We start from the raw sequence: 55204 nt of genomic DNA on the forward strand, positions 1-55204 counted from the left end.
TTGTGCCTCAGCGAAGGAAACCTTCTCATCAGCGGGAGGCGCATTCTACAGCGATCAAACTCGCTGTCAACCACCTCGGCGATCTTCTTTTCAGCTCACTGCCGGAGCAGCTAATGAAGAGCGGCAAGTGAATCACCTGCCTGACCACCACTCTCACCTTAGAATCTCTGTAAGTACTTGATTTTCAAGTTCTTTCAGCGCTTCGTCGCTGGGAGTGGTGCGCATTATAGGGAGTTTAAATTGGCCGTCAACGACTAATTCAAACTTTCTTCACTCAGCGACCAGGGAGACGCGAGCGAAAGCTTTCTTGCCAGCCTGCAGGACGTGGGTAGCGCCTACCTTGAAGACGAAGCTGCGATCCACAGGCTCTCCATCCACCCGCACGCCGCCGGACGACAACAGGTCGCGAGCAACAGCGGAGTTTTTCACCAGGCCAGCCTTATTAAGGACAGCGCCAATGGGCAGGTCTTCCGCCGCAGCCACTTCCACTTCGGGCAGATCTTCCGGCAGCTCACCTTCTTTCAGGCGGTTGCCAGCGGACTTGTGCGCGGACGCAGCCACCTCTTCACCATGGAAGCGAGCGACGATCTCTTCCGCGAGCTTGATCTTGATGTCGCGTGGGTTGGTGCCAGCCTCAACGTCCTTCTTGAAGCCCTCGATCTCCTCCATGGAGCGGAAGCTGAGCAGCTCGAAGTAACGCCACATCAGGGTGTCAGGGATAGAGACCAGCTTGCTGTACATAACACCCGGCGCCTCCTGGATGCCGATGTAGTTGCCCAGGGACTTGGACATCTTCTTCACGCCGTCCAGACCTTCGAGCAGCGGCATGGTCAGGATGCACTGAGGCTCCTGCTCATAGGCACGCTGAAGCTCACGCCCCATCAGCAGGTTGAACTTCTGATCGGTACCGCCGAGCTCGACGTCCGCATGCAGCGCAACCGAGTCATAGCCCTGAACCAGCGGGTAAAGGAACTCGTGAATGGCGATGGACTGATTACTGGCATAGCGTTTGCTGAAATCATCGCGCTCCAGCATACGAGCAACGGTGTACTGGGAAGCCAGACGAATGAAATCAGCGGGGGAAAGCTGGTCCATCCAGGTGGAATTGAAGGCTACTTCAGTCTTCGCGGGGTCGAGGATCTTGAAGACCTGGGCCTTGTACGTCTCGGCGTTGTCGAGAACCTGTTCACGGGTCAGGGGTGGACGGGTAACACTCTTCCCGCTGGGGTCACCGATCATCCCAGTGAAGTCGCCGATCAGGAAGATGACCTGATGACCCAGTTCCTGGAACTGACGCAGCTTATTAATGAGGACGGTGTGTCCCAGGTGCAGGTCCGGAGCGGTCGGGTCGAAGCCGGCCTTGATACGCAGGGGCTGGCCGCGCTTGAGCTTTTCGATCAGCTCGGCCTCCACGAGAATTTCGTCTGCACCGCGCTGGATCAGCGCCAGCTGCTCTTCGACCGACTTCATTGCAGGTTCCTGTACGTTGCGAATTGCGAAAGGGAACCAACGATACAAGAACAGGCACTAAAAACAAGTTTTGCCCAGCGCCAGAAGACAGGACGTCAGAAGCCCGACATCAGGGTTGCTTCAGAGGGAATTTGGTTATATTTTAGGCAGTTATTTCACATTCCAAAAACACCACTCACGCCATGACGCAATCCGATCAGAAAGCGCCGTACTACCCGAAGAGCCATCTGCTGGCCGCAAGCGGTGTAGCAGCGCTCCTCAGCCTGGCTCTGCTGGTGTTCCCCTCGGCCGAGGTCGAGGCGAAGAAGACCACGCTCAATCTCGAGCTGGAAAACAGCACCGAGCAGATCCTCCAGGAAAAAGACGATCTTCGACCCAATTCGGTCACGGAAGACGACGGCTCTTCGCCTTTTGCCCAGATAGAAGGCCAGCCGGACAACCAGAACAGCGCCGGAAAAGACGCGGAAAAGAAGAACGATCTCGCCGATTCGAACCAGCAACCCTCCCCCTCCGCTTCCGCAGACCCCGCGTGGAAAAGCGTGACCGTGGGCAAGGGCGACACCCTTTCTACCGTGTTCGCGAAGGCCGGCCTGCCGGCGAACGCCGTGCACGACATGCTTGCCGCCAACAAGGACGCCAAGCAGTTCACCCGTCTTGATATCGGCCAGGACGTGGACTTCCTCATCGACACCAAGGGCGAGCTGCAGGGCCTGAAGGTCAAGCGCAGCGACCTGGAGACCATCAGCCTGAACAAGTCCGCCAAGGGCTATGACTTCAAGCGCGACCTGGTCAAACCCTCGGTACATGCGAATTATGCCCACGGCCGCGTCGACAGCTCGCTGTTCGTCGCCGGCAAGAATGCCGGGCTGTCCCACGACCTGATCATGTCGATGGCCAACATCCTCGGCTACGACATCGATTTCGCTCAGGATATTCGCGAAGGCGATTCCTTCGACGTGATCTACGAATCCCAGCAGGTGCAGGGCAAGCAGGTCGGTACCGGCAGCATCCTCGCGGTTCGCTTCGTCAACCGCGGCAAGGAATACACCGCGGTGCGCTACACCAGCAAACAGGGCAGCACCAGCTACCTGCGCGCCGATGGCAGCAGCATGCGCAAGGCGTTCATCCGCACTCCGGTGGACTTCGCCCGCATCAGCTCGCGCTTTTCCATTGGGCGTTTCCATCCGATCCTGAACAAGATTCGTGCACACAAGGGCGTGGATTACGCAGCTCCCATCGGTACGCCGATCAAGGCAACCGGCGACGGCAAGATCCTCGAAGCCGGCCGCAAGGGTGGTTACGGCAACGCCGTAGTGATCCAGCACGGCCAGCGCTACCGCACCGTGTACGGCCACATGAGCCGCTTCGCCAAGGGCATCCGCTCCGGCGTTGCGGTAAAGCAGGGCCAGATCATCGGTTACGTCGGCATGACCGGCCTCGCCACCGGCCCGCACCTGCATTACGAGTTCCAGGTCAACGGCCAGCATGTCGATCCGCTGAGCGCCAAGTTGCCGACCGCAGACCCGCTGTCCGGCCCGGAGCGCAAGCGCTTCATGGCTCAGGCGCAACCGCTGATCGCGCGCATGGACCAGGAGAAGGCAACCTTCCTGGCCCTGAACAAGCGCTGAGTCATGCCGCTCTATCTGGGGGTGATGTCCGGTACTAGCCTCGACGGGCTGGACATCGCCCTGATCGAACAAGGCGAGCAGACCACTCTGCTCGCCTCCCACTACCTCCCCATGCCTGCGGCGCTGCGTGCCGACCTTCTGGCACTCTGCTCTTCCGGCCCCGACGAAATCGCCCGCTCGGCCCTCGCGGAAAACAGCTGGGTAGGTCTGGCTGCCCAAGGCATCAATGAACTCCTCGCCCGCGAGAAGCTGAGCGCCAGCGCCATTCGCGCCATCGGCAGCCACGGCCAGACCATTCGCCACGAGCCGCATCTGGGCTTCACCGTGCAGATCGGCAACCCGGCACTGCTCGCCGAGCTAACGGGCATCGACGTAGTCGCCGACTTCCGCCGCCGCGATGTAGCAGCCGGCGGCCAGGGCGCACCGCTGGTACCCGCCTTCCACCGCGCGCTGTTCGGTAGCGATGGTCGCGAGTGCGCCATCCTCAACGTCGGTGGTTTCAGCAACGTCTCGCTGCTCAGTCCTGGCAAGCCGGTTCGCGGTTTCGACTGCGGCCCCGGCAACGTCCTGCTGGATGCCTGGATTCAGGAGAAGCGTGACGAAGCCTACGACTGCGACGGTGCCTGGGCTGCCAGCGGCAGCATCGATCAGGCACTGCTACAGAAGATGCTGGCCGATGAATTCTTTGCCGCCAAGGGCCCCAAGAGCACTGGGCGCGAGCGCTTCAACCTGAGCTGGCTTAACGCGACCCTGACCAGGCATGGCCCGGTGAAGGCCGAGGATGTACAGGCAACCCTGCTGGAGTTGACTGCGCAAAGCATCGCCACAGCACTATTGGATGCGCAGCCCGGCTGCGAGGAAGTGGTGGTTTGCGGTGGCGGCGCCTTCAACGCGACGCTGATGAAGCGACTGGCCGCGCATTTGCCTGGCGCCAGCGTGATCAGCAGCCTCGACCGCGGCGTACCGCCGGAATGGATGGAAGCAATGGCCTTCGCCTGGCTGGCCCATCGCTTCTGCGAGCGCGAACCCGGAAACTGCCCGGAAGTCACGGCCGCCCAAGGGCCTCGTATTCTTGGCGCGCTCTACCCCGCCTGAATCCCCCGCACAAACAAAAACGCCGCGCATCTGCGCGGCGTTTTCGCTTCTACGGCATCAGATCGAGAAGGACTGACCGCAGCCGCAGGTGGTCGCTGCGTTCGGGTTCTTGATGACGAACCGCGAACCTTCGAGACCTTCCTGGTAGTCCACTTCCGCACCGGCGAGGTACTGGAAGCTCATCGGATCGACCACGAGGTTGACGCCGTCGCGCTCGACGATGGTGTCGTCGTCCGCGGTGTCTTCATCGAAGGTGAACCCGTACTGGAAGCCCGAACAGCCACCGCCCGTGACGAACACCCGCAGCTTGAGGCGCGGATTGCCTTCTTCGTCGATCAGGTTCTTCACCTTGTTCGCAGCGCCTTGCGAGAACATCAGCGGAGTGGGGGTGAAGGTTTCGATGGTCATGGTGAAAACTCTCCCGGCCGAGGCCGTACGTTACAACATTGCGGACCATTATCCGCTTACCCCAGAAAAACGGTCAACTAATCCGACTCATCCATTGGTCCAGATCAATCGACCGGGTTCCGGGGCAGTCTTTCCTTACGGCAGCAGCGCGACGTTGGACAGGCCCAGGTGCTCGTCCAGGCCGAACAGGATGTTCATGTTCTGGATCGCCTGACCGGACGCGCCCTTCACCAGGTTGTCGATCACCGACAGGATCACCACCAGATCGCCACCCTGCGGACGGTGCACCGCGATGCGGCAGACGTTGGCGCCGCGCACGCTGCGGGTTTCCGGATGGCTGCCAGCCGGCATCACGTCGACGAACGGCTCGTTGGCGTAGCGCTCTTCATACAGCTTCTGCAGGTCGACGCCACGGTCGGCGACACGTGCGTACAGGGTCGCGTGGATGCCACGGATCATCGGAGTCAAGTGCGGCACGAAGGTCAGGCCGACATCACCCTTGGCCGCGCGACGCAGACCCTGGCTGATTTCCGGCAGATGACGGTGACCTTTCACCGAGTAGGCCATCATGCTTTCACCGGCTTCGCAGAACAGCGAACCGACCTTGGCACCACGGCCGGCACCGCTGACGCCGGACTTGCAGTCGGCGATCAGCTGGCTGGCATCGGCCAGGCCGTTTTCCAGCAGCGGAATGAAGCCGAGCTGGGTAGCGGTCGGATAGCAGCCGGGAACAGCGATCAGGCGCGCGGACTTGATCGCCTCGCGGTTCACTTCCGGCAAGCCGTAAACGGCTTCGGGCAGCAGTTCCGGCGCACCGTGGGGCTGGCCGTACCACTTGGCCCACTCCTCGGCATCCTGCAGGCGGAAGTCCGCGGACAGATCGATCACCCGGGTGCCGGTCGCCAGCAGTTCGCCGGCCAGTGCGTGGGCCACGCCGTGCGGGGTGGCGAAGAACACCACGTCGCACTCGCCCAGACGCTTCACGTCCGGCACGCTGAAAGCCAGGCCGTCGTAGTGGCCTCGCAGGTTCGGGTACATGTCGGCGACTTTCACGCCCTCCTCGGAGCGCGAGGTAATCACCTCGACGCGAGCCTGGGGATGCTGTGCCAGCAGGCGCAGCAGTTCCACGCCCGTATAACCTGTACCACCTACGATACCGACCTTGATCATCTGCCTGTCACTCCACCTATGGGGCCAAATTCAGGGGCAGCCATGATATGAGCCGCTGCCCCCGCTGAACAGAGCGAATGCACGCAGGTTTAAGAGCCTTTGGTCGGAGCCAGGGTTTCCTGCATCTGACGAGCGAGCGCGTGATAGATCGGCAGCGGGTTCAGGCGCGCCGATACGCCACTGGCCAGCAGTGTGGCGGCGAGGATCGGGATCAGCATGTCAGGGCTGTGGGACATCTCCACCGTGATCACCGTGGCGGTAAGCGGTGTGCGCGTGACCCCGGCGAGGTAGGCGGACATCCCCAGCAGGGCCACCGCCGGCAGGCTTGCGCCGGGGATCAGCGGCGTCAGCCAGGGCGCCAGGCTGGCGCCGACGGTGAGCGAGGGCGAGAACAACCCGCCGGGGATGCCGGCGATGAAGGAAATCACGTTGGCGATGAACTTCCACAGGAGGAAGTCATGCCCCACCACGGGCTGCCCCTCGAGGATGGAACGGGTCTCGGCATAGCCGGTACCGAAGACATGCTGCCCGGACAGCAGGCCGAGCAGCGCCAGCACCAGCCCGCAAGCAGCGGCGAAGCGGATCGGCCAGCGCCCGCGCCACCGATTGATGAAGCTGAGCGGGCCGCGCTGGGTCGGCAGCACCAGCCGACAGTAGAGGCCGCCGAGCAAGCCCCCGAGCACTCCGCAGGCCACCACGGCGATCCACGCCGGGCCCAGCGGCATGCTTTCCGAAAGGCGACCGAAATAGCTGTAGCTGCCCATCAGGCCGAGCGTGACCATACCGCCGAGCAGGACGGCGGTGAGCACCAGCCCGCTGAAGCGCTGCTCGAAGGTGCGGCTCAGTTCCTCGATGGCGAAGACCACCCCGCCCAGTGGCGTATTGAAGGCCGCCGCGATGCCCGCCGCACCGCCAGCGATGATCAGGCCGGACACCGTGCGCTTGTCGTAGAGCCCCAGGCGACGGCCGAGCGAATACATAAGTGCCGCGCCGATATGTACGGTCGGGCCCTCGCGGCCGGCCGAGGCCCCCACCAGCAGCGCCAGCAGAGTCATCGCCAGCTTGCCCACGGCAATCCGCACCGATAGCAGGGCATTGCGCGTGCGGCTGCTGCGCTGCTCCAGCGCCACGATGACCTGTGGAATGCCGCTGCCACGAGTGTTCTTCAGCGCTCCCTGGGTCAGCCAGACCAGGCCGGCGAAGCCCAGCGGGCAAAGCAGCCACGGCCACCACGGGCTGCGCGCGACCACGCTGCGGAAGGTCGCGCTGGCGAGGTCCGCCAGGTGGGCGAAGGCCAGGGCCACCAGGCCGACCAGCAGCGCACCGAGCCAGAACGCCAGGTTGCGCCGCCACTGACGCAGCAATGGGTGTCGCGCCAGCGGGCGCTTGGGGACGATGCGAGCAGACGAATCACCAGTCGGCTCGCTGGAACTCTCCGGCGGTGCAGGTTCTGACATGGACACGAAGCCGGGCATCTTCCGGATGCCATGCGGCGCGCGCGGCAAACAGCCACGGACGGAAGACCTCAGTGTAATAGACACAGGGATGACGGCATTGCACGGCGCCACTACTATCGGCTCAACCGTGATCCGAGGAAATTCCGATGCTTTACCTGTGGTTGAAAGCCTTTCACATCATTGCCGTGGTCTGCTGGTTCGCCGGCCTCTTCTATCTCCCGCGACTGTTCGTCTATCACGCCATGAGCGAGGACGCCGCCAGCCGCGAGCGCTTCTGCATCATGGAGCGCAAGCTGTACCGCGGCATCATGGGCCCATCGATGATCCTCACTCTCGTCCTCGGCGCCTGGATGCTTTACCTCAACCCGGCTTGGCTGACCCAGGGCTGGATGCACGCCAAGCTGACCCTGGTGTTCCTGCTGATCGGCTACCACCACGCCTGCGGCGCCATGCTCAAGCGCTTCGCCCGTGGCGAGAACGGCCGCAGCCATGTGTTCTACCGCTGGTTCAACGAAGTGCCGGTACTGTTCCTGATCGCCATCGTGATCCTGGTGGTCGTCAAACCCTTCTGACCCCGACAAGGAGACTGTCATGTCCCTGCCCGCCCTGCTCGACCGACGCCTGCGCATTCCCCTGGTGGCGGCACCGATGTTCCTGGTCTCCAACCCGCAACTGGTGCTGGCCTGCTGCAAGAGCGGCATCGTCGGCAGCTTCCCCACGCTGAACCAGCGCGAGAGCAGCGGCTTCAAGGCCTGGCTGGAAGAGATCGAAGCCGGGCTGGCGGCCGACCCGCAGGCCGCGCCCTACGCGGTGAACCTGATCGTCCACAACACCAACCCGCGCCTGCAGGAAGACCTCAAGCTCTGCGTCGAGCACAAGGTGCCCATCGTCATCACCAGCCTGGGCGCGGTGCGCGAGGTGGTGGATGCGGTGCACAGCTATGGCGGCCTGGTGTTCCATGACGTCACCACCCGCCGCCATGCCGAGAAGGCGGCGGAAGCCGGCGTCGATGGCCTGATCGCCGTGGCCGCCGGCGCCGGTGGCCATGCCGGCACCTGGAGCCCGTTCGCGCTGGTCGCCGAGATCCGTCAGTTCTTCGACAAGACCCTGCTGCTGGCCGGCTGCATCAACCACGGCCACGAGATCCTCGCCGCCCAGGTGCTGGGCGCCGACCTCGCCTATCTCGGCACCCGCTTCATCGCCACCCGCGAGAGCGCCGCTTCCGAGGACTACAAGCACATGCTGCTCAACGCCCGCGCCGCCGACATCATCCACACCCCCGCCGTCTCCGGCGTGCCGGCCAGCTTCATGCGCCAGAGCCTGGAAGCCGCGGGCTTCGACATGCAACGGCTGAACGACAAGGGCGCGCTCGACTACGGCGAGAAGCTCAAGCCGGTCAGCGACGAGGCCAAGGCATGGAAAACCGTGTGGTCCGCCGGCCAGGGTGTCGGCGATATCCGCGACCTGCCCGCGGTGGGCGAGCTGATTGCGCGGCTCGACCACGAGTACCGCCAGGCCCTGACCCGCAGCGCCGGCCTGTCCAACCAGCTGCTGGTCTGAGCTGCGGCACCGCTCACGATATATCCGCCGGGGCCGCTTGTTGGCCTACGGCGGCCCGATTACGCTGTAGCGATTCCAACATAGCCAGAAGACAAGGATGCCCCGATGGATCAATCCCGCTTCAAGATCGTGTTCGACGGCGCGCTGATGCCGCAGACCCCCCTGGAAACCGCAAAGGAAAATCTCGCCCGCCTGTTCAAGAGCGACGCCGCGAAGATCGAAGCGCTGTTCAGCGGCCAGCCGGTCGTGCTCAAGCGCGACCTCTCAGGCGACGAGGCCGACAAGTACCTGCGCGCCCTCCATGGCGCCGGCGCCAACGCCCGTAAGGAAGCCGAAGGCGTTGCCGGTTTCAGCCTGGTGGAGACCGATGACCATCCCAGCGAAGCGACCCTGGCGGCCCGCGCCTCCGGCGAAAGCACCAGCAACGAGCGGATGACCTGCCCCAAGTGCGGCCACGAACAGGCCACAGCCATCGAGTGCAGCGCCTGCGGCATCGTCATCGAGAAATACCTGGCACGCCAGGCCGAACTGGCGACCAATCCGGCGCCCGCTGCGGCAGCCACTGCTCCGAACGCGCCCGCCTCTCCCTATGCGCCGCCCCAGGCCAAGGTCGGCGACGACCTGCCGGAATTCGGCGAACTGAAAGTCCGCAGCCTGTCCGGCCGGATCGGTCGGGTGCGCTATCTCGGCTGGTCCGCCGCGCTGTCCTTCATCGTCTTCGGCGCCTACCTGGTCGCCAGCCTGCTGATGGCCGTATCCCTGCCCCTGGGCGTGGTTGCCATCGCCGCGGTGGTCATCGCCGCTATGGTCTTCAGCGTGCCCATCGGCGTACAACGCCTGCACGACCTGGGCTGGTCCGGTTGGCTGTGGCTGGCACTGCTGGTGCCTTTCGTCAACGTGGTTCTCAGCCTTCTGATGCTGTTCATGCCCGGCGAGCAGACCGCCAACCGCTTCGGCCCCCCGCCGCCGCCCAACAGCACTGCCGTCAAGGTCCTGGCCTTCTCCTGGCTGCTGTTCCCGGTGTTTGGCGGTATCCTCGCCGCCATCGCGATACCGGCCTACCAGAGCTACCTCGAACGCGCCCAGGCGGCGCAGTCCTCGCAGTACCAGCAGGGCGACGAGGCTGCCGATCCGGCAGCCACCGCGGAGCCTTCCGACGGCGACTTCAGCAGTGGCGACACCGAAGGCGGCGACTCGGATCAGTAATGCAACAACCCGTGGCGGGCGTGGTCGAACGCCACCCCGTCACAGAGACTCCTGAATGCCTCGTTTTGCCCTCATCACCGGCGCTTCCAGTGGCATCGGCCTGGCCCTGGCCGAAGCCCTCGCCCGTCGTGGCCAGGCACTGATCCTGGTGGCGCGCCAGCGCGATGCACTGGACAGCGCCGCCTGTGAGTTGTCTCAGCGTTTCGGGGTGGAAGTGCTGTTCCGCGTCTGCGACCTGGCCGAGCCGCTGCAGATTTCCGGCCTGCTGCACGAGCTGGAACAGAGCGGGAGGCAGATCGAGCTGCTGGTGAACAATGCCGGCATCGGCACCTCCGGCGCGTTCATCGACCAGGACTGGTCCCGCGAGCAGGAACTGCTGGAGCTCAACGTCCTGGCCCTGGCCCGCCTGTGCCACGGCATCGGCGCGATGATGGAGCGCACCGGCGGCGGGCGGATTCTCAACGTCGCCTCTATGGCCAGCCTGCTGCCTGGTCCATGGATGAGCAGCTACTACGCCAGCAAGGCGTTCGTGCTGCATTTCTCCGAAGGTCTGCGCGAAGAACTCAAAGGCCGCGGCATCAAGGTCTCGGTACTGTGCCCGGGACCGACCCGCACGGCCTTCTACCGCAATGCCGATATGCGCCTGGGCAAGCTCGACGACGGCAAGCGCGTCATGACTCCCGAGGAAGTCGCCTTCCTCACCGTGAAAGCGCTGCGCCGCGCGCCCGCGCTGATCATCCCCGGCTGGCGCAACCGTCTGTTCGCCTGTGGCGTGCGCCTGCTGCCACGCTGGGTCATGCGCAAGCTAGCCGGGCGCATCAATCGCCTGGCGCTGGCCGGCTGATTCAGGCTCAGTCCGCACGCACGGTACGGCCGTCGGCCCACTGGCGCAGGGCGGCCAGCTCTTCCGCCATGACTACCGACAACGGTGCGGTGCGGCGGATTTCCTCCAGCAGCAGCGTCTGATCCACCGCCTTCTGCCGTGCCTGCGCGGCGTAGAAGGCGCCCACCACCGCCTGCTCGATCTCCGCCCCCGAGAAACCGTCGGCCGCTTCGGCCAGCTCGCCCAGATCGAACTGCGTCACCTCCAGCTCCCGGCGCACGAGGTGAATACGGAAGATGTCCATGCGCACGCCAGGGTCCGGCAAGTCGACGAAAAACAGCTCGTCGAAGCGCCCCTTGCGCACCAGCTCCGGCGGCAGGCGATCGATGGCGTTCGCAGTGGCCACCATGAATACCGGTGCCTTGCGCTCGGCCATCCAGGTCAGCAGCGTCGCCAGTACGCGCTGGCTGACGCCATTGTCCTGATCGCCGGTGGCCACGCCTTTCTCTATCTCGTCCGCCCAGAGCACGCAGGGTGCCATGCTGTCCGCCAGGCGCAGAGCCTCCCGCAAATTACGCTCGGTCTCGCCGAAGTACTTGTTGTAGAGGCTGCCGAAATCCAGGCGCAGCAGCGGCAGGCTCCAAAGACCGGCAACGGCCTTGGCCGCCAGACTCTTGCCGCCGCCCTGCACTCCCACCAGCAGCACGCCCTTGGGCAGGTCCTTCTCCTTGTTCTCGGTGAAGGCGCTCTGCCGTTCACCCAGCCAGCGCTTGAGATTGGCCAGCCCGCCCACTTCGGCGAAGCGCGCGGTGTCGTGTTCGAAACTGAGTACGCCGTCGAGGTTGAGCAGCTCGAACTTGGTGCGATTGAGCTCCGGCAGGTCTTCCTGGGTGATCGCCCCATCGTTGCAGATCACACTGCGTGCCAGCAGCCTTGCTTCGCCGTGGGTCAGGCCGCGCAGGTTCTTCACGACCTGGCGCAGGGTCCGATTGTCCGTGCGCACGCGCGCGCCCTTGTTGCGCTCGCTCCAGCGGCTCGCTTCCTCGCGCACCAGCCCCACCAGCTCATCCTCGGAGGGCAGCGACAGCGCAAAGCGCGCAGCGAAGCGCTGGACCTCGGCGGGCAGCTTCAGCGCGTGGGACACCAGCACCACCGTGGGGCGGAAATTGCCCTCGGCCATGGCGATCTCCTTGAGCAGGCGCACGGCGCGCGGGTTATCCATCAGATAAGGATGCAGATCGCAGAGCACATAGAGGTTCGGCTGCGGGTCAGCCTTGATCAGACGCAGGGCATTCTCCGCCTCGCGGCTGTCGTTCTCTCCCTGGGGTTCCCCACCAAAACCCAGGCGCTGCAGGCCTTCGGTCGACGACCACAGCTGCAGGTTGAGCCCACGGCGCACCGCCAGACCGGTCAGGGTCTCCAGTACACGGGGTTCATCCCAGGACTCGATGACGATCAGCTTGACCCTGGAGTCGAGCACCAGGCCCAGGTCGTGGATATCGTTCTGCACGCTCGCTCCTTGCGTTGGCCGGCCCGGAACTGGGCGCGGCGGTCGACGGCCGCTAAACTGCTGCTCCTGACCACACGACTGGAGGAGCATTTCGTGGACTGTCTGTTCTGCAAGATCGTCGCCGGGGACATTCCCGCGCGCAAGCTCTATGAAGATGACCAGGTCATCGCCTTCCACGACATCGGCCCGCAGGCGCCGGTGCACTTCCTCGTGATCCCGAAGAAGCACGTGTCCACCCTCAACGACCTGACCGAGGCGGACAAACCGCTGGCCGGGCACATCCTCTTCACCGCCCAGCGGCTGGCGAAGGAGCAAGGCTGCGACGAGGGCTTCCGTGTGGTGATGAACTGCAACGACCTGGGCGGCCAGACCGTGCATCACATACACATGCACGTGCTGGGCCAGCGCCAGATGCATTGGCCGCCGGGTTGATCCTCGGCTGACTGGCAGAAGAACCTGCGCGCACCTCGGCAAGACCTGTCATCCGCCATCCGGTAAACTGCGTGGCGAATGTTCCTACTCGGAGGTGCGCCATGTCCGCCGACCGTCACTACTCCCCCGCCGACCGCTTCCTGCTGCAGGCCGATGCCGCGCTACGCACCCTGCTGCCGTTCAGCGGTCATCCGGGACGCCCGTCCCCCGCCATCGTCCAGCCCGATGCCGAGCTCAGCGACACCGATGCTCGCCACGTGGCCGGCCTGATGCGCATCAACCATACCGGTGAGGTCTGCGCCCAGGCGCTGTATCAGGGCCAGGCACTGACCGCCAAGTTGCCGAAGGTACGCAAGGCCATGGAAGAGGCGGCCGACGAAGAAGTCGACCACCTCGCCTGGTGTGAGCAGCGCATCCGTGAACTGGGCAGCCGCCCGAGTCTGCTCAACCCAATCTTCTACGGCCTGTCGTTCGGCGTCGGTGCCGCCGCCGGGCTGATCAGCGACCGCGTCAGCCTCGGCTTCGTCGCCGCGACCGAAGATCAGGTGTGCAAGCACCTGGACGAACACCTGACGGAAATTCCCGCCGAGGATCAGAAGTCTCGCGCCATCCTCGAACAGATGCGCCAGGACGAGGAGCACCACGCCACCAGCGCCATCGAGGCTGGCGGCCTGCGCTTCCCGGCGCCGGTGAAATTCGGCATGACGTTGCTGTCCAAGGTGATGACCAAGTCCACCTACCGGATCTAATCCGGCCAGCAAAAAAGGGGCGCCCGGTGGGCGCCCCTTTTTCGTTTCTACTATCGAGCGTTACGAGCGCAGGAGAGACAAGGCGAAAAGCCGGGATGAAAGCGGAGTTGCTGCAGCAAATGAGCATTTCAGCTCGGCTTTTCAACGCCGTATCTCCCAGCGCAGTAGCTCGATCAACGCGGCATGTTGCGCGCGTAGAATATTTCCAGCATTTCGTGCCGTACACGCTCTTCCACCTGCTTGCGCTGCTCGGGCGACAGGTTGCGGGTCGCGTCCCCGAACAGGTAGTTGTCCAGGTCGAACTCCTTGAGCAGCATCTTGGTGTGGAACAGATTCTCCTGGTACACGTTCACGTCGGTCATCTGGTAGGCCTCGTACGTGTCGTCGGAGAGATAGTTCTGGATCGAGTTGATCTCGTGGTCGATAAAGTGCTTCTTGCCTTCCACGTCGCGGGTGAAGCCGCGCACGCGATAATCCACGGTGACGATGTCCGAATCGAACTGGTGGATGAGGTAGTTGAGCGCTTTCAGCGGCGAGATAACGCCGCAGGTCGACACATCGATGTCCACCCGGAAGGTCGCGATGCCTTCCACCGGATGAATCTCCGGATAGGTGTGCACGGTGATATGGCTCTTGTCGAGGTGCGCCAGGATAGTTTCCGGTAGCGGCCCCGGGGACTCCTCGATCTGGCTGTCAGTCGGGGTGACCGGCTGCTCGGAGATCAGGATGGTTACGCTGGCGCCTTGCGGATCGTAATCCTGACGGGCGATGTTCAGGATGTTTGCGCCAATGATGTCGACAACATCGGTGAGGATCTGCGTGAGACGTTCAGCATCGTATTCTTCGTCGATGTACTGCACGTAGGCCTGCTGGTCTTCAGGCGTCTCGGCATAGCAGATGTCATAGATGTTGAAGCTCAAGGTCTTCGTCAGGTTGTTGAACCCGTGGAGCTTGAGTTTGCTTTTCACCGTGGGAAAACTCTCATCAAATGCGGCTCTGCCGCGTGGTTGAGCATGCCCGTCAGATGCGTACGGCGGCACCTGCGTAGGACGGTTTACACCTCTTCGCGATGGCGATTGTGGTTGCTTGGTTTCGGGCCGGATGGCCCTGAAAAAAGGTGGCGCATTATGCAGAGGTCAGGCGACCTCTGCCAGAGTTTGCGCGTCCTTGATGATGAAAGGATGAAGGGAACTGTCAGCCCAGTTCCACAATCTCGTAGTCATGGGTGATCTCGACACCGGCGCGGCCGAGCATGATCGAGGCGGAGCAGTATTTCTCGGCGGACAGTTCCACCGCGCGCTTCACCTGCGCCTCCTTCAGACCCCGGCCCTTGACGACGAAGTGCACGTGGATCTTGGTGAACACCTTGGGGTCTTCGTCGGCACGCTCGGCTTCGAGGAAGGCCTCGCAGCTTTCCACGGGCTGGCGGCCCTTCTTGAGGATGCTGACCACGTCGAAGTTGGTGCAGCCGCCCAGGCCGAGCAGGAGCATTTCCATGGGGCGCACGCCCAGGTTGCGACCACCGGCATCCGGCGGGCCGTCCATCACCACGACGTGGCCGCTGCCGGATTCACCGAGGAACATCGCCTCGCCCGCCCATTGGATTCGCGCTTTCATTGCAAGGAACTCCGCCGAAAAAAGGGGCGACAGCTTATCACAGGCCCCTAGCACGCCCAGTGGGAGCGATGGCTGTTACCCAAGTCTCATTTCCACACGGCGAGTATGCATTTATCACTTAAGCTGGCGCCGGTTTACTGGCACACTCTCTGAAATTGCCTACACGAACGTTCCAGCTTTCCGATTGTTGGTAACACGTCGTCTGTTAAGCTCTTGCTGATTTACTTACATGCAAGACTGCTCAGCAAGGCAATCATGCCGCCCTGGGGATCGAGGGGGATCGCGCCAGGGACGCACGGCACTACAGCTGAACATAAAAAATCATTAGCGCCTGTTGTGCAAAGGCCACTCTTTCTACTTTCCGGGACTCGGGCATGGTAGCTATTACCCTCACACCCAAAATCAAGAACCTCGACAAGTTGCTCGCGCACTGTCATCGCCGCCGCTTCACCGCCAAGAGCACCATCATCTACGCCGGCGACCGCTGCGAGAGCCTGTTCTTCATCATCAAGGGGTCGGTGACCGTCCTGATCGAGGATGACGACGGCCGCGAGATGATCATCGGGTACCTCAACACCGGCGACTTCTTCGGGGAGATGGGGCTCTTCGAGAAGGAAGGCAGCACCGGCCAGGAGCGTAGCGCCTGGATCCGCGCTAAGACCGAATGCGAAGTCGCCGAGATCAGCTACGCGAAGTTCCGCGAACTGAGCCAGCAGGACCCGGAGATTCTCCTCACCCTGGGCAGCCAGATGGCGGACCGCCTGCGCAAGACCACGCGCAAGGTCGGCGACCTGGCCTTCCTCGACGTCACCGGCCGCGTCGCGCGCACCCTACTGGACCTGTGCCAGCAGCCGGACGCCATGACCCACCCGGACGGCATGCAGATCAAGATCACCCGCCAGGAAATCGGCCGCATCGTCGGCTGCTCCCGCGAGATGGTCGGACGCGTGCTCAAAAGCCTGGAAGAACAGGGCCTGGTGCATGTGAAAGGCAAGACCATGGTGGTCTTCGGCACCCGCTGAAGAAACGCCAGACAGCAAAAAAGCCGGCAATTGCCGGCTTTTTTGTGTCCGCAGGACGCGTCAGTCCGGGTCGGCGCCCAGCTTGACCTTGCTGCGCTCGGGGAAGAACAGGCGCTTGAGCTCGGTACCCGGCTCGTCGGCGCGCATGAAGGCTTCGCCGACCAGGAAGCCGAACACGTCGCTGACTTCCATCAGCTCGACATCGGCACGGTTGAGGATGCCGCTCTCGGTGATCACCATGCGTTCGCGCGGGATTTCCGGCAGCAGATCCAGGGTGGTCTCCAGGCTCACCTCGAAGGTGTGCAGGTTGCGGTTGTTGATGCCGACCAGCGGGGTGTCCAGAGTCTTCAGCGCGCGCTCCAGTTCCTGGGCGTCATGCACTTCCACCAGTACGTCGAGGCCGACGTCCTTGGCCACTGAGGCCAGCTCGGCCATGCGCACGTCATCCAGCGCGGCGACGATCAGCAGGATGCAGTCGGCGCCGATGGCCCGGGCCTCCACGACCTGGTACGGATCGATCAGGAAGTCCTTGCGAATAACCGGCAGCTTGCAGGCCGCGCGTGCTTCCTTGAGGTAAGCGTCGCTGCCGAGGAAGAAGTCGATATCGGTCAGCACCGAGAGACAGGCTGCGCCGCCCTCTTCGTAGCTGCGGGCGATATCGGCAGGGTCGAAGTTCTCGCGAATGATGCCCTTGCTCGGCGAAGCCTTCTTCACCTCGGCGATCACTGCCGGCTCGCGATGCTTGGCGCGCTCCAGCAGGGCATTGGCGAAACCGCGCGGTGCGTCAGCGGCACGCGCCAGCTGCTCGAGCTCGGCGATGCTCACGCGGGTGCGGCGTTCGGCGACTTCTTCGGCCTTGCGGGCCAGGATCTTCTGCAGAACCGTCGGCACACTCACTGTGCGTTCTCCTCTCGGTAAACGGCGGTGAAGGCCGCCAGCTCTTCCATCTTCTCCCGCGCCAGCCCGGTGTGCAGGGCGTCGTGGGCCAATTGCATGCCTTCGTGCAGGCTGGTCGCCAGGTCCGCGGCGTAAAGGGCGGCGCCGGCGTTGAGCACGATCAGTTCGGCGGCTTTCTGCCCGGCCTCGGTCCTGCGTCGGCCCAGGGCATCACGGATCAGCTCCAGCGACTGCTGCGGGCTGTCCACGGTCAGGCCGATCAGGCTCTGGCTCTTGATGCCGAAGTCTTCGGGCTGCACTTCGTATTCGGTGACCACGCCGTCCTTCAGTTCGGCGACATGGGTCGGCGCGGCCAGGCTGAACTCGTCCAGGCCATCGCGCGAATGCACCACCAGGATGTGCTCGCTGCCCAGGCGCTTGAGCACCTCGGCCAGCGGACGGCACAGCGCCTGGCTGAACACGCCGACCACCTGGTGCTTCACGCCAGCCGGGTTGGTCAGCGGGCCGAGCATGTTGAACAGGGTACGCAGGCCCAGCTCGCGGCGTGGGCCGGCGGCGTGCTTCATGGCCTTGTGGTGAACCTGGGCGAACATGAAGCCGACGCCGACGGTCTCGATGCAGCGCTTCACCTGGACCGGTTTCAGGTCCAGGTAGATGCCGGCGGCTTCCAGCAGGTCGGCGCTGCCGCTCTTGCCGGAGACCGCACGGTTACCGTGCTTGGCGACCTTGCCGCCGGCCGCGGCAACCACGAAGGCTGCCGCCGAGGACACGTTGAAGATGTTCGCGCCGTCACCACCGGTGCCGACCACATCGACCACGTGCTTCAGGCTGTCCAGTTCGACCTGATCGGCCAGCTCGCGCATCACAGCCACGGCGCCGACGATCTCGTCGATGGTCTCGCTCTTCATGCGCATGCCCATGAGGAAGGCGCCGATCTGCGCGTCGGTGCACTGCCCGGTCATGATCTCGCGCATGACGTCCTGCATTTCCTCGGTGCTCAGGTCCAGCTGGTTGACCACGCGGCTGAGGGCTTCCTTGATGTTCATGCGCGCACCCCGCCGGTCTGCTTGAGGAAGTTGGCCAGCATCTCGTGGCCCTGTTCGGAAAGGATCGACTCGGGGTGGAACTGCACGCCCTCGACGTTCAGCGTCTTGTGGCGCAGCCCCATGATCTCGTCGACCGAGCCGTCTTCCAGCGCTGTCCAGGCAGTGATTTCCAGGCAGTCGGGCAGCGTCTCGCGCTTCACCACCAGGGAGTGGTAACGGGTCTGGGTCAGCGGATTGTTCAGGCCGGCGAATACGCCCAGATCCTTGTGGAACACCGGGCTGACCTTGCCGTGCATGACCTGCCGCGCACGCACCACGTCACCGCCAAAAGCCTGGCCAATGGACTGGTGGCCCAGGCACACGCCCAGCAGCGGCAGCTTGCCGGCGAAGCGTTCGATGACTTCCAGCGACACGCCCGCCTCGTTCGGCGTGCACGGGCCGGGGGACAGGACGATGCGTTCGGGGTTGAGCGCGGCGATCTCGTCGACGCTCAGTTCGTCATTGCGAATGACGTGGATGTCGGCCTTCAACTCGGCGAAGTACTGCACCAGGTTGTAGGTGAAGGAGTCGTAGTTATCGATCATCAGCAGCATGTCTGCTCGAACCTCATGATTGCACTGCTTTCGGATCGCGCCATCGTCGACACCCATTGCGGCCTCGCGGGCTGCGCGAATCTGGCAATTATGCCAGCGGATGGGAGAAATGGACGCGTAAGAAGAGACCGGCGTTATGCCGGGAAAGAAGGAATCAGGCGCGCCAGCGCCAACGGGCGAATGCCTTGAGGAGGGAGGTGATGATGCGGGTGCTGTGGATCACGGTTGCGGTCTCGCCTAGCGATGGCCGAACAGTAGCCCAAGGCCGGGCGCCAGCGCAATACGCGCGGCGGCCCTGCCGACGAAGGTAGGAAGGTTCAGCGGCACGCGTCGAGCGCGGCGCGCAGGCGGGTTTCGTAGGCGAGGTGCTGCTGCCGCTCGGCCAACAGCGCCCGTACCTTGGTTTGCAGATCATCCGCCGCGCGCAGGTCGGCGGTGGCGAAACGAGGGGCTTCGACGGCCGGAGCCTGGCACGGCACCGGGATGGGGATACGCACTTGAGCGGGGTTTGGCTGAGTTGTGGCACAACCGGCAAGCAGCAGCGTAAGGATCAGCACCGGCAGTTTCATCGCAACAGCTCCCGGTCGATCAACTGACGAACCACGGCGCACTCATCCCCTTCGCTGCGCTCCAGCAGCAGCCGGCTGGCTGCGGCGTCATGGCTTTGCGCCTGTTCGCGAGCCCGGGCCAGGGCGCGCTCGGCAACATCCACCCGCTGGCGGGCAGCCTGCTCCAGCGCTTCGACCTGGGTGTTCTGCAGCGCCAGCTTCGACTCCAGCACCTTGCCGGCGTCATTGCAGCGCGCCTGTTCCTGCCGCAGGCTCTCCAGCTGCCCGCCATAGAAACGCGCCGTCAGCCAACCGCCGATGAAGCCCCCAAACAGAAAGCCGGCCATGCCCAGCGCCAGCCAGAAGCGGTTCATCCCAGTACCTCCAACGCAAGGCGCCATAGCCGCGTTCGCTCCTCTAGACCGTTCAGCCCGCCGTTAATGCGCCGGGTGATTTCCTCGAAGCGCGTTGCCTCCGCCTGCTCGTTGAGCCCATTGCGCTGCCACCACCAGGCGGCGGTACGGCAGGCCCAACGCGGCTCGGCCAGCAGTTGCGGGCGAGCGACAAAAGGTTGCGCGAGTCCTTCTCCGACAGAACGGTAATTGCTCCGCCCGGTCACCTGCAGCAGTCCCCGTCCGCGAAAGCGCCAGCCATCGCCGGAGGCCTCGTCACCATTGCCGTTGCGCCCCGCGTACACAAGGTTGGCGATACGCTCCGGCTGGTACGCCACATCCCGCGCCAGTGCCGTGGGCGAGCCGTCGGCGCTGCGGAAGCGCCGGGGCCAGACCGCAGCGAGACGCTGGGCACTGTAGGTGAGGTTTTCCACGCAACGGGTCAGCTGCGCACTTTCGTGACCGACCTGGGCGAGGAAGGCGGCAACGCGCTGTGGCGTGTCGATGGCGAAGTCGCGCATCGCTGCCTGCAGCACCGGAACAAAAACGCCCGCGACGGGGCGGGCGTTAGGCAGGATCAGCAGTAGCTGTCGTTCGTCGATGAGCATGTCAGCCGCCCTCCCCGGCCAGCGCCTTGCCATCGTTGCCGCCATTGCACAGCACACGGGTGGACCAGCCGCTCGCGTCATAGTGCTGGGTCACGGTATCGACCAGGTAAATGCCATCGACACCCGCCTTGAAGCCGCTCAGCTCGACCCGGCACTCGGCGAACAGATCGGCGCGGCCCGGCAGCCCCAGGCGTACGCCAGCGGTCTGTCGGTTGAAGTCCGCCAGGCGCGACCTGGCCAACTGTTGTGCCGCCGCTTCGTTGGCCTGGACATGACGTTCGACGTACTCCGCCTGCACCGTCTTCGGCGCGTTCGGATTGGCCACCTTGACTGTGCGCAAGGCTCCATCGGGCCCCTGGTAGGGCACGCTCACCTGCGCGACTACCTTGCGATCATCCAGGGTGAAACTGAAGGAGCTGACGTCCCCACGCCTGAGTAGCACCGAGTCCAGTGGCTGCCCCGACGCGCTGCGGCCAGCCTGACGCGGCATGACCAGCAGCTTCAGGTCGGCGATCTTCGCCGTGCAGTCGTACTGCCGGGCCAGGCGGGTGATGAAGTGATAGTCGGACTCGTTGATCTGGTCCGCGCGGACGATCCGCGTCTGCACCTCGCACTGGGCTTGCCAGCCATTGCGGCCGGCGATGCGCTCGACGATCTGCGCCAGTGTCACATTCTCCCAACTGTCGCTGCGGATGGATTTCGCCACGTTGCGCGCGTCTGCAGACTTGGCCTTGATCACTAGAGTGTCCGGCGCGCCGCTGAAGGTGATCGTATCGACCTTGTAGCGGCCCATCGGCGCCACGCCCGTTTCCTCGTAGCCCAGGTACAGCGCCAGCTCCGCGCCGCGCCGGGGCAATGCCACGGTGCCTGCGCGGTCGTCGAGGGTGAGCGACAGCGTGTCCGATTCCAGGCCGTGCTTATCCAGCACTTCCAACTCGAGCACGCGGTCGTTGACCTGTGCCGTGATGTCGCGCCCATCGGCGACGATGCGAAAGACAGGTTTCATGGGGCACCCGAATAAAATGGCCCCGCTTTCGCGGGGCCTGGATGGAACATGCGGATCAATCCCACAGGCGCACCTGGGGATTGTCCGGAGCCGGCAAATCGGACATGCGGATCAGCACGCCGGCGCGCAACGGTTGCGGCTCGTCGGCCAGGCCCGGATTGGCATTGAGCACTGCCTCCACGCAGCCCTTGAGATGGCCGTAGCGCTGATAGCAGAGCTGGTCCAGCACGTCGCCATTACTGCTGCGATAGATCGTTGTCGTCGCCATAGCGGTTGAACTCCAGTTCGAAGACTTGATTACGCGGGACCCCATTGGTGAGCAGGGCACTCTGCGTCTCGGTCACCTTGGTCAGGCACCAGGTTCCCAGGGGATCCCCATAACCGCTGATCAGGCTCACCGGTTTGCCGCTCAAGGCGATTTCGCGCAGCTGGTTCGGAATCTTCCATCCAACGCGCTTACCCGATACCCGCGACAGGGCAGGCATGAGCGTGGCCTTCAGCAATAGCGTCTCCGCGCCGACGCCGACATATTGCAGAGCGCCCCGCCGGCCAAGCCGCGCCTGCTCCTTCCAGGTGAGCTGGCTCGTGCGAGTCGCCGACTCGAAAGGCACCGTATCGATGTTGAAGAAGAACTGCGTCTGCGAACCCACGACGGTCATGACAAGCAGGTGCGGCTGGGGAATAGCGCACATGAAATCACCGGGTGTCAGCTGGGGGGCCAGTACCGAGCTGGGCAGTATCGAACCCAGCGATTCACCGACCTTGCCGACCACCTTATCCACCGCCTTCCGCGCTCGGTCGACCTGCTCGCCCAGCCCCTGCATGCGCTCATCGATGCCCTTCAGGGCCCGCGCTGCGCTGTTGTAGGTGTTGACCACCTTGTTGACCTTGACGTGCGCGCGCTCGATGCCCTGCATTGTTCGCTGCACCTGGCCCGCCATTTCCGGCGAGACGCCCGGCAAACCCTCCAGCTCAGCGGCCGCGCCACGGATGTCGCTGACGGCGCCGTTCACCGGCGCGATCACCTCGTCCAAGTCGCGACGGCCATCTTCGGCCGCTTGGGCCAGCTGCGACAGGCCATTCTGCATTTGTTCCCAATACGCCATAACGCCTCCTTACACCACGACCATGTCGAACAGCGCATCGCGTTGCCGATCCTGGGAGAAATCCGCCAGCATCCGCCGCAGGCGCGGCAGCAACTCATTGGCCAACTGCTCGGGGTCACTGACGTTGCCGGCCACGTTGATGCTGATCTGGGGCGAGAACGTCCAGGTTTCGGACGTCGGCACCAGCGGAGCAGTGGGTGCGGATGAGTTGGGAGAAGGCCGCGACGCGTCCGTAACGCCTGAATCGCGTGAAACGGGATTGCCGAGGTCGAATGCCCGTGCCGAAGTCGAATCATCTTCGTCCGAATCGTTGCTGAACACTCGATACAGCCCGTCACCCAGCGACTTGCCGACCTCCCCACCACCCCAGGCGCCCAGTGCCCCGCCCACCAGCCCGCCAACGAGGGCTCCCGCAGCCGTTCCGACAATCGGAACCAAGGATCCAACGGCCGCGCCCGCCAAGGCTCCAGCCTCGGCCCCGGCAAGCCCCCCGACCAGAGAGCCCGCCGCATCGCCGTAGCCCTGGGCTTTGTCCTGGGCCGAGCCATTGCCGGTGTAGGTTTTGTAGGCCGTGATGCCAGGCCCGACGGCTGTGAGTGCCCGCCGGCCAATCGCACGGCCTACTCCACTGCGCATCGCGCTGCCCAGCCACTCGCCGACGCTCCGTAGCCCACGACCTGCTGCACTCCATGTGGAGCCAATATATGCACCGGCTTTTTGACTGGCTGCCCCCGTCCAACTGGAGACACCTTGCCAGGCATCTTTCACTCCGCCGGCCAAGGCAGCGGCGCGCGATCCCGCACTCTGACGAACACCGGTCACGGCATTGCCCGCCCAGGTACTTGCGCGGCTGCCCCAATTGACGGTCCGCTGCCAGGCGGCGCCAGCCATGCTGCCAACGGCCTGGTATGCCCTGCCCGCGCCCTGCCGGATCGCCGATCCGACACTTGAGGCGATGTCCGCACTGCGTCCCAGAACGCGCCCACCCCAGGACCTCGTCGCAGCGGCGACATCCTTCACGTCCTTGTAAACGCCCCGCACATCACTCAGGACCTTCAGACCGCCTGCCACCGCAACCAGCGCAGTCAGGCCGGCGATCAGGCCGGGGTTTTCCTCGACCAACGCGGTGGCCTGGCCAAGCCTCTGCGTGGCAGGCCCGATCAACGGGCGGAAGGTGTCCTGATTGGCGTCGCTGACACTGCGCCAGAACTGTTGCCAGGCGCTCTCGAGGGACTCGCTCTGCCCCTGGCGGGTGCCCATGCGTGCATTCGCATTGTCCCGCAGCCAGCGCCCGCCTTCCGACTGTGCGCCATCGACCTGCTGCTTCTGTATCCACTCGCGGTTGCCCTTCGCATCCGACGGATCGCGCTCGGACAACTGGCTCGACAGGCGACGCGCGAGCAGCTCGACCGAACCTTCACCCTGGTCATGGCGCTGCGCCAGGGAGGCGTATTGCGCCCGCATATCGCCGGCGCTGGTCACGCCACCGACCTCATGGAGACGCTGGGTCAATTCGGCGGTGCGCTCCAGCGGCACGCCTTGCCCATAGGAGAAGGTCGCAGCATCCGGGAGAAAGGCCAGGGAGGTCTTGAGGTCCATCCCCTGGTTCATCATCAGCCGGATCAGATCGAGCACATCGTCGCTCGATAACCCGCTGTCATTCGCCACCTGCCGGACGCTGCGCGCGAGATCCCGCTCGCTCTGGTCGCCAGAAATTCCACCGCGCGCGGCCAGCTCCTGCACCTTCCCGTTGAACTGCAGGCTGCGGAACATCGTGCCGACGAAGCCGCTGGAAGGCAGGGCGGACTCACCTCGCTGCCAGCCGCTCCCACCGCCGCGCATGACGCCGGGATTGCCCAGCAGACCGATGATCCGCTGCAAGCCGGTACGAACCTCTCCCGCGCCACGCTCCAGTACCTGCAGCTGACGACCGAGGGTGTCGCGGATCAGCCGCGATTCATCGCGCAGACTATCCAGCGCGACACTCCAGGTTCCGAGAAACTCCAGGCTGCGCATACGCGCCGAAGCGTCGGCGAGCGCCTGACCGAGGGACGTGTCGAGCACTCCACCCACGGTCGGCATCATCTCAGTAGATTCATTCATCGTTCATCACTCGCCCCTCTGACGAAAAAAGGGGCGCCGGTCAGCCAGCGCCCCTTTCCTGGGCAAACCAGCCCGCCTAATCCCCCAGCCACCATCGCAGGTCGCTCAAGGTCATACGGTCCAGTTCGCCGGCCGTGAAGCCCGACTCAGTCGCCAGCCGCCGCGCCAGTTGGCGCATCAGCGCGAAGCTCATCCGCGTCCTCTCGCACCAGGCGAAAGTAAGCGTGTTGCAGACGCTGGTAGTCACTGAGCTTCAGCCCCTCCAGGTCCTGGCGGCTGACCTGCACCAACGAGGCAAACAGTTGCAGCTCGCGCTCCTCGTCATCGCTGGCCACCTTGCTGGCCTGGCGGATATCACGCACCGTCGGCGCGCGCAGGGTGAGGGCATCGACTTCGACGCCATTGCAGGAGGTCGGGCGGGACAGCTTCACCACGGCCGCGTCCTCGGACAGGCTCAGCCACGCGGGCTGTTTGACGGAGTCTTGCATCAGGGTTCTCCTCAGGCGCCCAGGTCAGCGCGCAGCGCGGCGAGCTGATCGACGCCGTTGATCTTGCGCACGGAATTGACCGGGTCGATCTCGAACATCTCGCGACCTTCGATTTCCAGCTTGTAGTAGGTGACGGCCACGCTGTAGGTGCACGCGGCCAGCTCATTGGCCTTCCACTCGCCCGGATCGACTTCCTTGAGCAGGCCACGCACGGTGGCAACCACCGGTACGGTGCCGCCCTTCTGGGTCTTGAAGGAGCCGCGGAAGGTGCCATTGAAGGAACCCTGGTCACTCAGGCCGAAGAACTTCATGGCCTCGCGACGGGCGCCGTTGGTGGTGAACTTGGCCTCCATGGCCTCCAGGCCCATGTCGAGCAGGATCGGCGCATCCATGCCACCGGCGCGGTACTCCTGGGTCTTCACCTTCAGGGCCGGCAGGGTCAGGGAGGGCACGTCACCGGCAAAGCTCACGCCGTCGACGAAGAGGTTGGTGTTGGTCAGGATCTGCGGAATCATCTTGGGTTCTCCTTAAGCTGCGTCCAGGACTTCGGTGAGCCATTGATCGGTCACCTCGACGCGGAAGTTGGGGTTCTCGGCCGGCGGTACGTCGGTGAAGCGGATGTTCCAGTACACCTTGCCCTCGGCCAGTTGGCTGGCGGTGTTGAGTTCCGGGTCGGCGTAGACCTCGAAGTCAATCACCGCGCCCTGGTTCTTCAGGTCGCGCATGAAGGCCTGCAGGCCCTCGGTGACGTCCTTCACGTAGGTCTTGGTGATGCCGCGGTCGACCGCCCACTTGTGGCCGGCAAGGATCGCGTCCATCACCATGTCCATGGTCCGCACGCGGGTCACGAAGGCCCACTTGGCGTCGCTGGAAAGGGTGCGGTTGCCCCACAGGCGGTAGCCGTCGTCACGGATGATGGTGGTGATGTTGGCGTTGTTGAGCAGGTTGGCGCGGCAGGTCTCGTCGCCGTCGAGGAACTCGATCGGGCGGCCGGTGCCGGTGATGCCGAGCAGTTCCTTGTTCGACGGCGAGGACCAGAAGCCGTACTGGCTGTCAGTCCAGGCGAACAGCGCGGCGGCGTTGGCCGACGCCGGTGCATCAACGGTGGCGCTGCTGGCGGTATCCCAGTACTGCACACCCGGATCGACCAGGTAGATGCGCTTGCTGCCGAACTCGCCGGCGTAGGCGATGGCCGCCTCGTCGGTGGTGTTGGGGCCGTCGACGATGGCGATGGCGCGCAGCTTCTCGGCCAGCGCGCCCATGGCGGTGGCCACCGCCTGGGTGGCGGAATGCTTCGGCGCGATCAGCAGGCGCGGCTGCGCATTGAAGCGCGACTTGCCGTCGAGCAGCGCCTGCAGGCCGGTACGCTGGCCGGCTTCGGTGACGGTACCGATGATCGCGGAAGTCAGCTGCGCAGCATCCTCGACCTTCGCCACACCCACCGCCACGACCACCGCAGCGGACTGGGTGAAGATGGCAGTGCAGGACTTGTAGATCGCCGACGCGGTACCGAACGCGGCAGCCGCTTCACGCAGGCTGGTGAGCAGCACCGGCACATCGGCCTGCGCGGTCAGCTTGGTATCGGGGGTGAAGGTATCCACCAGGCCGATGATCGAGGACGACGGCAGCGCAATGGTGCGCGCACCGACGTCGACATTGGTCACGGTGACGCCGTGAAAGAAGCTCATAGATATTCTCCAGACATAAAAAAACCGCCGGGAGGCGGTTGGGTGGTTTGCCATTGCCGCTGCGAGCGGCTGGCAAGATTGCAAGTATCGTCCATACAAACTTTCGATGCCGGAGCAGGATCATCTGCAACTTCAGACTATTCAGTAGCCTATTGCCATCCAGTCAAAGCCCATGGCGCCGGGCGTTCCACTTTTGTCGACGCAGAAGAAAACTCCTCCCGTATTTGTCCTGTTGTTGATCCCGACATAAACGGGAAGGCCAGTAGCAACCCAGCGTCCGACGGCAGTGACTGCTCCAACGCCGCTCGGGAACGGTATGGGCCACGCCACATTCGAAATCCCGTCGGCACCGGAGATAAATCCGCCCCACTGAATGATCAGTCCGCTAGGCAGCTTCTGGTAACCGGCGGCCGTCTTCAAGACCCCGTACATCGAGGATCCAAAGCCATCACCCACCACATACCAGTTTCCACCAGGGCCGTTGGAAACCACCGTCAATGATTGCCCGGCCAGAACCGAGTAGGTATTGAGCACGTTTCCGGCTCCATACATCAGAGTCTCTGCGCCGCTGGCCTTGAGGGTGAAACCAGCATTCGCCCTGATGGTGTAGGTCGTCAGGCTGGGCTGTGTCGTGGAGAGCGCGGGAAGCGTGACAGTGATGCCTGCTGCCTGAACCTCGAACCAGCGTCCCGATTGCGCCACGGTGAGTGTCGTACTGGCGGATACACCTATTCCGCCGCCGGCGCCGTAATGCAAACCAGCAGTCTGGACAAAGGCGGTCGTCGCAATGCTGGTGTCGTTGTCGAACTGCGCCGGAGTGGGCGCCGTCGGGTTGCCGGTCAGCGCAGCAGAGGCTGACGTAGCCAGAGGAGCAATCGCTGCCTGTATGAAAGCCGTGGTTGCCAACTGCTGCGAATTTGTTCCCGCAGCAGCGGTCGGCGCAGTCGGAACACCACTGAAAGCAGGCGAGGCTATTGCCGCAAGAGGGCTGACGGCAGACTGGACAAAGGCGGTCGTCGCCAACTGCTGGGTGTTGCTACCGGCAGAAGCGGTCGGGGCGGTTGGCGTTCCGGTGAATGCAGGCGAAGCCACCGCCGCAAGAGGAGCAATCGCTGCTTGTGTGAAGGCCGTGGTCGCCAGTTGCTGGGTGTTGCTGCCCACTGCAGCCGTTGGCGCCGTCGGAACGCCACTGAACGCCGGCGAAGCCAGCTTCGCCAACCCGTTGGTGATGTTCTGGAACGCCAGCGCCGTGGTGCCCAGTACGATCACGCCATCGGTCACCAACTGCCAGACACTGTCCGCCTGCGCAGTACCGCTCTCCACCGTAACGGTCAGGCCCGGAGTGACCTCGCTGTTCTCGTCAGCATCGGTCGCGCGCTTCCAGACACCCGCTGCAACGACATACAGCCCGTTGTCCACGGCACTGGTCTGGTTCTTCACCAGCACACGGTCACCCGCCGCGAGCGCGACACCATCGACTGTCTGCAGTCCGCTCAGCGTGACGCTTGCGGTAGTCGCAGCGCGTACCGACTGTTTGTAGTCCAGCCGATTCAGCGCGGTGACGATGGAGTTATCCACATACTCCCGCGTCGCCAGCACCACGCTCGGGTCGATCTTCAGCTCCACCGAAGCCGCATTGCTGACGATCAGCACGATGCGCACGGTCTGGGTGCGGCCGCTGCCTTCGGCCAGTTGCGGCTTATAGGACGGCGCGCAGTTGGCGTAGGCGATCAGCGCGCCGGCTTCGTCGTACAGGCCCATCTCGCGGATCCACCAACCACCCACGTCCTCGGGGATGACCTGTTCGGCGATGATCTGCGCGCTGTTCGCCGGGTCGACGCTCAGGCGGTTCAGCGGTGCGCGGCGGACTTCGTTGACCAGCCGGGTGCGGCTGGCATCCGGGGCCGGCACATCGCCGCCGCCGTCGCCCACGGCGAGCTGGGTGATTTTCAGGGTGGTGCCCAGCGCGGTGGCATTCGCCAGCTTGCCGGCACCGATCGTGGTGAGAAGTGCGTAGTAGGTTACTGCCATGGGTAGACACTCAAGCTATCGATGGTGTGTTCCCGGCCCGGCAAGCCGTGGCTGCCGATCGCTTCGATCACGTCCGGGAGGTAGGGGTAGACGGTGACGATGTCGCCGTCGTATTGCCCGGAGCCGACGGTTATCCGCCCCTGGGATTCCAGGCTGATATCCAGCCCGATGAGGTGCCGCGTGAGCGGCTTGGCGTCTTCGATCAGACGCTCCACCTCCTGGTACATCTCTTCGCTAATGCCGCTGTCGAGCACGCCGATGCGCAGGCGAAAGGTGCCCGGTTCGCCCATGGGCGAGCCCTGCCACCACTCGGTGATTTCGATCAGGTAACCCAGCGGCTCGATGACCCGCCGCAGCGCGGCGATGGTTCCCTTGTGCTGGTGGATGCGGAAGGCCGCAGCCACTGCCTTGCGCTTCACGGCCTCGTTCCACGCCGGGTCCCAGCGGTCCACCGACCAGGCCCAGGCCAGATACGGCAGCAGCGCCACCGGGCAGCGTTGCGGGTCCATCAGCTCGCGCAGTGGCACCGGCAGGTCGGCAGCCTGTACATCGGCCAGCACGCGCTCCAGCGACGTCGAGTTGATCGGCAGCAGGCGGCTACTCATCGGAGCCACCCACGCGGATCTGGTAGCCGCTGCAGTACGCCGCCTGGGTCGAGTCGAGCACCACGTCGGCAGCCGGCTTGGCCAGCTCGACGCGCTGCACGCCTTCCACATGCAACGCGGCGAACAGCGCGCTGCGGCGAATATCACGGCCGATGCGGCGCTGGGTGGCGATGTAGCTCTGCAGCGAAGCCTCGGCAGCCTGCTGGATCAGCTCGGCCTCGGGGCCCGGATAGATGTAGAGCACCGCGTCGACCTGATAGGGCACGATGGCGGCGGACTGCACGGTGAGGCGGTCGCCGACCGGGCGCACGTCTTCGTCGTTCAGCGCCTTGCGCACGGCATCCAGCAGGTCGGCCGACGCCGCACCATTGCCCTCGGAAGACAGCACGCTGACCAGCGCCTCGCACGGCTGCGGGCTGATCGCCGAAACATCGGCGATACGCCCGTCGGCGCCGAGGGCGAAGGCCACGTAGGCGTTGCGCGGGCCGGCCACCGAGAGCTGGTCGAAGGCCAGCTGGGTGCGGTTGCGCAGCGAGTCGTCGCCCTCCAGAACCGCTGGGGTTGGCGGCGAGGTCGTGGCATCCGCCTCCTGGATCACCAGGCGCTTGACGTTGTAGCCGGCGGCCAACTGATCCAGGTCGCCCTGGGTCGCGTAGCCGAGCATCACGGCGCGGGCGGCATCGTTGATCCGTGCGCGCAGCAGCAGCTCGCGGTAGGCAGCTAGTTCGAGCAGCTTGACCACCGGATCGGACTCCACCGCCGCCGTCCAGCCTTCGCCCATGGCGCTGCGAAAGTCCGCCAGCAGCTCTTCATAGAGCGCCTCGTAGTCGAGGCTCTCGACCACCTGCGGAGCCGGCAATTGGGACAGGTCGATCAGGCTCATGCCGCCACCTCCAGTCCGATCTCGTCGCCCAGGTAGACGCCGCGCAGGCGCAGCGAAACGCTGCCGGCGACCACCGCCACCACCTGCACCGAACTCAGGCGCAGGCGCGGCTCCCAGCGGCCGATGGCGCGGGCCACTTCAGCCTGCACCGCGCCCTTCCAGCCTTCGGTCACCGGCAGGTCGACCATGCGCCGCAGGCGGCTGCCGTACTCGGGGCGCATGCGCCGGCTGCCCAGCGGTGTGGTGAGGATGTCCTCGATGGATTGCTTCAGGTGCGCCAGCGCGCTCAGCGGCTGGCCGTTGCGTCGATCCATGCCGATCATGGCCGCGCCCTCCGTCGCTCAGGGCGCGCACGGGAAAAGTTGCCCATGGCTGGTCTCCAGAAATGCAGAGGCCCGCACGAAGCGGGCCTGGGTTGGAAGTCGAAGCGACTTCAGTGTGTGTGGTGGTTGCTGTTGCCGGCGATATCCATGATCGAGCCGGTACTGCTGATGTTGCCGTTCACCGTCAGTGCGCCCTTGATGCTCACCGGACCGGTCAGTTGGATGCTGGCAGCGGTGACATTCACCGCTCCGGGGTCGATCACTACCTGGGTGCCGCCGACTTTCACCGTGGCGGTACCGGCGGGCAGTTGCAGGTCGTAGCGATGCGCCTGCCAGTCGTAGCTGAGCACGGCGCCATCGGGGAAATGCCAGCTCTCCACCTCGCCGCGATTGTTCGGCGCCGCTGAGGCAGCGCCGAACAGGCCCGGAACGAAAGTGCCCATGGCCGCCATGCCGGACGGGCTGAGCAACACGCCCTGCTCGCCCAGGCTCGGCGCGCGCCAGTGCCGCGCGGCGCCAGCAGCTTGTGCGTGCCAGCGCACCCAGGCGCTGGTCCACTCGCCGGAGCGCACACGCACCCGCGCCGCCGCCAGATCCACGGCCACCACTTCGCAGGGCATCACCAGGGCAGCGAGCATGCGGTCGTGTTCGGCGCTCACGTAGTCCTGGTTCATTGCAGGCCTCCGGGATCGAAGTAATCGTCCTCGTGGCCGGGCCCGGTCTGCGGGTCGAATCCGAGCACGAGGCTGCCCGGCGGCTGGTCTTCCCAGGGCCACTCGGTCTCGCCCAGCAGCACCGGCTGCTGCCACTCCACCAGCCACACGCGGCAGGCCGCGAGCTGCGGGTTGTCGAGCTCCGGTTGCGCCTGGATGAAGCTCACCGGCTCCAGTTCCAGCCCCCAGTTCTGTGCACGCAGCAGGACCGCCAGCGCCGCGACATTACGCAGCGCCAGCTCCTCCGCTTCGGCATCATCGCGCGCCACCAGCAAGCGTGCCTGCAGCCGGCAAATCAGTGCTGTCTGGCCATTGCCGGGATCGTGCCCCGGCAGCACTCCGGCGTACTCCAGCGCCAGCGCGGGGAGCAGCGTCGGCGCCTGCTTCAGCGGGCCGCGCAGGAATGTGCCGACCTCGGTCAGTCGCTCAGTCAGCGTCTGCTCGACTGCATCGAGCAGCAGCGCCAGGGTCAAAGGTTGTTCGGACATGTCGTCTCCTCGCAGCTTCACTCTTGCCCACGCTCGCTTGGCGGCAGTTCGCAGACACCCAGGCGCTTTGCCGCCCAGCGTTCATAGAGGCCGACCGCGATCTCCGCGCCGGCCGCCGCGGTCAGGCTGCCGATGGCGGCGGCGAGGGTCAGCGAGGCGCCGCAGGACATGGCGAGGAACATCACCGCCATGCCGCAGATGATGGAAGCGCCGGAACGCAACGCCAGCCGCCGCAGCAATCGCCAGCCGCCCAGGCCCGCCTTGTCGGCGCGCCACATTTCACCGCTGATGCCGCCCGCGACGGCGAGCAGGATCAGCCCCCACAAAGGCACGTCGGCCAGGGTCTGAGGTTCGTTGCCCATTGGCTCACCTTGCATAAAGACGCCCGCGAACGGGCGAAACCGGCGGCTATCAGCCAACCGGGGATGACTGCCGGCGTGCTCGCCGGCCACCCGCCGCAACGACGGATCAGAAAAACGCGGGCATGAAAAAGCCCGGCTCAGTGGCCGGGCTTTTCGGTATTTCGCGTTGTGCTCCCTGGGGACGCACCTTTACAAGAATGACTACTTTTTACCCCCCGATTCCCTCCGGAACAAGGCTTCCACCTCCATGCACTGCAATAGGAGGGCAACGTATCGGCAACAAGCTTCCATATACCGGGCTCGATTTGTCTGACGCCAACTGAAAGTTGAACGAAAACATCCCGAACCTCGGATCACGGGCGCAGCTCGCCCTTGAATGATAAATGTAGCGAAGGCGCAAAGGCCTGCTGCATCAAACCGGTCAACCGGCCGTTAACTGAAGCGCGCGAAATAGTCACCACCCCCGACCCGATTGCCCAACAGATAACTCATCTGGCCCACATCGAATCCTGGTGACGTACCGACCTGTCCTTTGCGGACGACCACGAAACCGTCATTGACGATGACCTCATCAATCAACTCAGGATGGCTGACGCTGGCAAGGAGGATCTCGATCACCAAGTTGGCCAACGACTCCTTGCCGGCGAAAGGCTTCTTCAGGTCTGCGACCTCAATCGACTGGTGGGCCCACGCCCAGTCCTCGATCACATAGCTGCCGCCGGCCTTGAGTCGAGGGAACAGGGTGTTGAAAGAGATTCGCGACTCCTGGAGGTAGTGCGAAGCATCGTCTACCACCAGGTCCAGCGGTTCGCCGGCAAACTCGGATTCGCAGATGGCGATCAGACGAGCACTGTCGGCCTGATTCACACCGTAGAAAGCCCTCACTTGCCCGGCGGCATGCTCGGCAATGTATCGATCCAACTGCGCGGCCGGCTTCTCCATGAAGTCTATGGCGACCAGTCGGTCCGGCTGGAAGAATTCGTTGAGAAATACCGTGCTGCCGCCACGAAAGATGCCAAGTTCAAAAATGTTGCGGTGCGACATGCCGGTCAGGTGTTCGACGTACTTGTCGATATAACGGCGAGGTTTTCCGAGAATGAAGCCATCCGCCTCTTTCAACGAGAACAGATCGGACAGTTGCCGGATAGTCTGGAAGATGTGGGTTCGAATGGAGAAACGGTGATCATCCCATACAAGCATGGAGAGTCCTTTCCGACACTTCTTATCGTTGATTATGAGCAGCCACTGTCGGCCGCCATCGGAGGCTAGCGGGCCCTACTGTATCGGCAACGAGACAAAAGGTCAGCAGCAGAAGAACACCAGGCAGTATTGAACACTCTGGTAGCAGTGGATACGTTTGGGCTGGTGGAGACTGTATGCGCGGACGCGAAGCACAAAGCGAGATGCCTCGAATCAACCACCAGCCAGAGACTTTCCCATCAGCAGGGTGGTGAACCCGCTCTGCCATTCTTCATCGGGATAGCGGTCCAGTTCATGGTAACCGTGTCGCCGATAGAACGAACATGCCTGCCGATTGAATGTGTCGGTTTCGAGGCGGACTTCCGCATGACCTGCCCCAGCAATGATGCCTTCCGCATGCCGCAGCAGTGCCGCACCGATTCCCTGGCGTTGGTGACGGGGAGAAACATGCAGGGCATCGATGAAGTCGTCGCGCCAGTCGAGCAGGCCGGCCACCTCGCCGCCAAGGCAGGCGACTTCGAAATGTGCCAGGCGCGCACGCACATAAGCAGCGGTGTGCGCAGAAGACTCGAAGCGCGCGATGGCTTCGGCGCTCAACTCAGGCTTCCAGGTGGTTTCGTAGGTTTCGCGGAGGATGCGCAGGATGGCATCGGTATCGGCGGGTTCGGCGCGGCGAATCAGGATAGGTGTTGTCATGGACCGCGAGCATAGCTCAAGGGGACCCGCGAAAGCGCAAAACCCGGCGCAGGGCCGGGCTTTGGATGAAGAAGGGAAAAGATCAGGCGACGCGGCGCATCAGCCGTGACTGAATGCTCTGGTGCGCCACGTGCAGGCGCAGGTAGAAGGTATTGCGGCTGCAGCGGCAGTGCCGGTACTTCTGCGTGGCCTCGCTGTCGCGGTTGAGGTAGTGCTCGGTGACCACGTCCTTCTGCTCGTCCGGCAGGTGGTTGATGATCAGGTCCAGCTCCGCGACACGGTCGAGGATCACCTTGCTGCCCCGCGTGCCGCGAATCATCTCGCCCTTGTTGGCCATCATCATCGCCAGCAGGTTGCCGCCGGCATAACCGCCGCCGGCGCTGCCCGGGTTGTGCATCTCTTCGGCCCAGAGTTTGAGCATTTCATCGATGGGTTTGATCACGGCGTTTCTCCCGCGCGGCTCAGTGCCGCCGCTCCAGTTCATCCATTGCCTGGCAGTCGATGCAGCGGGTGCAGCCCGGCGCGGCCAGGCGGCGCGCCGGGGGGATGTCGTCGCCGCAATCCTCGCAATACTCGGCGGAGCTGATCGCCACCGGGGAGCGGCGGCTGTGCAGCATGTCTTCGATGCGCTCCAGCATCAGGTCGTTGGCGTAGTCGGCGATATCAGCCACGGCGCACCTCCGCATCGGCGAGGGATTCGGGCTGCATCGTGCAGTTCGGGTGTTGGTTCATGAAGGTCCTCCTGGCGACATGCCCTCCGTGGTCGCCGAGCTTCGGCCGCCTGGGGTGGTCAGTCGCGATCTATTCGTCGCGGATGCCGACTCGTCGGGCGGCATCCCTTGCCGGTACGCGGGCGGCGCCTCCCTGGCCCACCCGCATCCTCCAGCCTGCCCCGCTCGTTACGGTCTGCAGGCAACCCGCGGCATCCTTGCCGCGGTGAGGGGGAAGCCACTGCCTCCCTTCAGCCGAACCGGGGTTTGTCTGTCCGGTGGGCTGCTGGCTTTTATGATTACAACCATAGCTATATTTAGTCAACACCAAAGCTATTTACACGCTACAACCCAGGAGGTAGAGTGCCGCCATGGACAAGACTCTCTCATCGACGCTGGCCGACCGCCTGAAACAGGCGATGGCCTCGCGCAACCTCAAGCAGGAAACCCTGGCCGAAGCCGCCGGGGTTTCACAGAACACCATCCACAAGCTGACCTCGGGCAAGGCGCAGAGCACGCGCAAGCTGATCGAGATCGCCAGCGCGCTGGGGGTCTCGCCGACCTGGCTGGCCACCGGCGAAGGCACGCCGACGCCGGGTGCCAGCGCACCTGCGCCGCGCCCGGCCGATGGCAGCCCGTTGCGACTGGAACCGCTGCACCCATGGGATAGCGACACACCGCTGGACGAGGACGAAGTGGAACTACGCCTGTACAAGGAAGTGGAACTGGCGGCCGGCGCCGGCCGTACCGCAGTGCGCGAGATAGAGGGGCGCAAGCTGCGTTTCTCGTACGCCACGCTGCGCGCCGCGGGGGTCGACCCGGCAGCAGCGATCTGCGCCCAGCTCACCGGCAACAGCATGGAGCCGCTTATCATGGATGGCTCCACCATCGGCATCGACACGGCCACCACGCACATCACTGACGGCGAGATCTACGCTCTGGAACACGAGGGCATGCTGCGGGTGAAGTTCGTCTACCGCCTGCCCGGCGGCGGCATCCGCCTGCGCAGCTTCAACCGCGACGAATACCCCGACGAGGAGTACCCGGCGGATCAGTTCGACAGTGGGCAGATCCGCATGATCGGCTGGGTGTTCTGGTGGTCCACCGTGCGTCATCGCCGCGCGCCTACCCTGGTGCGCTGAAGCATTCAAGAACAAAGACGCCCCGCTTCGGCGGGTTTTTTTCTTGCGCGTCGATTGAAGAGAAATACAACCTTTGCTATATTTCTCCTGTCGCCACCACCATCGGAACAGGAGAGTCCCATGCAGCCGACCGCAGAAGTCCGCCACGCCCCACGCCCGGAAACCGTGAGCCTGGTCTACCAGATCTTCGGGGATGTCCTGGTGCCGCTGGAGCAGGTGCGCGAGCGCTGGTTCCGCAACCTGAACCGGGAAAATTTCAGCAAGGCGTTGTCCTGCGGGCGCATCGCCTTGCCGGTGACCACGCTGGACGACAGCCACAAGGCGATGCAGTACGTCGCGGTGGATCATCTGGCGGCGTATGTGGAGGAACGCTCGCAGCAGGCGGACGCGGCGCTGGCCCGGCGCAAGGCGAGCTTGCAGGTGGTGGAGGCGCGGCAGGCGGGTTGAGGTCTGGATTGTAGGAGCGAGCTTGCTCGCGAACCCGCCCAGCGATGGAGTAGTCGGCAGACTCTGTTCGCGAGCAAGAACTAGGCGTCCCCCTCGATCCTACGAAGAGCCGCAATTCCTGATACTCCTGCGCTGGATTTCCCCTCACCCCGGCCCTCTCCCGGAGGGAGAGGGGGCAGATTGGAGTCAGCGCAAAGCACGACGCCAACCGAAGGCGTCCAGCCAAGGCAAACCATTCAGGACACAATAAAAAGCCCAGCCGAAGCGGGGCTTTTCAATCGAGCGACAAACTCAATCGCGGCCATGCACCTTGGCGGTGTGCTCGGCCAACGCCACGGCGCGGAACATCGCGCGGCGCTTGTTGATGGTTTCTTCCCACTCCGCTGCAGGTACCGAATCGGCGACGATGCCGCCGCCGGCCTGGACATGGAGTTCGCCGTTCTTGATCACCGCGGTGCGGATGGCGATGGCGGTGTCCATGTTGCCGTTCCACGCGAGGTAACCCACCGCGCCGCCGTAGACGCCGCGCTTGACCGGCTCCAGTTCGTCGATGATTTCCATCGCGCGGATCTTCGGCGCGCCGGACAATGTGCCGGCCGGCAGGATGGCGCGCAGGGCGTCCATCGCGCTGAGCTTCTCGTTCAGCTGGCCGTTCACGTTGGAGACGATGTGCATCACGTTGGAGTAGCGCTCGATCACCATCTGCTCGGTAACCTTCACGCTGCCGGTCTGCGACACGCGACCGACGTCATTGCGGCCCAGGTCGATGAGCATCAGGTGCTCGGCGATTTCCTTGGCGTCGGAGAGCAGGTCTTCTTCCAGCGCGCGGTCGGCGTCCTCGGTCGCACCACGCGGGCGGGTGCCGGCGATGGGGCGTACGGTGACTTCGCCGTCCTCAACGCGCACCAGCACTTCCGGCGAACTGCCGACGACGTGGAAGTCGCCGAAGTTGAAGAAGTACATGTAGGGCGTCGGGTTGAAGCAACGCAGCGCGCGGTACAGGTCGATGGGCGCGGCGCTGAAGTCGATGGACATGCGCTGCGACGGTACGACCTGCATGCAGTCGCCCGCCAGGATGTATTCCTTGATGGTGCCGACAGCGCGCTCATAGTCCTCGCGGGTGAAGCTGGCGCGGAACTGCGGTTCCGGGGCATTCACGGTGCTGAAGTCCAGGCCGCGGCGCGGGGTAATCGGCTGGCGCAGGCGCTCCAGCAGTTCTTCCAACTGGGCCAGGCCGTTGTCGTAGGCGTCGGCCTGAGCCGGGTCGGCAAGAACGATCGCGTGCATCTTGCCGGCGAGGTTGTCGAACACGACCACCGCGTCGGAGACCATCAGCAGGATGTCGGGGTTGTTCAGCGGATCGGGGTTCGGGCACTGCGCCAGACGCTGCTCGACGTAGCGCACGCAGTCATAGCCGAAGTAGCCGACCAGTCCACCGTTGAAGCGCGGCAGACCGGCGATGGTCGGCACGCGGTAGCGCTCCTTGAATTCCTCGACGAAGGCCAGCGGGTCGGCGCATTCGAAGCTCTCGGTCTCGATGCCGTCGACCTTGATGCTCGCCTGGTGGCCGTACACACGCAGTACGGTGCGGCTGGGCAGGCCGATGATGGAGTAGCGGCCCCACTTCTCGCCGCCCTGCACGGATTCGAGCAGGTAGGTGTTGGGGCCGTCGGCCAGCTTCAGGTAGATCGACAGCGGGGTGTCGAAGTCGGCAAGGGTTTCGCAGGTCAGCGGAATGCGGTTGTAGCCTTCGGCGGCCAGGCGCTGGAATTCTTCGCGGGTCATGATCAGCCTCGTGGAATGAGGAGGTAACGGACTTGGTTGCACACACGCGCCGGGCGGACCGGCCAAAGGAAGTCAGGCGCGCCAGCGCCAGCGGGCCAGGGCCTTGATGACTTTCATCCAGAGTGTGTGGGGAGCCGTTTCCACGGTGCTGTCTCGCTGAGCGGGAGTTGAGGCGGAGTCGGGCAACACTATCGCTTTGCCCGAATCGAAGCAAGGCAGCAGATGGCTCAGGTCGTCGAGCACCAGTGTCGGGGTTTCCTCGGCGATGGGGCGGCCGTGGTTGTAGCCGTAGCTCAGGCCCACGCTGCGCACGCCGGCGGCCTTGGCGGCGAGGATATCGTTGCGCGAGTCGCCGACGAACAGGGCCTGTTCCGCCGACACGCCGGCCATTTTCATCACGAACAGCAGCGCGGCCGGGTCGGGCTTCTGCTGCGGCAGGGTGTCGCCGCCGATGATCCAGCGGAAGAACTTGCCCAGCTTCATCTCGTCCAGCAGCGGGCCGACGAAGCGCTCGGGCTTGTTGGTGATCAGCGCCAGCTCGACGTCGCGCTTCTTCAGCCATTTCAGGGTTTCGATCACACCGGGGTAGACCACGGTCAGCGCATGGCTGTCGGCGTAGGCGTCCATGAACAGTTCGAGGGCGCGCTCGGTGTCTTCCTCGCTGACCCCATCGTGCTCGATGTCATTGGCCAGGGCGCGCCGCACCAGTACCCGCGCGCCGTTGCCGACCCAGAGACGCACGGCGTCCAGGCCGGCCGGCTGGCGCCCGAGCGCCAGCAGCATCTTGTCCACCGCCGCAGCGAGGTCGGGGACCGAGTCCACCAGGGTGCCGTCCAGGTCGAACATCACCAGACGCGGCAGTCCGGCGAACGGCAGCTGTGCAGCACTCATCACTTGCGCGCCTGCGCCAGCTCAGCGTGCATGGCGCGGATGACCTCGGCGTAGTCAGGTGCGTTGAAGATGGCGGAACCGGCGACGAAGGTGTCGGCGCCCGCTTCGGCGATCTCGCGGATGTTCTTAACGTTCACCCCGCCGTCGATTTCCAGGCGGATGTCACGGCCGGAGGCGTCGATCAGCGCGCGCGCTTCGCGCAGCTTGTCGAGGGTGCCGGGGATGAACTTCTGCCCGCCGAAGCCAGGGTTGACGCTCATCAGCAGGACCATGTCTATCTTGTCCATCACGTACTTGAGCGCGTCCAGCGAGGTGGCCGGGTTGAACACCAGGCCGGCCTTGCAGCCGCCGTCCTTGATCAGTTGCAGGGAGCGGTCGATGTGCTGGGAAGCTTCGGGGTGGAAGGTGATGTAGGTGGCGCCGGCTTCGATGAAGTCGCCGATGATGCGGTCCACCGGGGAAACCATCAGGTGCACGTCGATGGGCGCGGTGACGCCGTACTTGCGCAGTGCCGTGCAGACCATCGGGCCGATGGTCAGGTTCGGCACGTAGTGATTGTCCATCACGTCGAAGTGGACAATGTCGGCACCGGCAGCGAGCACCTTGTCCACATCCTCACCCAGGCGGGCGAAGTCGGCGGAAAGGATCGACGGAGCGATGGCGTAGGGTTGCATGGCGCACCTCTGTGGGCGGAAATCACGGATGGCGCGCATTGTAGCCGCTCGGACGGCTCGAAGGGGATTGGACCGATAGTCGATACGGAAAGTGCAGGAGCGAGGCGAAAACGCGGGCAAAAAAATCGCGGAGCGATCCCGCCCCTGTGGGTGAGCACAGGGACGCAACCGTCCGCGAAACACTGTGAATCAGGAAGTCGGTGCGGTACGCAGTTTCTCGCTGCGGCCGCGCAGCCACTCAAGGGTGAGCAGGAGCACGACGGAGAAGCCGATCAGCAGGGTCGCCGCGGCGGCGATGGTCGGGCTGAGGTTCTCGCGGATGCCACTGAACATCTGGCGCGGCAGGGTGGCCTGCTCGGGGCCGGCGAGGAACAGGGTTACCACCACTTCATCGAAGGAGGTGGCGAAGGCGAACAGTGCGCCGGAGATCACCCCCGGAGCGATCAGCGGCAGGGTGACCTTGAAGAAGGTCAGCACCGGCGGCGCCCCCAGGCTGGCGGCGGCGCGCACCAGGTTGTAGTTGAAGCCCTGCAGGGTCGCCGACACGGTGATGATGACGAAGGGCACACCGAGCACCGCGTGGACGATGATCAGCGAGATGTAGCTGTTGCCCAGTCCCAGCGGCGCGAAGAACAGGTAGCTCGCCACACCGATGATCACCACCGGAACGACCATCGGCGAGATCACCAGGCTCATGACCAGCGCCTTGCCGCGGAACTCGCCGCGAGTCAGGCCGATCGACGCCAGGGTGCCGAAGACCATCGCCAGCACGGTGGCCGCAGGGGCGACGATGATGCTGTTGGTCAGCGCACGCATCCATTCGGCGGAGTTGAAGAAGTCGGCGTACCACCGCAGGGAGAAGCCCTGCAGCGGGTAGACCAGGAAGGTGCCGGAGTTGAACGACAGCGGCACGATGACCAGTACCGGCAGCACCAGGAACAGCAGGATCAGGCCGCAGAGGATGCGCAGGGTGTAGAACCACACGCGCTCGACCGGGGACATGTACGGGCTCAGCATCTTCTTGTTCTCCTCATCAGCCCAGGCGCAGGCGGCTCGCGCCCACCAGCCAGCCATAGATCACGTAGAGCACCAGGGTGGCGAACAGCAGCAGGCCGCCCAGGGCCGTGGCCATGCCCCAGTTGATGGTGGTGTTGGTGTAGAAGGCGACGAAGTAGCTGACCATCTGGTCGTTCGGGCTGCCCAGCAGAGCCGGGGTGATGTAGTAGCCGATCGACAGGATGAACACCAGCAGGCAACCGGCGCCGACACCGGCCACGGTCTGCGGGAAGTAGACCTTCCAGAAGCTGGCGAACGGGTGGCAGCCCAGCGAGATCGCGGCGCGCATGTAGCTGGGGGAGATGCCCTTCATCACGCTGTAGATCGGCAGGATCATGAACGGCAGCATGATGTGCACCATGGAGATGTACACGCCGGTGCGGTTGAACACCAGCTGCAGCGGCTGATCGATCAGGCCCATCTTCAGCAGCGCGCCGTTGATCAGGCCGCCCGACTGCAACAGCACGATCCACGCGGCGACGCGCACCAGGATCGAGGTCCAGAACGGCAGCAGCACCATGATCATCAGCAGGTTGGACTTGCGCGTCGGCAGGATTGCCAGCAGGTAGGCCAGCGGGTAGGCCAGCGCCAGGCAGATCAGGGTGATCACCGCGCCCATCCAGAAGGTGCGGGCGAAGATGTCCAGGTAGATCGACTGGTCCGGCGTGGCACGGGCGATTTCGCCCAGGTCGTCGATGCGGTGATCGAGCGCCGCCAGCAGGTAATAGGGGGTGACGGAGCTGGCGTTGCGGCGGATCGCCTGCCAGTAGGCCGGGTCGCCCCAGCGCTCGTCGAGTGCTTCCATCGCGTCCTTGTAAGACGCCGGCTGCTCCTTGAACGGCAGCGCGCGGGCGGTCTTGGACAGCAAGCTGCGGTAGCCGGCCAGTTCCATGTTCAGGCGCTTGGACAGGTCACCGATGGTCTGGTTCTTGCGCGCGGCGACCAGGTCGTCGCTCAGCGCCTTGTACACCGCGTCCGAAGGCAGCGACTTGCCGTCCCACTCGGAAATGGCGTTGACGGTCAGCGGCAGCGCACCGACGACCTCGGGGTTGTTCACGCTCTTGTAGAGCAGTGCCGCGATGGGCACGAGGAAGGTCAGCAGGAGAAAGACCAGCAGGGGCAGGACCAGCGCCTGCGACTTCAGGCGATTCATCCGCTCCGCACGCGCCAGGCGCTGCTTGAGGGTGGGGCCGGCGACCTCGTTCATCGACACAGCGGTGGCCATAGCGAACTCCGGTAAAACGGGCCGCCCGGGAGCGGCCAAGGTGTGGTGTCAGGAGGAGCCGCCGCGAGGGGGCGGCGGTTCCGGTCCGCCACGGTCCGGGCGACCGTGGCGGTAAGGGCTGGCTTACTTGGCGGCCCAGGCGTTGAAGCGCTGCTCCAGCTGCTCGCCGTAGTCAGCCCAGAAGGTCACGTCCATGCCCACCTGGCCCTGCATGTTTTCCGGGGTGGTCGGCATGTCTTTCAGCAGCTCCTTGCTCAGCAGCGGTACGGCGTTTTTGTTGACCGGGCCGTAGGCGATGTTCTCGGAGTAGGTCTTCTGCTGCTCGGGCTGAACCGAGAAGGCGATGAACTTCAGGCTCTCGTCGACCTTCTTGGCGCCCTTCGGGATGGCCCAGGCGTCGAAGTCGTAGATGCCGCCGTTCCAGACGATCTTCAGGTTGCTCTCTTTCTGTACCGCAGCGATGCGGCCGTTGTAGGCGGAGCTCATGACCACGTCACCGGAAGCGAGGTACTGCGGCGGCTGCGCGCCGGCTTCCCACCACTGGATGTTCGGCTTGATCTGATCGAGCTTCTTGAAGGCGCGGTCCTGGCCTTCCTTGGTGGCCAGCACCTTGTAGACGTCCTTGGGCGCGACGCCGTCGGCCATCAGGGCGAATTCCAGGGTGTACTTGGCGCCCTTGCGCAGGCCGCGCTTGCCCGGGAACTTGCTGGTGTCCCAGAAATCGGCCCAGCTGGTCGGTGCGGTCTTGAGCTTGTCGGCGTTGTAAGCCAACACGGTGGACCAGACGAAGAAGCCCACGCCGCAGTTGCTCACGGCGCCCGGTACATAGTCTTCGGCCTTGCCGAGGATCGCCGGGTCGATGGTTTCGAACAGGCCTTCGTCACAGCCGCGGGCCAGTTCCGGCGACTCCACTTCCACCAGGTCCCAGGAGACGCTGTTGGTGTCGACCATGGCCTTCACCTTGGCCATCTCGCCGTTGTACTCGCCGGCGACTATCTTGTTGCCAGTACTCTTTTCGTAGGGGCCGTAGAACGCCTTCACCTGCGCGTTCTTGTTGGCGCCGCCGAAGGACACCACGGTCAGGTCGGTAGCGGCCATGGACTGGGCCGCGAAGGCCACGCCCAGGGTCAGCGCTGCGAGTTTGAGCCCCGATGCTTTCAAGGACTTCGACATTATTGTTGTCTCCACAGTGTGCAGGTTTGTTTTTCTTGGATGCGTCCGGGAGTGGCCGGGCCGCGCTGTTACGCCGCGGACAGTGGGTCGAGCGCGCGGACGTGCTCGACTTCCCAGCCCAGCGGAACCACGTCGCCAACACTGAGCGCAGGATCGAGCTCGGCGATCGGCTGTTTGACGAAGAAATCGGTACGGCCGCAGACCTCCAGGCGAATGCGCACGTGGTCACCCAGGTAGATGAACTCGGCGACGCGGCCGGAGAAGCGGTTCGCGCAGTTTTCACTGTGGCCGTTCAGGCGCACACGCTCGGGGCGGATCGACAGGCTGACGGTGTCGCCGACGTTACCGACGTTGACTGCCAATGCCTCGACCTTCTCGCCACGCGCCAGACCCACGGTGCAGCGGTCGCCATCGCGGGCCTGAAGCTGGCCGGCGATGCGGTTGTTCTCGCCGATGAAGTTGGCGACGAAGGAGTTGCGCGGGTGTTCGTAGAGCTCCGCCGGCGGGGCGATCTGCTGGATCTCGCCCTGGTGGAACACGGCCACGCGGTCGGACATGGTCAGCGCCTCACCCTGGTCGTGGGTCACGTAGACCACGGTCACGCCCAGGCGCTGGTGGATGTGCTTGATCTCCATCTGCATGTGCTCGCGCAGCTGCTTGTCGAGCGCACCCAGGGGTTCGTCCATCAGCACCAGTTGCGGCTCGAAGACCAGCGCACGGGCCAGGGCCACGCGCTGTTGCTGACCACCGGACAGCTGGCCGGGATAGCGACCGGCGAAGGTGTCGAGCTGGACCATGGACAGCGCACGCTTCACGCGCTCGCTCACATCGGTCTTGCTCATGCCGCGCACAGAGAGCGGGAAGGCCAGGTTCTCGGCCACCGTCATATGCGGGAACAGCGCATAGTTCTGGAACACCATGCCGATGTCGCGCTTGTGCGGGGGGACGTTGTTGATGGCGCGGCCGGCGAGCTGGATTTCACCGGCGGTAGGAGTTTCGAAACCGGCCAGCATCATCAGGCTGGTGGTCTTGCCGGAACCGGAAGGCCCCAGCAGTGTCAGGAATTCGCCTTTGCGAATATCCAGATTGAGGTCCTTCACGATGAGGGATTCGCCGTCGTAGCTCTTCTGCACGCCACGGAAACTCACCAGCACATCGTTTGCCTGATTCTCGGCCATCACCGCACCTTTGTTTTTTTGTAAATGCCGTTGATCTCAAGACTAGAGAAGCAGAACCGGCGCGCAAATCGGGCGGTATGAGAGATTGCTATAAGGCTTAGAGAGGATGCTTTGTAGGGATCGCCCTACAAAAATTTGGGAATTTGCATGTCGGACCCGCAGCGCGTACGGCGGGTCCAGACTCCTGCCGTCAGCGCTTTGCCCAAGCCTGGAAACGCTGCTCCAGTGCATCCCCGTGCTCGGCCCAGAACGCCACGTTCATGCCCACGGCATTGGCGATGTTCTGCGGCGCGGTGGGCAGGTTGGCGGCGACGTCCGGCGCCAGCAGTTCAACGGCCTTGCGGTTGGTCGGGCCGTAGGAAATGTTTTCGGCGAAGGCCTTCTGCTGCTGCGGCTGGCCGGCGAAGTTGACGAACTGCTCGGCCAGTTCCTTCTTGAACACACCCGAGGGCAGCGCCCAGAAGTCGAAGTCGTAGATGCCGCCGGCCCAGACCATGCGGAAGCCCTTCTGCTCGGCCTGCGCGGCGGCGATCCGGCCGTTGTAGGCGGAACTCATCACCACGGTGCCGTTGGCGAGGTCGCGCACCGGGTCCTGGCCGGACTTCCACCAGTTGATGCTCGGTTTAAGTTCATCGAGCTTGCGGAAGGCACGGTCGACGCCGTCATTGGTGGCAAGCACCTTGTAGACGTCCTTGGGCGCGACACCGTCGGCCATCAGGGCGAACTCCAGGCTGTACTTGGCGCCCCAGCGCAGGCCGCGCTTGCCGGGGAATTTCTTCGTGTCCCAGAAATCCGCCCAGCTGCCGGGCGTGCCCTGCAGCTTGCTCTGGTTGTAGGCAAGCAGCGTAGTCCAAACGAAGATGCCGACGCCGCACGGCTGCACCGCGCCGGGAACGAAGTCGGCGGTGTTGCCCAGGGTCTTGGGGTCGAGCTTCATGAACAGCCCTTCCTCGCAGCCGCGTGCGAGCTCGGGGGCTTCGACTTCCACCACGTCCCAGGACACATGGCTGATCTCCACCATGCGCTTGAGCTTGGCCAGGTCGCCGTTGTAGGAACCGTGTACGACGGCGTTGCCGGTCACTTCCTTGAACGGTTTGTAGAAGGCTGCCTCCTGGGCTTCCTTGTTGGCGCCACCGAAGGAAATCACGGTGACGTAGTCCGCCAGCGCCGGCATCGCAGCGCTCCCCAGCAGGCCGAACAGCAGCCCTCCCCTTACCGCTCGCAACATCTTCTTCTCCTTGTTATCACGACGTACTGCATGAAGCCGGCAATCATTCCCTGCCTCACGCCCGCTAGATAGACGGTGTGTTACAGAAATCGGACACGTCGCACAGAGTGGAGGGAAAATTCAGCGAGCGGTCTGCCGTAGGTCAAGCCGGCGTCGCAGATGGTTCAGACGAGCTTGTGCTCCATTGCGTAGCGCACCAGATCGGCCACCGAGTTGGCGTTGAGTTTCTGCATCAACCGCGCCTTGTGGGTGCTGATGGTCTTGCTGCTGACCGCCAGTTGCTGGGCGATCTCGTTGACACCCTCGCCGTGCACAAGGCGCTCGAACACCGAGAACTCGCGTTCCGACAGCAACGCATGGGGCGGGCGCGAGTCGGTGAGGCCGACTTCGAAGACCATGCGGTCGGCGAGATCGGGGTCGATGTAGCGGCCGCCGCTGGCGACCTTGCGGATCGCCGTGAGCAGCAACGCAGGGTCGCTGTCCTTGGTGGCGTAGCCGGCGGCGCCGACCTTCAGCGCACGGGCGACCATCTGAACCTCGTCGTGCATCGACAGCATGAGGATCGCCGGCGGATTGTTCAGTGCGCGGATGCGTGGAATGGCTTCCAGCCCGTTGACGCCGGGCATGGAGATGTCCAGCAGGACCACTTCGCAGGGCGTCTGGCGCAGGGTTTCGAGCAACTGCTCGCCATTGGTCGCCTCGCCTACCACCTGCAGGTCCTTGGCCATGCCGATCAGTTGCTTGATGCCCTCGCGCACGATCGTATGGTCTTCCGCCACCAGCACTCGAATCACCGCCTTTCCTCCCGCTCCACGCTTGTCATTGTCGTTATGTTTGCCGTCCGGCTATGCGCTCCGGGAACGCAATGGCACGCGGATCAACAGCGTAGTGCCCTCGCCGGGCTGACTGTCGATCTGCAGGGTGCCGCCGAACATCAGCACCCGTTCGCGCATGCCCACCAGGCCAAAGGAAACGCCCTGGCGCGTGGCGTTCGGGTCAAAGCCCACACCGTCATCGGCGATACGCAGGCACAGCTCGCGCCCTTCGACGCTCAGTTGCAATTCCACAGTATGCGCCTGGGCATGGCGCATGACATTGGTCAGCGCCTCCTGGAGGATGCGGAACAACCCGATGGCCTTGGCGTCGGACAGCTCCGGCGGGTTCTCCGGCACCTGAACCAGGCAGGGAATCTGCGTGCGCGATTCGAAGCGGCGTGCCTGCCACTCCACCGCCGAGCCGATACCGGCATCGAGGATCGGCGGGCGCAGCGCGGTGGCGACGTCGCGCACCAGCTGAAACAGTTGGGCGATCAGGCGCTTCATGTTGTCCAGGCGCTCGCGAAGGCCAGTGTCCAGCTCGGCATAGGCCAGCTCGCACATGGAGGTTTCCAGCTTGAGCACGGTGAGCACCTGGCCCAGTTCATCGTGCACTTCGCGGGCGATGCGCGCCTTCTCCTCCTCCCGCACGCTCTCCAGATGCGCCGACAGCTCGCGCAGCTGTGCGCGGGAATCCTGCAGCTCCAGCTCGATCTGCTTGTGCTCGGTGATGTCCCAGACCACGCCATCCCAGGCCGGGCGACCGTCGTCCAGGGTGCGCACGGTGGCCTTGATGTCGACCCAGCGCGGCTCGTGGCTGCGGGTGAGGATGCGGCCTTGCCACAGCCAGTTGCGGTGGCCTTCCACCGCCTCCAACTGGCTGGCCAGATAGCTTTCGCGCTCGGACGGATGCACCAGGCCCATGATGCCCAGGCCGCTCTCGCGCAGGTAACCGGGCGAGTAGCCCAGGGAGGTTTCACTGCCGCCAGTGATGAAGCTGATGTAGGCGAAGTCGGAGTCATCGTCCGGCGCGTTGGGCTCCAGGCGGAACACCAGCCCCGGCACGTTGGCGGCGATGCCCTGCAGGCGCGCCTCGCTTTCCTCCAGCGCGGCGCGGGCGCGACGGCGTTCGGTGACGTCGTTGAGGAACACCAGCAGATATTCCGAATCGCCGAAACGCAGGAAGCTCAGCGAAACGTCCGCCGGCAGCCACTGGCCGTCGGCCCGTAAGCAGCGGGTCTCGAAACTCAGCGGCGCTTCGTCGGCATTGCGTGCGCGGCGCCAAAGGTTGAGCCAGCGATCCATGTTCAGCGTCGGCTCGAAGTCGGACAGCGGCCGGTCCACCACTGCGCCCGGCAAGTAGCCAAGCATCTCCTCGGCCGCGCGGTTGGCGTAGCGCACATGACTGTCCCAGTTGACCCAGAGGATGCCCACGGTGCTGCTGTCGATGGCGAACTGGGTCAAACGCAGCGCCTGCTCCGCCGACTGGCGCAGTTCAATATCGCGACGGGCGGCGAGCAATCGCGACTCCAGGGCGTGGTGCTGGCGCCGCAGCCAGATCAGCGCGGCAATCGCAAATAGAAGCAGCAGGCCGAGTAGAATGCAGAGGTTCTGCCAGAAGCCAGGGGACGAGCCCAGGCGCGGGTAGGTCGGTTGCAGCCAGCGCTCGTGAAGCTGATCGAGGTCTTTGGCCGGCACCGCGCGCAGGGCCGCATCGATGATCCCGGCCAGCTCCGGCAGTCCGCGCCGGGTCGCCACACGCAACAACTGCGGATAGCCGATGTCGGCCACCACCAGCAGACCGGTGAATTCGGTTTCGCGGGTCAGGCGCGCCAGTTGCGCCTCGTCGATCACCGCATAGTTGGCTTCTCGGCCGAGTACCTTGCGCAGCACTTCGCGGTCGCTGTCAACGACCTGCAGGGTCAGCCCCGAGTAGGTGCCGCGCAGGTAGTCCACCACCGGGCCGGGGCCGCGCACGGAGACGGACTCGCCTTCGCCGAGGGTATCCAGCTCCACCGAAGTGCCGCTACGGCGATCGCCCACAACGAGGCGAGGCACACGCAGGTAGGGATCGGAGAACAGCCAGTCGCGCAGCGTCGAAGGTGTCTGGCTGACGCCGGGCGCCAGGTCGATCTCGCCAGCGCGCACGGCTTTCTCCAGCGCGGCCTGATCAGGATAGGTGCGCCATTCCAGGCTGACGTGCAAGGCCTTGGCCAGCCACTCCAGCAGTTCGACGTTAGCCCCGGAGAGCTGCTGCAGGCGGCGATCCTGCTGCACATAAGGAGCTTCGAGCACGGCGCCGACGCGCAGCTGCGGGTGCTCGGCGAGCCACGCGAGTTGCGCCTGATCCAGGGTCAACGGCGGCGCCGCGGTTTCCGCCACAGCCAGCAATGGCAGGCAGCACAGCCAGGCCAGGCAGGCTTTCCAGAACAGACGTCTCATGCCGACAGCACCATGGATTTCACTCGGGTCAAAGCAAATGGCCGGCATACCTTACAGCAACCCCGGTTGAACCCGGCACGCCTGCGCCTGACAAAGCTAGTACAAGCCGCTAGGCTGGCCGATCTCGCGCCCGCCGCTTGCTGCCCCGCCAGACAGGGATATCTTCGATGCCGCATTTGCCTCGCCCGACGTTTCTCGCCCTCAGCCTGTACCTCGGCCTTGCGCCGCTGGGCGCCAGTTGGGCCGAAGACGCCAAGCCCGCTGCCGAAAAGCCGGCCGCTGCGCCGGTAGTGCGCCCCGCCGTGAGCGAGCGCAGCCAGGACGAAGCCAGCGGCCTGGTACGCCAGTTGCCCGAAAGCGAACGCCAGGAACTCAAGGCCGGCGACGAAACCTTCCTGGCCCTCTGGTTGCCGGCCAATGCTGCCGATGCCTCGGGCGCAGTGATCCTGATTCCCGGAGATGGCGAAAGCGCCGACTGGCCGGTGGCGATCGGCCCGCTGCGGCGCAAATTGCCCGATGCCGGTTGGCAAACCCTGGCCGTCACCCTGCCCGATCCGCAAAGCACCGCGCCGATCCCACGGCCGAAGGAATCGCCGGACAAAGCCAGCGCCGACACCGATGCCACGGCCACCGACAGCACCAGCAAACCCGAAGTGAAGGGCAGCGAAGGCAGCGCGACACCGACCCCGGAAAGCACCGGCGAAGCCGGCAGCGCCGAGCCGGCCCAGGCCAGCGCCGAAGCCCCGCCGCCGCCCACCGACCCGGTGGAGCTGCGCAAGGCCCACGCAGAGCGGGTACTGGCGCGTATCCAAGCCGCCGTCGAACTGGCACAGCAGCACAACCCGAAAACCATTGTCCTGCTCGGCCACGGCACCGGCGCCTACTGGGCGACCCGCTACCTGGGCGAACGCACGCCCGCCGAAATCAAGAACCTGCTGCTGGTGGCGCCGGAGATGCCGCGCGACTTCAAGCCGTCGCTGGACGAGACCGTGCCGCTGCTGAACCTCGCCACCGGCGACTTCTATTACAAGGACAAGGCGACTGACGTGACGGCCGCCAAGCTGCGCCTGCAGGCAAGCAAGCGGCAGAAGGCGCCGAACTACGTGCAGATCGGCATGAACGCCCTGCCTGCCGACCTGGGTACCGAGCAGGAACAGCTCTACCGGCGCATCCGCGGCTGGCTGTCGATGCACCTTGAACCGATCGAGCAGCCCTGAGGGCCGCCCGACTCAGCGAAAACCGCGACGCTGTCGCACCAGCAGGTAGGCGTCCTGGATCTCGCGAGTCCGGTTGGTCGCCGCAGCGATCCGCTCGGGGCTTGCGCCCATGCCTTCGAGCTTGTCCGGGTGGTTCTGACTGATCAGCTTGCGGTAGGCACGCTTGATCTCCTCCGGCGCGCTCTCCAGCGTCACGCCCAACAATCGCAGCGCTGCGGTGTAGGACTCGCGCGGCGTGGCCGGAGGCTTCGGCGGCTCGGCGCCCGCCGACAGCGCCAGCACCCTGGAACGGGAAAGCCCCAGCGAGTCCCCCCACTGCAGCAGCAGGTTCTTCTGCGCAGCGTTCGGCGCTCCACCTGCCCAGGCCATGCGCCAGCAGGCCTGGATCAACCCCTCGGCCGTGGCCTCCTGGCCGTGACGCTGGCGCAGACCGGTGTCCAGCAACTCGCCGCCGAGCTTGCCGCGACCAAAGGCATCGATGGCTTGGCGACGAGCCTTGTCATCCAGTTGCAGACGCTGCATTTCAGCCCGCGCCTGCTGGATATGCGCATCGATCACACGCCCGCGGCTCTTGGCCAGCCGGCCAAGCAGCAGGAAGAGCAACTCCTGGTCGCCAACCCGCGGCCCACCGCGCAACTGATCGAACAGCCCCGTCCAGGTGCGTTGCTTCAGGCGCCGGTCGAGGACCTGGCCCAGCAAAGCGCCGAGCATGGCGCCCGGAATGCTCGCCAATGCCCAGCCGGCGATGACGCCTACCAAGGTGCCCGGCCAGAACACCTCAGCCCTCCGCCAACTGGCGTTCGACTTCCGCCAGGCGCTCATGGGTGCCGACGTCGATCCAACGCCCGTGATGATGGACGCCGCTCACACGGTTGGCTTCCATGGCTTGGCGCAGCAGCGGCGCCAGCTTGAAGGCGCCGGGCTCGGAGCCCTCGAACAGTTCGGGACGGAGGATGGCGATGCCGCTGTAGGTCAGGCTCGGCTGGCCTTCGCGGTAATCGCTGACGCGGCCTCCGCTCAGGCAGAAGTCGCCACGCGTGTGGTGACCGGGGTTGTCCACCAGCACCAGGTGCACCAGATCGTCCTCGGCCAGCGCGCCTTGCAGGCTGGCGTAATCGAAGTCGGTCCAGATGTCGCCGTTAGCGATGACGAAGGCATCGTCCCCCAGCAGCGGCAGCGCCTTGAAGATGCCGCCGCCGGTTTCCAGCGGTTCGCCCTCAGGCGAGTAGCGGATGTTCACGCCGAATGCTGAACCGTCACCCAGGTGATCCTCGATCTGCTGGCCGAGCCAGGCGTGATTGATCACCAATTGATCGAATCCAGCCCGGCGCAGCGCCTGCAGCTGGTACTCGATCAGCGGCACGCCGCCGGCACGCACCAGCGGCTTGGGCGTGTGCAGGGTCAGCGGACGCAGGCGTTCGCCCTTGCCCGCGGCGAGGATCATGGCCTTCATGCGGGATGCGTCTCGTCTTTGGGCAGATCGGCCAGCAGGGCAGCGAGATCGGCCAGCTCCGGCCGGCGCGCGATGACGCTCTCCAGATAGCGGAAGAACCGCGGCACGTCGCCCAGGTAGCGCGGCTTGCCGTCACGGTGGCAGATGCGGGCGAAGATGCCGATCACCTTCAGGTGGCGCTGGGCACCCATCAGGTCGCTGGCGCGCAAGAAGCTCTCGAAGCTGTCCGGCAGCGGGATGCCGGCGGCCTGGGCCTTGCGCCAGTAGCGCGACAGCCCGTCATGCACGCGCGGCTCGGGCCAACTAAGGAAGGCATCCTTATATAGGCAGGTCACGTCGTAGGTCACCGGACCATGGACCGCGTCCTGGAAATCCAGGATGCCGGGGTTGGGCTCGCTGAGCATCAGGTTGCGCGGCATGTAGTCGCGGTGCACGAACACGCGCGGCTGCTCCAGGGCACTCTGCACCAGCAGGTCGCAGGTGCGCTCCCAGCGGGCTAGCTGCTCGTCCTCCAGGGTAACGCCGAGGTGGCGCTGCAGGTACCACTCGGGGAACAGCTGCAGCTCGCGGCGCAGCAGGGCCTCATCGTAGGCCGGCAGACGCTCGGCGACATTGACCTGCTGGAAGGCCACCAGGGCGTCGAGGGCGTCCTCGAACAGCTCCTCGGCGTTCTGCGCAGTCAGCACATCCAGGTAAGTCTGGCGGCCCAGGTCATCAAGCAGCAGGAAGCCCTGCTCGACTTCTTCGGCCAGAATCTTCGGGACGTGAACACCGGCCTCGGCCAGCAGACCGGCGACCTTGATAAAGGGCCGGACGTTCTCCTGGGGCGGCGGTGCGTCCATCACGATCAGGCTGCGACCCTCGCCCTGCCAGCGGAAGTACCGGCGGAAACTGGCGTCGCTGCTGGCCGCGGTGAGGCTCCCCTCGGGCACCGGCCCCCAGCCCTGCGCGTTGAACACTGCGGACAAACTCAAGTCCAACCAGCCGATCATCTGCTGGTAACGGGCATCCTGTGACATTTCTATGGGTTCTCCACGGCGCTAGCCGTTGCGCGGGTCATGCTTTATTATCCAGCATCTTTTTGAGCCCATCGAGAGGCGTGCGGTCCGCTTTGGGCCGATGGCTCGCAGGAAGCCCGGATTAACAAGATGGCAGTGAATTTCCCCGTGTTCCGTAGAAAATTCCCCTTACTGGTGACCGGTGGCCTGCTGGCTATGCAGCCGCTCGCCTCTGTGACCGCGGCACCCGGCGAGCAGTTCGCCTGCCAGCCCTCCGCGTCCGGCGCCTGGGACTGTTCCTCGCAGAACAGCGCCAGCAGCGTACCGCGCCCACAGCACGGCGCGAGCTCGGTAAGCGCCGGCGGCACCGCCGCCGCCAGCAGCTCGAAGTCCTCGGGCAGCTCGAGCAGCGCCGGCGAAGAGCCGAAACAACTGGTCACCGAGTCCGGCGGCCGCGGTCTGAAATCGCGAAGCAGCGACTACAGCCACCTCGACTGGATCCCACGCGACAAGCTCACCGCCGCCCAGCAGGCGGAAATGGGCCCGTATTGCGGCGGCGAGTATGTCGAACCGATCCGTCCAGGCATGAACGACAAGACGCCGAACGACGAGGCCCCGACCTACGTTTCGGCGAAAGTGTCGCGCTACGAGCAGGAAAAGCAGATCGCCACCCTCGCGGGTAACGTGGTCCTGCGCCAGGGCAGCATGCAAGTGGAGGCCGACGAGGCCAACCTGCACCAGGCCGAGAACCGCGGCGAGCTGGTCGGTAACGTCAAGCTGCGCGACAACGGCGCCCTGATCGTCGGCGACCACGCCGAACTGCAACTGGACAACGGCGCGGCGAAGATCGACAACGCCGAGTACGTCATGCACCAGGCGCAGATCCGCGGCAGCGCGCTGTACGCCAAGCGCCAGGAAGACGCGATCATCCAGCTCAAGGACGGCACCTACACCCGCTGCGAACCCAGCAGCAACGCCTGGGTCCTCAAGGGCAACAACATCAAGCTGAACCCGGCCACCGGCTTCGGCACCGCGACCAACGCGACCCTGCGGGTGAAGGACATTCCAGTCTTCTACACCCCGTACATCTATTTCCCGATCGACAACCGTCGTCAGTCCGGCTTCCTGGCGCCGTCCTTCGCGAGCTCGACCGACACCGGCTTCACGCTGACCACGCCATACTACTTCAACCTGGCGCCCAACTACGACGCCACGTTGTACCCGCACTACATGGTCAAGCGCGGCCTGCTGATGGAAGGTGAGTTCCGCTACCTGACCCACAGCAGCGAGGGGCAGGTCACCGCTGCCTACCTGAACGACAAAAACGACGACCGCAAGGACTTCCCGCAGTACACTGACACCCGTTGGCTGTACGGCTGGAAAAACGTCAGCGGGCTCGACTCGCGTGTCCTGGCGCAGGTGGACTACACCCGCATCAGCGACCCGTACTACTTCCAGGACCTGGATACCTCGCTGGGTATCGGTTCGCCGACCTACGTCAACCAGCAGGGCATCCTGACCTATCGTGGCGACAGCTATACCGCCAAACTGAACGCACAGTCCTACCAGCTGGCGACCGTGACTGACGTCACCCCGTACGATCGCCTGCCGCAGCTCACACTGGATGGCAAGCTGCCATTCAACCCGGGCGGATTGAACTTCACCTACAGCACCGAGGCCGTGCGCTTCGATCGCGATCTGGATGACGGCTTCTACCGTCTCAACGAAAGCGATCCGACGCTCTATGCACGCCCAGATACCTACCTGCGTGGCCTGGCTCGCGCTACCGGCGATCGTTTCCACGCTGAACCGGGCATCAGCTTGCCGATGAATCGCAGCTGGGGCTTCCTGACGCCAACTGTCAAGGCCATGTACACCAAGTACGACCTCGACCTGGACAGCCAGGGCAAGGCCACTCTGCCGAGCTACATCAACTACGACAGCAGCCCGGATCGCTCGCTGGGCCTGGCCAAGCTGGACAGCGGCCTGTACTTCGACCGCGACACCACCTTCGCTGGCACCAAGTTCCGCCAGACCCTGGAACCGCGCGCGATGTACTTGTACGTGCCGTACAAGGACCAGGACAACCTGCCGACCTTCGATACCGGCGAATTCACCTTCAGCTATGACTCGCTGTGGCGTGAAAACCGCTTCACCGGACGCGACCGCATCGGCGATGCCAACCAGCTATCCCTCGGCGTGGGCTCTCGCTTCATCGAGGACGACGGCTTCGAGCGCGCCTACATCGCCGCCGGCCAGATCTACTACTTCAGCGACCGCCGCGTACAGCTGCCAGGCTTGACCGAAGACGACCTGCGCGCCAGCGGAGCGAAGAATCCGGACGCCGATACCTGGCGCTCGCCCTACGCGCTCACCGGCATCTACCGCTTCGACCATGACTGGTACGCCAGCTCCGACTTCAACTGGAACCCGAACACGCACCACACCGACAACGGCAACCTGATGTTCCACTATCAGCCCGAAGCCGATCCTCGCAAGGTGCTGAACGCCGGCTACCGCTACCGTGCGGACAGCAAGCGTTTCAACCCGAGCACGGGACAGTTCGAATACGGCAGCGACGAGTACAAGATCGAACAGCATGACCTCTCGTTCATCTGGCCGGTCCTGCCACAGTGGGCCGCCATCGGCCGCTGGCAGTTCGACTACAACCAGAGCCGTACGCTGGAAGCCTTCGGTGGCTTCGAGTACGACAGCTGCTGCTGGAAGCTGCGCCTGATCAATCGCTACTGGGTCGACTACGACGACGAGCAATTCGTGACCTCGACGTCCAAGGCCGACCGCGGTGTATTCCTTCAAATCATCTTGAAAGGCCTTGGCGGCGTGGTT

At 64.5% G+C, this 55204-nt stretch carries 57 protein-coding genes (1 of these 57 cut by a window edge); 13 read left to right on the forward strand and 44 right to left on the reverse strand.

The window, feature by feature from the left end; all coding sequences use genetic code 11:
- Positions 1 to 270: 270 nt before the first annotated feature.
- Positions 271 to 1470 carry a tyrosine--tRNA ligase gene (gene tyrS / locus ACIPK7_RS13410; RefSeq protein ID WP_401088222.1) on the reverse strand — a complete coding sequence of 400 codons (1200 nt, stop codon included), beginning with the start codon at positions 1468 to 1470 and terminating at the stop codon, positions 271 to 273.
- 182 nt (positions 1471 to 1652) lie between these two features.
- Between tyrS and ACIPK7_RS13415 the strand changes: the two genes are divergently transcribed.
- Both ACIPK7_RS13415 and ACIPK7_RS13420 read left to right on the forward strand, forming a co-directional pair.
- The gene (locus tag ACIPK7_RS13415) at positions 1653 to 3098 is read left to right on the forward strand and encodes a peptidoglycan DD-metalloendopeptidase family protein (protein ID WP_401088224.1); all 1446 of its coding nucleotides are present in this window, start codon (positions 1653 to 1655) and stop codon (positions 3096 to 3098) included.
- A 3-nt stretch (positions 3099 to 3101) separates the two neighbouring features.
- On the forward strand, positions 3102 to 4193 hold the full coding sequence (locus tag ACIPK7_RS13420; protein ID WP_401088226.1) for an anhydro-N-acetylmuramic acid kinase: 1092 nt from the start codon (positions 3102 to 3104) through the stop codon (positions 4191 to 4193).
- A gap of 57 nt (positions 4194 to 4250) precedes the next feature.
- On the opposite strand, the gene erpA is transcribed toward ACIPK7_RS13420, so the two are convergent.
- The 3 genes from erpA to ACIPK7_RS13435 all read right to left on the reverse strand — a co-directional run bounded on the left by erpA (position 4251) and on the right by ACIPK7_RS13435 (position 7228).
- Positions 4251 to 4601, reverse strand: a complete 351-nt coding sequence (erpA, locus tag ACIPK7_RS13425; protein ID WP_045212604.1) for an iron-sulfur cluster insertion protein ErpA — start codon at positions 4599 to 4601, stop codon at positions 4251 to 4253.
- 135 nt (positions 4602 to 4736) lie between these two features.
- A complete protein-coding gene (argC, locus tag ACIPK7_RS13430; RefSeq protein WP_045212607.1) occupies positions 4737 to 5771 on the reverse strand; it encodes an N-acetyl-gamma-glutamyl-phosphate reductase in 1035 nt (344 codons plus the stop codon).
- 89 nt (positions 5772 to 5860) lie between these two features.
- A complete protein-coding gene (locus tag ACIPK7_RS13435; protein ID WP_401088228.1) occupies positions 5861 to 7228 on the reverse strand; it encodes a chloride channel protein in 1368 nt (455 codons plus the stop codon).
- A gap of 146 nt (positions 7229 to 7374) precedes the next feature.
- Between ACIPK7_RS13435 and hemJ the strand changes: the two genes are divergently transcribed.
- The 4 genes from hemJ to ACIPK7_RS13455 all read left to right on the forward strand — a co-directional run bounded on the left by hemJ (position 7375) and on the right by ACIPK7_RS13455 (position 10838).
- Positions 7375 to 7800 (forward strand): protoporphyrinogen oxidase HemJ, encoded by a 426-nt coding sequence (hemJ, locus tag ACIPK7_RS13440; RefSeq protein ID WP_401088230.1) that lies wholly within the window; start codon positions 7375 to 7377, stop codon positions 7798 to 7800.
- Between the two features lie 19 nt (positions 7801 to 7819).
- Entirely contained in the window at positions 7820 to 8788 is a 969-nt protein-coding gene (locus ACIPK7_RS13445) for an NAD(P)H-dependent flavin oxidoreductase (RefSeq protein ID WP_401088232.1), read from the forward strand.
- Between the two features lie 105 nt (positions 8789 to 8893).
- Entirely contained in the window at positions 8894 to 9994 is a 1101-nt protein-coding gene (locus ACIPK7_RS13450; protein ID WP_401088234.1) for a DUF805 domain-containing protein, read from the forward strand.
- Positions 9995 to 10049: 55 nt separating this feature from the next.
- The gene (locus tag ACIPK7_RS13455) at positions 10050 to 10838 is read left to right on the forward strand and encodes an SDR family oxidoreductase (RefSeq protein WP_192435835.1); all 789 of its coding nucleotides are present in this window, start codon (positions 10050 to 10052) and stop codon (positions 10836 to 10838) included.
- A 7-nt stretch (positions 10839 to 10845) separates the two neighbouring features.
- Here the strand turns inward: ACIPK7_RS13455 and ACIPK7_RS13460 are convergent, their stop codons facing one another.
- The gene (locus ACIPK7_RS13460; RefSeq protein ID WP_192435836.1) at positions 10846 to 12327 is read right to left on the reverse strand and encodes an AAA family ATPase; all 1482 of its coding nucleotides are present in this window, start codon (positions 12325 to 12327) and stop codon (positions 10846 to 10848) included.
- Between the two features lie 93 nt (positions 12328 to 12420).
- Between ACIPK7_RS13460 and ACIPK7_RS13465 the strand changes: the two genes are divergently transcribed.
- Positions 12421 to 12759 carry a histidine triad nucleotide-binding protein gene (locus tag ACIPK7_RS13465; protein ID WP_081520754.1) on the forward strand — a complete coding sequence of 113 codons (339 nt, stop codon included), beginning with the start codon at positions 12421 to 12423 and terminating at the stop codon, positions 12757 to 12759.
- 101 nt (positions 12760 to 12860) lie between these two features.
- Entirely contained in the window at positions 12861 to 13508 is a 648-nt protein-coding gene (gene coq7, locus ACIPK7_RS13470; protein WP_401088237.1) for a 2-polyprenyl-3-methyl-6-methoxy-1,4-benzoquinone monooxygenase, read from the forward strand.
- 173 nt (positions 13509 to 13681) lie between these two features.
- Here coq7 and speD read toward each other — a convergent pair whose 3' ends face one another.
- Both speD and ACIPK7_RS13480 read right to left on the reverse strand, forming a co-directional pair.
- Positions 13682 to 14476, reverse strand: coding sequence for an adenosylmethionine decarboxylase (gene speD / locus ACIPK7_RS13475; protein WP_138525630.1), 795 nt, complete (start codon positions 14474 to 14476; stop codon positions 13682 to 13684).
- Positions 14477 to 14702: 226 nt separating this feature from the next.
- The gene (locus ACIPK7_RS13480; RefSeq protein ID WP_015475289.1) at positions 14703 to 15125 is read right to left on the reverse strand and encodes an OsmC family protein; all 423 of its coding nucleotides are present in this window, start codon (positions 15123 to 15125) and stop codon (positions 14703 to 14705) included.
- A 374-nt stretch (positions 15126 to 15499) separates the two neighbouring features.
- Between ACIPK7_RS13480 and crp the strand changes: the two genes are divergently transcribed.
- Positions 15500 to 16147: a cAMP-activated global transcriptional regulator CRP gene (gene crp / locus ACIPK7_RS13485; RefSeq protein WP_017517340.1), complete on the forward strand. Its 648-nt coding sequence runs from the start codon at positions 15500 to 15502 to the stop codon at positions 16145 to 16147.
- A 60-nt stretch (positions 16148 to 16207) separates the two neighbouring features.
- Here crp and trpC read toward each other — a convergent pair whose 3' ends face one another.
- The 24 genes from trpC to ACIPK7_RS13605 form a co-directional block, all read right to left on the reverse strand.
- Positions 16208 to 17044 carry an indole-3-glycerol phosphate synthase TrpC gene (trpC, locus tag ACIPK7_RS13490; RefSeq protein ID WP_401088240.1) on the reverse strand — a complete coding sequence of 279 codons (837 nt, stop codon included), beginning with the start codon at positions 17042 to 17044 and terminating at the stop codon, positions 16208 to 16210.
- The gene (gene trpD, locus ACIPK7_RS13495) at positions 17041 to 18090 is read right to left on the reverse strand and encodes an anthranilate phosphoribosyltransferase (RefSeq protein ID WP_401088242.1); all 1050 of its coding nucleotides are present in this window, start codon (positions 18088 to 18090) and stop codon (positions 17041 to 17043) included. The genes trpC and trpD overlap by 4 nt, the downstream gene beginning before the upstream one ends.
- Positions 18087 to 18683, reverse strand: coding sequence for an aminodeoxychorismate/anthranilate synthase component II (locus tag ACIPK7_RS13500; protein ID WP_017517337.1), 597 nt, complete (start codon positions 18681 to 18683; stop codon positions 18087 to 18089). Before ACIPK7_RS13500 ends, trpD begins: the two co-directional genes overlap by 4 nt.
- Positions 18684 to 19000: 317 nt before the next feature.
- Entirely contained in the window at positions 19001 to 19252 is a 252-nt protein-coding gene (locus ACIPK7_RS13505; protein ID WP_192435838.1) for a hypothetical protein, read from the reverse strand.
- Positions 19249 to 19605, reverse strand: coding sequence for a hypothetical protein (locus ACIPK7_RS13510; protein ID WP_192435839.1), 357 nt, complete (start codon positions 19603 to 19605; stop codon positions 19249 to 19251). The genes ACIPK7_RS13505 and ACIPK7_RS13510 overlap by 4 nt, the downstream gene beginning before the upstream one ends.
- Entirely contained in the window at positions 19602 to 20231 is a 630-nt protein-coding gene (locus ACIPK7_RS13515) for a glycoside hydrolase family 19 protein (RefSeq protein WP_401088245.1), read from the reverse strand. Before ACIPK7_RS13515 ends, ACIPK7_RS13510 begins: the two co-directional genes overlap by 4 nt.
- Position 20232: 1 nt before the next feature.
- Complete coding sequence (locus tag ACIPK7_RS13520) at positions 20233 to 21237, reverse strand: phage late control D family protein (protein ID WP_401088247.1); 1005 nt, start codon at positions 21235 to 21237, stop codon at positions 20233 to 20235.
- A gap of 55 nt (positions 21238 to 21292) precedes the next feature.
- Entirely contained in the window at positions 21293 to 21505 is a 213-nt protein-coding gene (locus tag ACIPK7_RS13525; RefSeq protein WP_192435842.1) for a tail protein X, read from the reverse strand.
- Complete coding sequence (locus tag ACIPK7_RS13530; RefSeq protein WP_401088249.1) at positions 21474 to 22343, reverse strand: phage tail protein; 870 nt, start codon at positions 22341 to 22343, stop codon at positions 21474 to 21476. Before ACIPK7_RS13530 ends, ACIPK7_RS13525 begins: the two co-directional genes overlap by 32 nt.
- A gap of 9 nt (positions 22344 to 22352) precedes the next feature.
- Entirely contained in the window at positions 22353 to 24428 is a 2076-nt protein-coding gene (locus tag ACIPK7_RS13535) for a hypothetical protein (RefSeq protein WP_401088251.1), read from the reverse strand.
- Between the two features lie 164 nt (positions 24429 to 24592).
- Positions 24593 to 24934, reverse strand: coding sequence for a phage tail assembly protein (locus tag ACIPK7_RS13540; RefSeq protein WP_192435845.1), 342 nt, complete (start codon positions 24932 to 24934; stop codon positions 24593 to 24595).
- Positions 24935 to 24945: 11 nt separating this feature from the next.
- Entirely contained in the window at positions 24946 to 25449 is a 504-nt protein-coding gene (locus ACIPK7_RS13545; protein ID WP_017517328.1) for a phage major tail tube protein, read from the reverse strand.
- A 12-nt stretch (positions 25450 to 25461) separates the two neighbouring features.
- Positions 25462 to 26622, reverse strand: coding sequence for a phage tail sheath subtilisin-like domain-containing protein (locus tag ACIPK7_RS13550; protein WP_401088253.1), 1161 nt, complete (start codon positions 26620 to 26622; stop codon positions 25462 to 25464).
- A 141-nt stretch (positions 26623 to 26763) separates the two neighbouring features.
- Positions 26764 to 28653 (reverse strand): phage tail protein, encoded by a 1890-nt coding sequence (locus tag ACIPK7_RS13555; RefSeq protein ID WP_401088255.1) that lies wholly within the window; start codon positions 28651 to 28653, stop codon positions 26764 to 26766.
- Entirely contained in the window at positions 28644 to 29258 is a 615-nt protein-coding gene (locus ACIPK7_RS13560; RefSeq protein WP_192403011.1) for a phage tail protein I, read from the reverse strand. Before ACIPK7_RS13560 ends, ACIPK7_RS13555 begins: the two co-directional genes overlap by 10 nt.
- A complete protein-coding gene (locus tag ACIPK7_RS13565) occupies positions 29251 to 30141 on the reverse strand; it encodes a baseplate J/gp47 family protein (RefSeq protein ID WP_401088257.1) in 891 nt (296 codons plus the stop codon). The genes ACIPK7_RS13560 and ACIPK7_RS13565 overlap by 8 nt, the downstream gene beginning before the upstream one ends.
- Positions 30138 to 30464 (reverse strand): GPW/gp25 family protein, encoded by a 327-nt coding sequence (locus tag ACIPK7_RS13570; protein ID WP_017517323.1) that lies wholly within the window; start codon positions 30462 to 30464, stop codon positions 30138 to 30140. Before ACIPK7_RS13570 ends, ACIPK7_RS13565 begins: the two co-directional genes overlap by 4 nt.
- 110 nt (positions 30465 to 30574) lie before the next feature.
- Complete coding sequence (locus tag ACIPK7_RS13575) at positions 30575 to 31138, reverse strand: phage baseplate assembly protein V (protein WP_401088259.1); 564 nt, start codon at positions 31136 to 31138, stop codon at positions 30575 to 30577.
- Complete coding sequence (locus tag ACIPK7_RS13580; protein WP_192435850.1) at positions 31135 to 31665, reverse strand: hypothetical protein; 531 nt, start codon at positions 31663 to 31665, stop codon at positions 31135 to 31137. Before ACIPK7_RS13580 ends, ACIPK7_RS13575 begins: the two co-directional genes overlap by 4 nt.
- 17 nt (positions 31666 to 31682) lie before the next feature.
- Positions 31683 to 32027: a phage holin family protein gene (locus tag ACIPK7_RS13585; RefSeq protein WP_401088261.1), complete on the reverse strand. Its 345-nt coding sequence runs from the start codon at positions 32025 to 32027 to the stop codon at positions 31683 to 31685.
- Between the two features lie 432 nt (positions 32028 to 32459).
- Positions 32460 to 33227 carry a class I SAM-dependent methyltransferase gene (locus ACIPK7_RS13590; RefSeq protein ID WP_192435852.1) on the reverse strand — a complete coding sequence of 256 codons (768 nt, stop codon included), beginning with the start codon at positions 33225 to 33227 and terminating at the stop codon, positions 32460 to 32462.
- Positions 33228 to 33440: 213 nt separating this feature from the next.
- Positions 33441 to 33923, reverse strand: a complete 483-nt coding sequence (locus ACIPK7_RS13595) for a GNAT family N-acetyltransferase (protein WP_401088263.1) — start codon at positions 33921 to 33923, stop codon at positions 33441 to 33443.
- Positions 33924 to 34005: 82 nt separating this feature from the next.
- Positions 34006 to 34365 carry a hypothetical protein gene (locus ACIPK7_RS13600; RefSeq protein WP_401088265.1) on the reverse strand — a complete coding sequence of 120 codons (360 nt, stop codon included), beginning with the start codon at positions 34363 to 34365 and terminating at the stop codon, positions 34006 to 34008.
- Between the two features lie 19 nt (positions 34366 to 34384).
- Positions 34385 to 34594 (reverse strand): TraR/DksA C4-type zinc finger protein, encoded by a 210-nt coding sequence (locus ACIPK7_RS13605; RefSeq protein ID WP_401088267.1) that lies wholly within the window; start codon positions 34592 to 34594, stop codon positions 34385 to 34387.
- 410 nt (positions 34595 to 35004) lie between these two features.
- Here ACIPK7_RS13605 and ACIPK7_RS13610 point away from each other — a divergent pair, with 410 nt between their 5' ends.
- Together ACIPK7_RS13610 and ACIPK7_RS13615 are read left to right on the forward strand one after the other, a co-directional pair.
- On the forward strand, positions 35005 to 35775 hold the full coding sequence (locus tag ACIPK7_RS13610) for an XRE family transcriptional regulator (RefSeq protein ID WP_401088269.1): 771 nt from the start codon (positions 35005 to 35007) through the stop codon (positions 35773 to 35775).
- Between the two features lie 120 nt (positions 35776 to 35895).
- Entirely contained in the window at positions 35896 to 36222 is a 327-nt protein-coding gene (locus tag ACIPK7_RS13615; RefSeq protein WP_192435857.1) for a pyocin activator PrtN family protein, read from the forward strand.
- A gap of 291 nt (positions 36223 to 36513) precedes the next feature.
- On the opposite strand, the gene trpE is transcribed toward ACIPK7_RS13615, so the two are convergent.
- The 10 genes from trpE to ACIPK7_RS13665 form a co-directional block, all read right to left on the reverse strand.
- A complete protein-coding gene (trpE, locus tag ACIPK7_RS13620) occupies positions 36514 to 38007 on the reverse strand; it encodes an anthranilate synthase component I (protein ID WP_401088271.1) in 1494 nt (497 codons plus the stop codon).
- Positions 38008 to 38079: 72 nt separating this feature from the next.
- Positions 38080 to 38898: a phosphoglycolate phosphatase gene (locus ACIPK7_RS13625; protein WP_401088273.1), complete on the reverse strand. Its 819-nt coding sequence runs from the start codon at positions 38896 to 38898 to the stop codon at positions 38080 to 38082.
- Positions 38898 to 39572: a ribulose-phosphate 3-epimerase gene (gene rpe, locus ACIPK7_RS13630; RefSeq protein ID WP_015475282.1), complete on the reverse strand. Its 675-nt coding sequence runs from the start codon at positions 39570 to 39572 to the stop codon at positions 38898 to 38900. The genes ACIPK7_RS13625 and rpe overlap by 1 nt, the downstream gene beginning before the upstream one ends.
- Positions 39573 to 39761: 189 nt before the next feature.
- The gene (locus ACIPK7_RS13635; protein ID WP_045214142.1) at positions 39762 to 40589 is read right to left on the reverse strand and encodes an ABC transporter permease; all 828 of its coding nucleotides are present in this window, start codon (positions 40587 to 40589) and stop codon (positions 39762 to 39764) included.
- Positions 40590 to 40605: 16 nt separating this feature from the next.
- Positions 40606 to 41853 (reverse strand): ABC transporter permease, encoded by a 1248-nt coding sequence (locus tag ACIPK7_RS13640; protein ID WP_401088275.1) that lies wholly within the window; start codon positions 41851 to 41853, stop codon positions 40606 to 40608.
- A gap of 123 nt (positions 41854 to 41976) precedes the next feature.
- Positions 41977 to 43026: an ABC transporter substrate-binding protein gene (locus ACIPK7_RS13645; protein WP_081520783.1), complete on the reverse strand. Its 1050-nt coding sequence runs from the start codon at positions 43024 to 43026 to the stop codon at positions 41977 to 41979.
- Positions 43027 to 43094: 68 nt separating this feature from the next.
- Complete coding sequence (locus ACIPK7_RS13650) at positions 43095 to 44204, reverse strand: ABC transporter ATP-binding protein (protein ID WP_192435863.1); 1110 nt, start codon at positions 44202 to 44204, stop codon at positions 43095 to 43097.
- A gap of 190 nt (positions 44205 to 44394) precedes the next feature.
- Positions 44395 to 45432, reverse strand: coding sequence for an ABC transporter substrate-binding protein (locus ACIPK7_RS13655; protein ID WP_192435864.1), 1038 nt, complete (start codon positions 45430 to 45432; stop codon positions 44395 to 44397).
- A gap of 164 nt (positions 45433 to 45596) precedes the next feature.
- On the reverse strand, positions 45597 to 46226 hold the full coding sequence (locus tag ACIPK7_RS13660) for a response regulator transcription factor (protein ID WP_045212692.1): 630 nt from the start codon (positions 46224 to 46226) through the stop codon (positions 45597 to 45599).
- Positions 46227 to 46277: 51 nt separating this feature from the next.
- Positions 46278 to 48689 carry a PAS domain S-box protein gene (locus tag ACIPK7_RS13665; RefSeq protein ID WP_401088278.1) on the reverse strand — a complete coding sequence of 804 codons (2412 nt, stop codon included), beginning with the start codon at positions 48687 to 48689 and terminating at the stop codon, positions 46278 to 46280.
- 167 nt (positions 48690 to 48856) lie between these two features.
- On the opposite strand from ACIPK7_RS13665, the gene ACIPK7_RS13670 reads away from it, so the two are divergent.
- Positions 48857 to 49906 carry an alpha/beta hydrolase family protein gene (locus ACIPK7_RS13670; protein ID WP_401088280.1) on the forward strand — a complete coding sequence of 350 codons (1050 nt, stop codon included), beginning with the start codon at positions 48857 to 48859 and terminating at the stop codon, positions 49904 to 49906.
- Positions 49907 to 49918: 12 nt separating this feature from the next.
- Here ACIPK7_RS13670 and ACIPK7_RS13675 read toward each other — a convergent pair whose 3' ends face one another.
- Genes ACIPK7_RS13675 through ACIPK7_RS13685 form a run of 3 tightly spaced genes read right to left on the reverse strand, consistent with a single transcriptional unit; the run spans position 49919 to position 52378 of the window.
- The gene (locus tag ACIPK7_RS13675; protein ID WP_401088581.1) at positions 49919 to 50683 is read right to left on the reverse strand and encodes a DnaJ domain-containing protein; all 765 of its coding nucleotides are present in this window, start codon (positions 50681 to 50683) and stop codon (positions 49919 to 49921) included.
- 1 nt (position 50684) lies between these two features.
- The gene (gene murU / locus ACIPK7_RS13680; RefSeq protein WP_401088282.1) at positions 50685 to 51359 is read right to left on the reverse strand and encodes an N-acetylmuramate alpha-1-phosphate uridylyltransferase MurU; all 675 of its coding nucleotides are present in this window, start codon (positions 51357 to 51359) and stop codon (positions 50685 to 50687) included.
- Positions 51356 to 52378, reverse strand: coding sequence for an aminoglycoside phosphotransferase family protein (locus tag ACIPK7_RS13685; RefSeq protein WP_401088284.1), 1023 nt, complete (start codon positions 52376 to 52378; stop codon positions 51356 to 51358). Before ACIPK7_RS13685 ends, murU begins: the two co-directional genes overlap by 4 nt.
- A gap of 129 nt (positions 52379 to 52507) precedes the next feature.
- Between ACIPK7_RS13685 and ACIPK7_RS13690 the strand changes: the two genes are divergently transcribed.
- A protein-coding gene (locus ACIPK7_RS13690; RefSeq protein WP_401088286.1) for an LPS-assembly protein LptD crosses the window boundary here: on the forward strand, positions 52508 to 55204 show its 5' portion. 72 nt of this gene lie beyond the right edge of the window; only the first 2697 of its 2769 coding nucleotides appear in the window; it begins with the start codon at positions 52508 to 52510; its stop codon lies off the right edge, out of view.

This window comes from Pseudomonas sp. NPDC086581, from assembly GCF_044746165.1.
Taxonomy (GTDB): Bacteria; Pseudomonadota; Gammaproteobacteria; order Pseudomonadales; family Pseudomonadaceae; genus Pseudomonas.

Coding starts and splice junctions, on each gene's coding strand:
- ACIPK7_RS13585 (WP_401088261.1), bottom strand. CDS start 32,027: ATGGGCAACGAACCTCAGACCCTGGCCGACGTGCCTTTGTGGGGGCTG.
- ACIPK7_RS13570 (WP_017517323.1), bottom strand. CDS start 30,464: ATGATCGGCATGGATCGACGCAACGGCCAGCCGCTGAGCGCGCTGGCG.
- ACIPK7_RS13615 (WP_192435857.1), top strand. CDS start 35,896: ATGCAGCCGACCGCAGAAGTCCGCCACGCCCCACGCCCGGAAACCGTG.
- ACIPK7_RS13610 (WP_401088269.1), top strand. CDS start 35,005: ATGGACAAGACTCTCTCATCGACGCTGGCCGACCGCCTGAAACAGGCG.
- ACIPK7_RS13555 (WP_401088255.1), bottom strand. CDS start 28,653: ATGGCAGTAACCTACTACGCACTTCTCACCACGATCGGTGCCGGCAAG.
- tyrS (WP_401088222.1), bottom strand. CDS start 1,470: ATGAAGTCGGTCGAAGAGCAGCTGGCGCTGATCCAGCGCGGTGCAGAC.
- ACIPK7_RS13685 (WP_401088284.1), bottom strand. CDS start 52,378: ATGTCACAGGATGCCCGTTACCAGCAGATGATCGGCTGGTTGGACTTG.
- ACIPK7_RS13625 (WP_401088273.1), bottom strand. CDS start 38,898: ATGAGTGCTGCACAGCTGCCGTTCGCCGGACTGCCGCGTCTGGTGATG.
- ACIPK7_RS13420 (WP_401088226.1), top strand. CDS start 3,102: ATGCCGCTCTATCTGGGGGTGATGTCCGGTACTAGCCTCGACGGGCTG.
- ACIPK7_RS13545 (WP_017517328.1), bottom strand. CDS start 25,449: ATGATTCCGCAGATCCTGACCAACACCAACCTCTTCGTCGACGGCGTG.
- ACIPK7_RS13640 (WP_401088275.1), bottom strand. CDS start 41,853: ATGGCCACCGCTGTGTCGATGAACGAGGTCGCCGGCCCCACCCTCAAG.
- ACIPK7_RS13510 (WP_192435839.1), bottom strand. CDS start 19,605: ATGAACCGCTTCTGGCTGGCGCTGGGCATGGCCGGCTTTCTGTTTGGG.
- murU (WP_401088282.1), bottom strand. CDS start 51,359: ATGAAGGCCATGATCCTCGCCGCGGGCAAGGGCGAACGCCTGCGTCCG.
- ACIPK7_RS13530 (WP_401088249.1), bottom strand. CDS start 22,343: ATGGCGTATTGGGAACAAATGCAGAATGGCCTGTCGCAGCTGGCCCAA.
- ACIPK7_RS13595 (WP_401088263.1), bottom strand. CDS start 33,923: ATGACAACACCTATCCTGATTCGCCGCGCCGAACCCGCCGATACCGAT.
- argC (WP_045212607.1), bottom strand. CDS start 5,771: ATGATCAAGGTCGGTATCGTAGGTGGTACAGGTTATACGGGCGTGGAA.
- erpA (WP_045212604.1), bottom strand. CDS start 4,601: ATGACCATCGAAACCTTCACCCCCACTCCGCTGATGTTCTCGCAAGGC.
- ACIPK7_RS13580 (WP_192435850.1), bottom strand. CDS start 31,665: ATGTCCGAACAACCTTTGACCCTGGCGCTGCTGCTCGATGCAGTCGAG.
- ACIPK7_RS13565 (WP_401088257.1), bottom strand. CDS start 30,141: ATGAGCCTGATCGACCTGTCCCAATTGCCGGCTCCGCAGGTGGTCGAG.
- ACIPK7_RS13505 (WP_192435838.1), bottom strand. CDS start 19,252: ATGAAACTGCCGGTGCTGATCCTTACGCTGCTGCTTGCCGGTTGTGCC.
- rpe (WP_015475282.1), bottom strand. CDS start 39,572: ATGCAACCCTACGCCATCGCTCCGTCGATCCTTTCCGCCGACTTCGCC.
- crp (WP_017517340.1), top strand. CDS start 15,500: ATGGTAGCTATTACCCTCACACCCAAAATCAAGAACCTCGACAAGTTG.
- ACIPK7_RS13540 (WP_192435845.1), bottom strand. CDS start 24,934: ATGCAAGACTCCGTCAAACAGCCCGCGTGGCTGAGCCTGTCCGAGGAC.
- ACIPK7_RS13525 (WP_192435842.1), bottom strand. CDS start 21,505: ATGGCGACGACAACGATCTATCGCAGCAGTAATGGCGACGTGCTGGAC.
- ACIPK7_RS13500 (WP_017517337.1), bottom strand. CDS start 18,683: ATGCTGCTGATGATCGATAACTACGACTCCTTCACCTACAACCTGGTG.
- ACIPK7_RS13445 (WP_401088232.1), top strand. CDS start 7,820: ATGTCCCTGCCCGCCCTGCTCGACCGACGCCTGCGCATTCCCCTGGTG.
- ACIPK7_RS13650 (WP_192435863.1), bottom strand. CDS start 44,204: ATGGCCGAGAATCAGGCAAACGATGTGCTGGTGAGTTTCCGTGGCGTG.
- coq7 (WP_401088237.1), top strand. CDS start 12,861: ATGTCCGCCGACCGTCACTACTCCCCCGCCGACCGCTTCCTGCTGCAG.
- trpD (WP_401088242.1), bottom strand. CDS start 18,090: ATGAACATCAAGGAAGCCCTCAGCCGCGTGGTCAACCAGCTGGACCTG.
- ACIPK7_RS13655 (WP_192435864.1), bottom strand. CDS start 45,432: ATGTTGCGAGCGGTAAGGGGAGGGCTGCTGTTCGGCCTGCTGGGGAGC.
- trpE (WP_401088271.1), bottom strand. CDS start 38,007: ATGACCCGCGAAGAATTCCAGCGCCTGGCCGCCGAAGGCTACAACCGC.
- ACIPK7_RS13520 (WP_401088247.1), bottom strand. CDS start 21,237: ATGAAACCTGTCTTTCGCATCGTCGCCGATGGGCGCGACATCACGGCA.
- ACIPK7_RS13480 (WP_015475289.1), bottom strand. CDS start 15,125: ATGAAAGCGCGAATCCAATGGGCGGGCGAGGCGATGTTCCTCGGTGAA.
- ACIPK7_RS13590 (WP_192435852.1), bottom strand. CDS start 33,227: ATGCTTGTATGGGATGATCACCGTTTCTCCATTCGAACCCACATCTTC.
- ACIPK7_RS13670 (WP_401088280.1), top strand. CDS start 48,857: ATGCCGCATTTGCCTCGCCCGACGTTTCTCGCCCTCAGCCTGTACCTC.
- ACIPK7_RS13635 (WP_045214142.1), bottom strand. CDS start 40,589: ATGCTGAGCCCGTACATGTCCCCGGTCGAGCGCGTGTGGTTCTACACC.
- ACIPK7_RS13515 (WP_401088245.1), bottom strand. CDS start 20,231: ATGCTCATCGACGAACGACAGCTACTGCTGATCCTGCCTAACGCCCGC.
- ACIPK7_RS13645 (WP_081520783.1), bottom strand. CDS start 43,026: ATGTCGAAGTCCTTGAAAGCATCGGGGCTCAAACTCGCAGCGCTGACC.
- ACIPK7_RS13455 (WP_192435835.1), top strand. CDS start 10,050: ATGCCTCGTTTTGCCCTCATCACCGGCGCTTCCAGTGGCATCGGCCTG.
- ACIPK7_RS13535 (WP_401088251.1), bottom strand. CDS start 24,428: ATGATGCCGACCGTGGGTGGAGTGCTCGACACGTCCCTCGGTCAGGCG.
- ACIPK7_RS13415 (WP_401088224.1), top strand. CDS start 1,653: ATGACGCAATCCGATCAGAAAGCGCCGTACTACCCGAAGAGCCATCTG.
- ACIPK7_RS13575 (WP_401088259.1), bottom strand. CDS start 31,138: ATGAACCAGGACTACGTGAGCGCCGAACACGACCGCATGCTCGCTGCC.
- ACIPK7_RS13560 (WP_192403011.1), bottom strand. CDS start 29,258: ATGAGTAGCCGCCTGCTGCCGATCAACTCGACGTCGCTGGAGCGCGTG.
- ACIPK7_RS13665 (WP_401088278.1), bottom strand. CDS start 48,689: ATGAGACGTCTGTTCTGGAAAGCCTGCCTGGCCTGGCTGTGCTGCCTG.
- ACIPK7_RS13450 (WP_401088234.1), top strand. CDS start 8,894: ATGGATCAATCCCGCTTCAAGATCGTGTTCGACGGCGCGCTGATGCCG.
- ACIPK7_RS13550 (WP_401088253.1), bottom strand. CDS start 26,622: ATGAGCTTCTTTCACGGCGTCACCGTGACCAATGTCGACGTCGGTGCG.
- ACIPK7_RS13435 (WP_401088228.1), bottom strand. CDS start 7,228: ATGTCAGAACCTGCACCGCCGGAGAGTTCCAGCGAGCCGACTGGTGAT.
- hemJ (WP_401088230.1), top strand. CDS start 7,375: ATGCTTTACCTGTGGTTGAAAGCCTTTCACATCATTGCCGTGGTCTGC.